Annotated in this window: 53 protein-coding genes (1 of these 53 cut by a window edge); 33 read left to right on the forward strand and 20 right to left on the reverse strand. The window is 69.9% G+C overall.

Features of this window, described 5'->3' with window-relative positions; translation table 11 throughout:
* From infB to ABD056_RS11405, 10 genes are all read left to right on the forward strand, one after another.
* A partial coding sequence (gene infB, locus ABD056_RS11360) for a translation initiation factor IF-2 (RefSeq protein WP_343866721.1) occupies nucleotides 1-2,106 on the forward strand: 2,106 nt, incomplete at its 5' end.
* Nucleotides 2,107-2,201: 95 nt separating this feature from the next.
* Complete coding sequence (rbfA, locus tag ABD056_RS11365) at nucleotides 2,202-2,762, forward strand: 30S ribosome-binding factor RbfA (RefSeq protein ID WP_343866723.1); 561 nt, start codon at nucleotides 2,202-2,204, stop codon at nucleotides 2,760-2,762.
* Entirely contained in the window at nucleotides 2,752-3,690 is a 939-nt protein-coding gene (gene truB, locus ABD056_RS11370; protein WP_343866724.1) for a tRNA pseudouridine(55) synthase TruB, read from the forward strand. The genes rbfA and truB overlap by 11 nt, the downstream gene beginning before the upstream one ends.
* Before the next feature lie 4 nt (nucleotides 3,691-3,694).
* On the forward strand, nucleotides 3,695-3,964 hold the full coding sequence (gene rpsO, locus ABD056_RS11375) for a 30S ribosomal protein S15 (RefSeq protein ID WP_343866725.1): 270 nt from the start codon (nucleotides 3,695-3,697) through the stop codon (nucleotides 3,962-3,964).
* A gap of 301 nt (nucleotides 3,965-4,265) precedes the next feature.
* On the forward strand, nucleotides 4,266-6,395 hold the full coding sequence (gene pnp / locus ABD056_RS11380; RefSeq protein ID WP_343866727.1) for a polyribonucleotide nucleotidyltransferase: 2,130 nt from the start codon (nucleotides 4,266-4,268) through the stop codon (nucleotides 6,393-6,395).
* Nucleotides 6,396-6,468: 73 nt separating this feature from the next.
* Complete coding sequence (ugpQ, locus tag ABD056_RS11385; protein WP_343866729.1) at nucleotides 6,469-7,209, forward strand: glycerophosphodiester phosphodiesterase; 741 nt, start codon at nucleotides 6,469-6,471, stop codon at nucleotides 7,207-7,209.
* Between the two features lie 108 nt (nucleotides 7,210-7,317).
* Nucleotides 7,318-8,715: an NAD(P)H-dependent flavin oxidoreductase gene (locus ABD056_RS11390; RefSeq protein ID WP_343866731.1), complete on the forward strand. Its 1,398-nt coding sequence runs from the start codon at nucleotides 7,318-7,320 to the stop codon at nucleotides 8,713-8,715.
* Nucleotides 8,716-8,860: 145 nt separating this feature from the next.
* Nucleotides 8,861-9,274 carry an iron response transcriptional regulator IrrA gene (gene irrA / locus ABD056_RS11395; protein ID WP_343866733.1) on the forward strand — a complete coding sequence of 138 codons (414 nt, stop codon included), beginning with the start codon at nucleotides 8,861-8,863 and terminating at the stop codon, nucleotides 9,272-9,274.
* Nucleotides 9,275-9,460: 186 nt separating this feature from the next.
* Nucleotides 9,461-10,603 carry a DUF2336 domain-containing protein gene (locus ABD056_RS11400; protein WP_343866734.1) on the forward strand — a complete coding sequence of 381 codons (1,143 nt, stop codon included), beginning with the start codon at nucleotides 9,461-9,463 and terminating at the stop codon, nucleotides 10,601-10,603.
* Nucleotides 10,603-12,150, forward strand: a complete 1,548-nt coding sequence (locus tag ABD056_RS11405) for a sensor histidine kinase (protein ID WP_343866735.1) — start codon at nucleotides 10,603-10,605, stop codon at nucleotides 12,148-12,150. Before ABD056_RS11400 ends, ABD056_RS11405 begins: the two co-directional genes overlap by 1 nt.
* Before the next feature lie 11 nt (nucleotides 12,151-12,161).
* On the opposite strand, the gene ABD056_RS11410 is transcribed toward ABD056_RS11405, so the two are convergent.
* From ABD056_RS11410 to ABD056_RS11435, 6 genes are all read right to left on the reverse strand, one after another.
* Entirely contained in the window at nucleotides 12,162-13,046 is an 885-nt protein-coding gene (locus ABD056_RS11410; RefSeq protein ID WP_343866737.1) for an ABC transporter permease, read from the reverse strand.
* Nucleotides 13,043-13,858, reverse strand: a complete 816-nt coding sequence (locus ABD056_RS11415) for an ABC transporter ATP-binding protein (RefSeq protein ID WP_343866739.1) — start codon at nucleotides 13,856-13,858, stop codon at nucleotides 13,043-13,045. The genes ABD056_RS11410 and ABD056_RS11415 overlap by 4 nt, the downstream gene beginning before the upstream one ends.
* Nucleotides 13,859-13,922: 64 nt before the next feature.
* Entirely contained in the window at nucleotides 13,923-15,383 is a 1,461-nt protein-coding gene (locus tag ABD056_RS11420) for a methyl-accepting chemotaxis protein (protein WP_343866740.1), read from the reverse strand.
* A 61-nt stretch (nucleotides 15,384-15,444) separates the two neighbouring features.
* On the reverse strand, nucleotides 15,445-15,756 hold the full coding sequence (locus tag ABD056_RS11425; RefSeq protein ID WP_343866741.1) for a hypothetical protein: 312 nt from the start codon (nucleotides 15,754-15,756) through the stop codon (nucleotides 15,445-15,447).
* Between the two features lie 104 nt (nucleotides 15,757-15,860).
* Nucleotides 15,861-17,087, reverse strand: coding sequence for a hypothetical protein (locus ABD056_RS11430; protein WP_343866743.1), 1,227 nt, complete (start codon nucleotides 17,085-17,087; stop codon nucleotides 15,861-15,863).
* A complete protein-coding gene (locus ABD056_RS11435; RefSeq protein ID WP_343866744.1) occupies nucleotides 17,084-18,481 on the reverse strand; it encodes an EAL domain-containing protein in 1,398 nt (465 codons plus the stop codon). Before ABD056_RS11435 ends, ABD056_RS11430 begins: the two co-directional genes overlap by 4 nt.
* A 107-nt stretch (nucleotides 18,482-18,588) precedes the next feature.
* On the opposite strand from ABD056_RS11435, the gene ABD056_RS11440 reads away from it, so the two are divergent.
* The 6 genes from ABD056_RS11440 to ABD056_RS11465 all read left to right on the forward strand — a co-directional run bounded on the left by ABD056_RS11440 (nucleotide 18,589) and on the right by ABD056_RS11465 (nucleotide 23,896).
* On the forward strand, nucleotides 18,589-19,533 hold the full coding sequence (locus tag ABD056_RS11440) for a UDP-glucuronic acid decarboxylase family protein (RefSeq protein ID WP_343866745.1): 945 nt from the start codon (nucleotides 18,589-18,591) through the stop codon (nucleotides 19,531-19,533).
* Nucleotides 19,534-19,588: 55 nt separating this feature from the next.
* Entirely contained in the window at nucleotides 19,589-21,052 is a 1,464-nt protein-coding gene (rfaE1, locus tag ABD056_RS11445; protein ID WP_343866747.1) for a D-glycero-beta-D-manno-heptose-7-phosphate kinase, read from the forward strand.
* Nucleotides 21,053-21,121: 69 nt separating this feature from the next.
* The gene (locus ABD056_RS11450; protein WP_343866749.1) at nucleotides 21,122-21,457 is read left to right on the forward strand and encodes an I78 family peptidase inhibitor; all 336 of its coding nucleotides are present in this window, start codon (nucleotides 21,122-21,124) and stop codon (nucleotides 21,455-21,457) included.
* 17 nt (nucleotides 21,458-21,474) lie between these two features.
* On the forward strand, nucleotides 21,475-21,837 hold the full coding sequence (locus tag ABD056_RS11455) for an I78 family peptidase inhibitor (protein ID WP_343866750.1): 363 nt from the start codon (nucleotides 21,475-21,477) through the stop codon (nucleotides 21,835-21,837).
* Nucleotides 21,838-21,908: 71 nt separating this feature from the next.
* Entirely contained in the window at nucleotides 21,909-22,985 is a 1,077-nt protein-coding gene (locus tag ABD056_RS11460; RefSeq protein WP_343866751.1) for a peptidoglycan-binding protein, read from the forward strand.
* 86 nt (nucleotides 22,986-23,071) lie between these two features.
* A complete protein-coding gene (locus ABD056_RS11465; RefSeq protein WP_343866753.1) occupies nucleotides 23,072-23,896 on the forward strand; it encodes a HesA/MoeB/ThiF family protein in 825 nt (274 codons plus the stop codon).
* A gap of 57 nt (nucleotides 23,897-23,953) precedes the next feature.
* Here ABD056_RS11465 and ABD056_RS11470 read toward each other — a convergent pair whose 3' ends face one another.
* Nucleotides 23,954-25,309 (reverse strand): glutamine synthetase family protein, encoded by a 1,356-nt coding sequence (locus ABD056_RS11470; protein ID WP_343866755.1) that lies wholly within the window; start codon nucleotides 25,307-25,309, stop codon nucleotides 23,954-23,956.
* A gap of 348 nt (nucleotides 25,310-25,657) precedes the next feature.
* Between ABD056_RS11470 and ABD056_RS11475 the strand changes: the two genes are divergently transcribed.
* The 7 genes from ABD056_RS11475 (at nucleotide 25,658) to ABD056_RS11505 (ending at nucleotide 31,722) form a co-directional block, all read left to right on the forward strand.
* Entirely contained in the window at nucleotides 25,658-26,632 is a 975-nt protein-coding gene (locus ABD056_RS11475) for a calcium/sodium antiporter (RefSeq protein ID WP_343866757.1), read from the forward strand.
* Entirely contained in the window at nucleotides 26,629-27,417 is a 789-nt protein-coding gene (locus ABD056_RS11480; RefSeq protein WP_343866759.1) for an SDR family oxidoreductase, read from the forward strand. The genes ABD056_RS11475 and ABD056_RS11480 overlap by 4 nt, the downstream gene beginning before the upstream one ends.
* Before the next feature lie 81 nt (nucleotides 27,418-27,498).
* Complete coding sequence (gene folB / locus ABD056_RS11485) at nucleotides 27,499-27,912, forward strand: dihydroneopterin aldolase (RefSeq protein ID WP_343866760.1); 414 nt, start codon at nucleotides 27,499-27,501, stop codon at nucleotides 27,910-27,912.
* Nucleotides 27,913-28,359: 447 nt separating this feature from the next.
* Nucleotides 28,360-30,279: an excinuclease ABC subunit UvrC gene (gene uvrC / locus ABD056_RS11490; RefSeq protein ID WP_343866762.1), complete on the forward strand. Its 1,920-nt coding sequence runs from the start codon at nucleotides 28,360-28,362 to the stop codon at nucleotides 30,277-30,279.
* Between the two features lie 60 nt (nucleotides 30,280-30,339).
* On the forward strand, nucleotides 30,340-30,987 hold the full coding sequence (gene pgsA / locus ABD056_RS11495) for a CDP-diacylglycerol--glycerol-3-phosphate 3-phosphatidyltransferase (RefSeq protein ID WP_343866764.1): 648 nt from the start codon (nucleotides 30,340-30,342) through the stop codon (nucleotides 30,985-30,987).
* Entirely contained in the window at nucleotides 30,984-31,238 is a 255-nt protein-coding gene (gene moaD / locus ABD056_RS11500; RefSeq protein WP_425545033.1) for a molybdopterin converting factor subunit 1, read from the forward strand. Before pgsA ends, moaD begins: the two co-directional genes overlap by 4 nt.
* A 22-nt stretch (nucleotides 31,239-31,260) precedes the next feature.
* Nucleotides 31,261-31,722, forward strand: a complete 462-nt coding sequence (locus ABD056_RS11505; protein WP_343866766.1) for a molybdenum cofactor biosynthesis protein MoaE — start codon at nucleotides 31,261-31,263, stop codon at nucleotides 31,720-31,722.
* Nucleotides 31,723-31,726: 4 nt separating this feature from the next.
* Here ABD056_RS11505 and ABD056_RS11510 read toward each other — a convergent pair whose 3' ends face one another.
* The gene (locus ABD056_RS11510) at nucleotides 31,727-32,530 is read right to left on the reverse strand and encodes an AraC family transcriptional regulator (RefSeq protein ID WP_343866768.1); all 804 of its coding nucleotides are present in this window, start codon (nucleotides 32,528-32,530) and stop codon (nucleotides 31,727-31,729) included.
* 191 nt (nucleotides 32,531-32,721) lie between these two features.
* Here ABD056_RS11510 and ABD056_RS11515 point away from each other — a divergent pair, with 191 nt between their 5' ends.
* Nucleotides 32,722-33,597 carry an AraC family transcriptional regulator gene (locus ABD056_RS11515; protein WP_343866770.1) on the forward strand — a complete coding sequence of 292 codons (876 nt, stop codon included), beginning with the start codon at nucleotides 32,722-32,724 and terminating at the stop codon, nucleotides 33,595-33,597.
* On the opposite strand, the gene ABD056_RS11520 is transcribed toward ABD056_RS11515, so the two are convergent.
* A complete protein-coding gene (locus tag ABD056_RS11520) occupies nucleotides 33,567-34,046 on the reverse strand; it encodes an NADAR family protein (RefSeq protein ID WP_343866771.1) in 480 nt (159 codons plus the stop codon). The genes ABD056_RS11515 and ABD056_RS11520 overlap by 31 nt on opposite strands.
* Complete coding sequence (locus ABD056_RS11525) at nucleotides 34,043-34,840, reverse strand: alpha/beta hydrolase (RefSeq protein WP_343866773.1); 798 nt, start codon at nucleotides 34,838-34,840, stop codon at nucleotides 34,043-34,045. Before ABD056_RS11525 ends, ABD056_RS11520 begins: the two co-directional genes overlap by 4 nt.
* Nucleotides 34,841-34,890: 50 nt before the next feature.
* Here ABD056_RS11525 and ABD056_RS11530 point away from each other — a divergent pair, with 50 nt between their 5' ends.
* The 4 genes from ABD056_RS11530 (at nucleotide 34,891) to ABD056_RS11545 (ending at nucleotide 39,553) form a co-directional block, all read left to right on the forward strand.
* Nucleotides 34,891-36,096 carry a glycosyltransferase family 4 protein gene (locus tag ABD056_RS11530; protein ID WP_343866774.1) on the forward strand — a complete coding sequence of 402 codons (1,206 nt, stop codon included), beginning with the start codon at nucleotides 34,891-34,893 and terminating at the stop codon, nucleotides 36,094-36,096.
* A 320-nt stretch (nucleotides 36,097-36,416) separates the two neighbouring features.
* The gene (gene thrS, locus ABD056_RS11535; protein WP_343866775.1) at nucleotides 36,417-38,345 is read left to right on the forward strand and encodes a threonine--tRNA ligase; all 1,929 of its coding nucleotides are present in this window, start codon (nucleotides 36,417-36,419) and stop codon (nucleotides 38,343-38,345) included.
* A 172-nt stretch (nucleotides 38,346-38,517) separates the two neighbouring features.
* Nucleotides 38,518-39,039 carry a translation initiation factor IF-3 gene (gene infC, locus ABD056_RS11540; RefSeq protein WP_343866776.1) on the forward strand — a complete coding sequence of 174 codons (522 nt, stop codon included), beginning with the start codon at nucleotides 38,518-38,520 and terminating at the stop codon, nucleotides 39,037-39,039.
* A 124-nt stretch (nucleotides 39,040-39,163) separates the two neighbouring features.
* Entirely contained in the window at nucleotides 39,164-39,553 is a 390-nt protein-coding gene (locus ABD056_RS11545; protein ID WP_343866777.1) for a hypothetical protein, read from the forward strand.
* 9 nt (nucleotides 39,554-39,562) lie between these two features.
* Here the strand turns inward: ABD056_RS11545 and ABD056_RS11550 are convergent, their stop codons facing one another.
* The 3 genes from ABD056_RS11550 to ABD056_RS11560 all read right to left on the reverse strand — a co-directional run bounded on the left by ABD056_RS11550 (nucleotide 39,563) and on the right by ABD056_RS11560 (nucleotide 43,558).
* Nucleotides 39,563-40,528 carry a diacylglycerol/lipid kinase family protein gene (locus ABD056_RS11550; RefSeq protein WP_343866779.1) on the reverse strand — a complete coding sequence of 322 codons (966 nt, stop codon included), beginning with the start codon at nucleotides 40,526-40,528 and terminating at the stop codon, nucleotides 39,563-39,565.
* Nucleotides 40,529-40,530: 2 nt separating this feature from the next.
* Entirely contained in the window at nucleotides 40,531-42,417 is a 1,887-nt protein-coding gene (locus ABD056_RS11555) for an LTA synthase family protein (RefSeq protein ID WP_343866781.1), read from the reverse strand.
* 208 nt (nucleotides 42,418-42,625) lie between these two features.
* Nucleotides 42,626-43,558, reverse strand: a complete 933-nt coding sequence (locus tag ABD056_RS11560; RefSeq protein WP_343866783.1) for an L-lactate dehydrogenase — start codon at nucleotides 43,556-43,558, stop codon at nucleotides 42,626-42,628.
* A gap of 90 nt (nucleotides 43,559-43,648) precedes the next feature.
* Here ABD056_RS11560 and ABD056_RS11565 point away from each other — a divergent pair, with 90 nt between their 5' ends.
* Complete coding sequence (locus tag ABD056_RS11565; RefSeq protein WP_343866784.1) at nucleotides 43,649-44,104, forward strand: MmcB family DNA repair protein; 456 nt, start codon at nucleotides 43,649-43,651, stop codon at nucleotides 44,102-44,104.
* An 80-nt stretch (nucleotides 44,105-44,184) separates the two neighbouring features.
* Here ABD056_RS11565 and ABD056_RS11570 read toward each other — a convergent pair whose 3' ends face one another.
* From ABD056_RS11570 to ABD056_RS11590, 5 genes are all read right to left on the reverse strand, one after another.
* Nucleotides 44,185-44,619, reverse strand: a complete 435-nt coding sequence (locus tag ABD056_RS11570) for a hypothetical protein (RefSeq protein ID WP_343866786.1) — start codon at nucleotides 44,617-44,619, stop codon at nucleotides 44,185-44,187.
* A 224-nt stretch (nucleotides 44,620-44,843) separates the two neighbouring features.
* Complete coding sequence (gene acs, locus ABD056_RS11575) at nucleotides 44,844-46,784, reverse strand: acetate--CoA ligase (RefSeq protein ID WP_343866788.1); 1,941 nt, start codon at nucleotides 46,782-46,784, stop codon at nucleotides 44,844-44,846.
* 203 nt (nucleotides 46,785-46,987) lie between these two features.
* Nucleotides 46,988-47,416 (reverse strand): Rieske (2Fe-2S) protein, encoded by a 429-nt coding sequence (locus ABD056_RS11580; protein WP_343866789.1) that lies wholly within the window; start codon nucleotides 47,414-47,416, stop codon nucleotides 46,988-46,990.
* On the reverse strand, nucleotides 47,413-47,826 hold the full coding sequence (locus ABD056_RS11585; RefSeq protein WP_343866791.1) for an EVE domain-containing protein: 414 nt from the start codon (nucleotides 47,824-47,826) through the stop codon (nucleotides 47,413-47,415). The genes ABD056_RS11580 and ABD056_RS11585 overlap by 4 nt, the downstream gene beginning before the upstream one ends.
* Nucleotides 47,827-47,844: 18 nt before the next feature.
* Nucleotides 47,845-48,132, reverse strand: coding sequence for a YciI family protein (locus tag ABD056_RS11590; protein WP_343866793.1), 288 nt, complete (start codon nucleotides 48,130-48,132; stop codon nucleotides 47,845-47,847).
* A gap of 201 nt (nucleotides 48,133-48,333) precedes the next feature.
* On the opposite strand from ABD056_RS11590, the gene lhpI reads away from it, so the two are divergent.
* The gene (lhpI, locus tag ABD056_RS11595) at nucleotides 48,334-49,257 is read left to right on the forward strand and encodes a bifunctional Delta(1)-pyrroline-2-carboxylate/Delta(1)-piperideine-2-carboxylate reductase (RefSeq protein ID WP_343866794.1); all 924 of its coding nucleotides are present in this window, start codon (nucleotides 48,334-48,336) and stop codon (nucleotides 49,255-49,257) included.
* 161 nt (nucleotides 49,258-49,418) lie between these two features.
* A complete protein-coding gene (locus ABD056_RS11600) occupies nucleotides 49,419-50,153 on the forward strand; it encodes a bactofilin family protein (protein ID WP_343866795.1) in 735 nt (244 codons plus the stop codon).
* Nucleotides 50,154-50,251: 98 nt separating this feature from the next.
* On the opposite strand, the gene ABD056_RS11605 is transcribed toward ABD056_RS11600, so the two are convergent.
* Together ABD056_RS11605 and ABD056_RS11610 are read right to left on the reverse strand one after the other, a co-directional pair.
* Nucleotides 50,252-52,306: a PLP-dependent aminotransferase family protein gene (locus ABD056_RS11605; protein ID WP_343866796.1), complete on the reverse strand. Its 2,055-nt coding sequence runs from the start codon at nucleotides 52,304-52,306 to the stop codon at nucleotides 50,252-50,254.
* Between the two features lie 16 nt (nucleotides 52,307-52,322).
* Complete coding sequence (locus ABD056_RS11610; protein WP_343866798.1) at nucleotides 52,323-53,624, reverse strand: hypothetical protein; 1,302 nt, start codon at nucleotides 53,622-53,624, stop codon at nucleotides 52,323-52,325.
* A 113-nt stretch (nucleotides 53,625-53,737) separates the two neighbouring features.
* Here ABD056_RS11610 and cbiB point away from each other — a divergent pair, with 113 nt between their 5' ends.
* Entirely contained in the window at nucleotides 53,738-54,739 is a 1,002-nt protein-coding gene (gene cbiB / locus ABD056_RS11615; protein ID WP_343866800.1) for an adenosylcobinamide-phosphate synthase CbiB, read from the forward strand.
* A gap of 61 nt (nucleotides 54,740-54,800) precedes the next feature.
* On the forward strand, nucleotides 54,801-55,966 hold the 5' portion of the coding sequence (locus ABD056_RS11620; RefSeq protein WP_343866802.1) for a sulfotransferase. It continues 922 nt past the right edge of the window; only the first 1,166 of its 2,088 coding nucleotides appear in the window; its start codon is at nucleotides 54,801-54,803; its stop codon lies beyond the right edge, outside the window.

Consider the following 55,966-nt stretch of genomic DNA (forward strand, 5'->3'; position numbering starts at 1 on the left):
CCGGCCGCGGCTGCCCCCGGCGCCCGTCCGGCGGCCGCTCCGGCCCGCCCGGAAGACCGCCCCGCGGTGCGTCCGCCGGCCGCCCGTACCGACGACGAGGACGAGGACCGTCCGCGCCGTCCCGGTGCCGGCGGTGGTGCCGGCGCTGCCCCGAAGGGCGGCGTGCCCGCTCGCAAGGTGACGGCGCCCAAGGCGACCGATGCCGGCAAGCGGCGCGGCAAGCTGACCATTTCGGCGGCGCTCGACGACGAGGAACGCGGTCCCCGCGGCCGCTCCGTCGCCGCCATGCGGCGCGCGGCGCAGAAGGAGCGCCGCAAGCAGCAGGGCTTCAGCCAGCCGACCGAGAAGCAGGTCCGCGAGGTGATCATCCCCGAGACGATCACCGTGCAGGAACTCGCCAACCGCATGGCCGAGCGCGCGCCCAACGTCATCAAGACGCTGATGAAGATGGGCGTCATGGCGACCATCAACCAGCCGATCGACGCCGATACCGCCGAACTGGTGGTGGCGGAATTCGGCCACAGCGCCCGCCGCGTGTCGGAAGCCGACGTGCTGGAAGGCCTGGGCGGCGGCGACGACAACGTCGACGAACTGGTCTCGCGCCCGCCGGTGGTCACCGTCATGGGTCACGTCGACCACGGCAAGACCTCGCTGCTCGACGCCCTGCGCGAAACCGACGTGGTGTCGTCGGAAGCCGGCGGCATCACCCAGCACATCGGTGCCTATCAGGTCACCCTACAGTCGGGCGACAAGATCACCTTCATCGACACCCCGGGCCACGAGGCGTTCACCGCCATGCGCTCCCGCGGTGCCAAGGTGACCGACATCGTCGTGCTGGTGGTGGCGGCCGATGACGGCATCATGCCGCAGACCATCGAAGCCATCCGCCACGCCCGCGCCGCCGAGGTGCCGGTGGTGGTGGCCATCAACAAGATGGACAAGCCGGGCGCCAACCCGGACCGCATCCGCCAGGAACTGCTCAACCACGAGCTGGTGGTGGAAGAGATGGGCGGCGACGTGCTGTCCATCGAGGTCTCGGCCAAGAAGCGCCTGAACCTGGAGAAGCTGGAGGAGGCCATCCTCCTGCAGTCGGAAATCCTGGACCTCAAGGCCAACCCGAACCGCATGGCCGAAGGCACCGTGGTCGAGGCCAAGATGGAAAAGGGCCGCGGCTCCGTCGCCACTGTCCTCATCCGTCGCGGCACCCTGAAGGTGGGCGACATCTTCGTCGCCGGCACCGAGTGGGGCCGCGTGCGCGCCATGATCGACGACCGCGGCAACCGCGTCGAGGAAGCCGGTCCGGCCTTCCCGGTGGAGGTGCTGGGCTTCCAGGGCACGCCGCAGGCCGGTGACGACTTCAGCGTCGTCGAGGACGAAGCCAAGGCCCGCGACGTCGCCAGCTACCGCCAGCGCAAGGAACGCGAGGCGCTGGCCGTCAAGTCGGCGCGCGGCTCGATGGAACAGATGTTCGCCAAGATCAAGGCGGGCGAGGCCAAGGAACTGCCGGTGGTCATCAAGGCCGACGTGCAGGGTTCGGTCGAAGCCATCGTCGGCACGCTGGAGAAGCTGTCGACCGAAGAGGTCAAGGTGCGCGTGCTGCACTCGGCCGTCGGCGGCATCAACGAGTCCGACATCACCCTTGCCAAGGCGTCGGAAGCGCTGGTCATCGGCTTCAACGTCCGCGCCAACCCGCAGGCCCGCGAGCTGTCGCGGCGTGACGGGGTGGAGATCCGCTACTACTCGATCATCTACGACGTGGCGGAAGACATCCGCCGGGCCCTCACCGGCCTGCTGGAGCCGACCTTCCGCGAGAAGTTCATCGGCTACGCCCAGATCCGCCAGGTGTACAACATCACCAAGGTGGGCAAGGTCGCCGGCTGTATGGTCACCGAAGGCATCATCAAGCGCGGCTGCAAGGTCCGCCTGCTGCGCGACGATGTGGTGATCCACGAAGGCGAGCTGGGCCAGCTCAAGCGCTTCAAGGACGACGTCCGCGAGGTGCGCGAGGGCTTCGAGTGCGGCATGTCGTTCGCCAACTACGACGACATCAAGGAAGGCGACCTCATCGAGTGCTTCGAGATGGAGGAAGTGGCGGCGGAGCTGTAAGGCCCGCTTCCACGACCCGGTTGAGTGTGAAGCCCGGCCCCGCCGGGCTTCACCGCATTCGGCCCTTCTTCCCGTACTGAAAGGACGTTCAAGCCATGACCAGAGCGCGCGGCAAACCGCCCAGCCAGCGCCAGCTGCGGGTCGGCGAGGAAATCCGCCACGCCCTTGCCTGGGCGCTGGAGCGCGGCGATTTCGGCAACGCTGGCCTCGACCGCCCGGTGACCGTGACCGAGGTGCGCGTCAGCCCCGACCTGCGCAACTGCACTGCCTTCATCACCCCGCTCGGCGGCGGCGACCCCAAGCCGGCGCTGCAGGCCCTCAAGCGCCTCGCCCCCCACCTGCGCCACGAACTGGCGCGGCAGGTGCGGATGAAGTACGTGCCCAACCTGTTCTTCCAGCCCGACGAAAGCTTCGACGAGGCGCAGCACATCAACCTGCTGCTGCACAGCCCGCAGGTGGTGCGCGACCTCGACCGCCCCGACCCCTATGAAGAGGGCTTCGCGGACGAGGACGACGAGGACGAAGACGAAGACCTCGACGCCGGCGCCCAGGCGGCGGACGACGACGACCTCGACGAAGACGAAGACCTCGACGACGAAGACGACGAAGACGACGGCGCTGCCCGCCGCGACTCCGGGGACCGGCATGGGGCGTAAGCGTCGCGGCCAGCCCATCGACGGCTGGCTGGCCGTCGACAAGCCGGTCGGCATGACGTCGACGGCGGTGGTGTCGCGCGTCCGCCGGGTGCTGGACGCCGCCAAGGTCGGTCATGGCGGCACGCTCGATCCGCTGGCGTCGGGCGTGCTGCCCATCGCGCTGGGCGAGGCGACCAAGACCGTCGCCTACGTCATGGACGGCAGCAAGACCTACGCGCTGACCGTGCGCTGGGGCGAGGAACGCTCCACCGACGACCGCGAGGGCGAGGTCACCGCCACCTCCGACGTGCGGCCAACGCGGGAGCAGATCGAGGCCGCCCTGCCGGCCTTCATCGGCGAGATCGAGCAGGTGCCGCCCAAGTTCTCCGCCGTCAAGGTGGAGGGCCGCCGCGCCTACGACCTCGCCCGCCGCGACGAGGAGGTGGAGCTGAAGGCCCGCCGCATCCTCATCCGCGACTTCTCGCTGCTGGCCATGCCCGATGCCGACCATGCGGAATTCCGCGTCGTCAGCGGCAAGGGCGCCTACATGCGGAGCCTCGCGCGCGATCTTTCCCGCGCCCTTGGCACCGTCGGTCACGTGGCGGCGCTGCGCCGTACCGCCTGTGGCCCGTTCACGGAAGATAACGCGATTTCGCTGGATAACTTGGACCCCCTCGGTCATAGTGCCGCGTCATCCGACTTCCTGCTTCCCGTCGCGACCGCGCTGGACGACATCCCGGCTCTGGCCCTGACGGAAGTGGAGGCCGAGCGCCTGACGCACGGACAGCCCATTCCGGTGCTGCCCGTCGTTCGGCGTTCCTCGGTTCAAGGCGTCGTTGCCGGTATCACGGTGCGCGCCATGTGCGGGGAACGTGTGGTGGCTCTGGCCAGGATCGAAGGCGGCGAGGTCCGCCCGGTCCGCGTCATCAACTCGCAAAGTGAAAGGTAAGCCGATGTCGATTACTGCCGAGCGCAAGCAGGAACTGATCGCCGAATACGCCCCGAAGCCGGGCGACACCGGTTCGCCGGAAGTGCAGATCGCGATCCTGACCGAGCGGATCAAGAACCTGACCGAGCACCTGAAGGCGCACAAGAAGGACACGCACTCCCGTCGTGGCCTTCTCATCCTGGTCGGTCAGCGTCGCCGCATGCTCGACTACGTGAAGCGGAAGGAAGTGGCCCGCTACGAATCGCTCATCGAGCGCCTCGGCATCCGCCGCTGATCATCGCATACCAGGCACGGCCCGCTTCCGGTTCTCCGGGGCGGGCCGTCACCGTCCGGCGGGCATGCCGGCGGTGACTTTGCGGCACCCGATCCTTACTCCCCGCACCGCGGGTTTCGGGCCCTCCGCGCGCCATCGTTCGGTCACGCGCCGCCGCGCGGCACACCATTGCGGCGGTTGCGGCGTTACCCGGTGACGGCATCAGGTGCCGACCATGTCCGTGGACTGACAGCTCGGCCGGCCGAAAGGCGGCTGGCGGGGTGCGCAATCCGGCGCCGGTCCAGATCCAGAGGAAGTTTCAATGTCCATGTTCAACGTGTTCCGCAAGGAAATCGAGTGGGGCGGTCGTACGCTGGTGCTGGAAACCGGCAAGATCGCCCGTCAGGCCGACGGCGCCGTGCTGGTGACCTACGGCGACACCACGGTGCTCGCCACGGCGGTCGGTTCGAAACAGAAGTCCAACTTCGATTTCTTCCCGCTGACCGTGAACTACCAGGAGAAGACCTTCGCCGCGGGCAAGATCCCCGGCGGCTTCTTCAAGCGTGAAGGCCGTCCGTCGGAGAAGGAGACGCTGGTCTCCCGCCTGATCGACCGTCCGATCCGTCCGCTGTTCGCCGAAGGCTACCGCAACGAGACCCAGGTGGTCGCCACCGTGCTGTCGCACGACCTGGAGAACGACCCCGACATCGTGGCGATGATCGCCGCCTCGGCCGCGCTGACCATTTCCGGCCTGCCGTTCCTCGGCCCCATCGGCGCCGCCCGCGTGGGCTACATCGACGGCCAGTACGTGCTGAACCCGACCTCCGACCAGATGAAGGAAACGGCGCTCGATCTCGTGGTCGCCGGCACCATCCAGGGCGTGCTGATGGTCGAGAGCCAGGCGAGCGAGCTGTCGGAAGACATCATGCTCGGCGCCGTCACCTTCGGCCACGACAGCTTCCAGCCGGTGATCAAGGCGATCATCGAGATGGCGCGGGCCTGCGCCAAGGAACCGCGCAGCATCGACCCGGTGGCGCCCGAGTTCGCCGTGGTGAAGGACAAGCTCGGCGCCCTGCGCGACGAGATCAAGGCCGCCTACAAGATCATCGCCAAGACCGAGCGCCACAACGCCCTGTCGGCGATCAAGGAAAAGTTCGTCGCCTCGCTGGCCGACAACGATGCCGAGCTGGCCGTCGCCGGCAAGGTGTTCAAGGAAGTCGAGTCGGAAGTCATGCGCCGCGCCGTGCTTGAAACCGGCACCCGCATCGACGGCCGCGACACCAAGACCGTGCGCAAGATCGAGTCGGAAGTCGGCTTCCTGCCGCGCGCCCACGGCTCGGCCCTGTTCACCCGCGGCGAAACCCAGGCGATGGTCACCGTCACCCTGGGCACCGGCCAGGACGAGCAGATCATCGACGCGCTGGAAGGCGAATACCGCGAACACTTCCTGCTGCACTACAACTTCCCGCCGTACTCGGTGGGCGAGACCGGCCGCATGGGCAGCCCGGGCCGCCGCGAAATCGGCCACGGCAAGCTGGCCTGGCGCGCCGTGCGGCCGCTGCTGCCGAAGAAGGAAGACTTCCCCTACACCCTGCGCGTGGTGTCGGAGATCACCGAATCCAACGGCTCGTCGTCCATGGCGACGGTCTGCGGCGCTTCGCTCGCCCTCATGGACGCCGGCGTGCCGCTGGCCCGTCCGGTGGCCGGCATCGCCATGGGCCTGATCAAGGAAGACGACGGCTTCGCCGTGCTGTCCGACATCCTGGGTGACGAAGATCACCTGGGCGACATGGACTTCAAGGTGGCCGGCACCGAACAGGGCGTCACCTCGCTGCAGATGGACATCAAGATCACGTCCATCACCAAGGAGATCATGGAGGTCGCCCTGCGCCAGGCGCGCGACGGCCGCCTGCACATCCTGGGCGAGATGGCCGCGGCCCTGACCGGCGCCCGCGACTCGGTGGCGGCCAATGCGCCGCGCATCACCACCATCACCATCAACCCGTCCAAGATCCGCGACGTCATCGGCTCCGGCGGCAAGGTGATCCGCGAGATCACCGAGCAGACCGGCACCAAGATCGACATCGAGGACGACGGCACCATCAAGATCGCCTCCGCCAACCCGGAGAACACCGATCGCGCCGTCGCCTGGATCAAGGGCATCGTGGCCGAGCCGGAACTGAACGCGATCTACACCGGCAAGGTGGTCAAGATCATGGACTTCGGCGCCTTCGTGAACTTCCTCGGTTCGCGCGACGGCCTCGTCCACATCTCCGAGCTGGCGCCGCACCGGGTGAAGAACACCGGCGACGTCGTCAAGGTCGGCGACATGGTCAAGGTGAAGTGCCTCGGCTTCGATGATCGCGGCAAGGTCAAGCTGTCCATGAAGCAGGTTGACCAGGAAACCGGCCGCGACATCAGCGGGGACGATGAGAAGCAGTCGGCCGAATAAGGCCGCGTCGGCGACGGCCGGGCCTCGGGCAACCGGGGCCTGGCCGCCGCCGCTTCTCGCCAGGGAGCGTTCCATGCCCGAACTGTCCTTCGTCCTGCCGCGGGTGATCGCCCATCGGGGTGCCTCGGCGGCGGCGCCGGAAAACACGCTGGCCGCCTTCCGGCGGGCGCGTGAGGAAGGCGCGACGTGGATCGAATGCGACGTCAAGCTGACCGCCGACGGGCGGCCGGTGATCTTCCACGACGACACGCTGGACCGCACCACCGACGGCAGCGGCCCCATGGTCGATGCGCCGCTGGATGTGGTCGGCGCCCTGGATGCCGGCGGCTGGTTCTCGCCGGATTTCCGCGGCGAGCCGGTGCCGACGCTGGAAGAGACGCTCGATCTGCTGGCCGACCTCGGCATGGGGGCCAACCTGGAAATCAAGCCCTGCCCGGGCCGCGAGCGGGAAACCGCGGCGGTGACGGCGGCGGCGGTGCAGCCCTACCTCGACCGGGTGCCGGTGCTGCTGTCGAGCTTCGCCGACGAGTCGCTGGCAGCCGCCCGCGAGGCGGCGCCGGATGTGCCGCGCGGCCTGCTGGTGGAGGCGGTGCCGGCGGACTGGCAGGCGCGGGCGGCGGCGCTGGAGTGCGTCGCCCTGCACGTGGATGCCGTTCCCCTGACCGCCGAGCAGGTAGCGGCGATGCGCGCGGCGGGGTACAAGGTTGTGGTCTGGACGGTAAACGGGGAAAGTGAAGCCCGCCGTCTGGTCGAATGGGGTGTCGATGCCGTGATTACCGATGCGCCGCAGCGCATTGGGGCGGCCATCGGCTGATACGGACGGAACGGGTGGTTTCGGCGGGTGCCCCGCCGACCCATATGGAACGGGCCGGCGTGCTCCCGCGGGGGCCGGCGGCGGGTCAGCAGTCAAGAGGATAGTCGGGTGAAGGCGATCGAGCCGATTCTCATCTCGGGGAAGGAAGTCCTGCCGCTGGTCGAAGGCGGCAAGGGTGTCGCGGTGTCCACCGGCCGGAGTTCCGGCGCCTGGGCGGCGGCCGGCGGCGTGGGAACGTTTTCAGGCGTCAATGCCGATTCCTACGACGAACACGGCAACATCGTGCCCATGGTCTACCACGGCAAGACCCGCCGGGAACGCCATGACGAGCTGATCGCCTTCGGCATCAAGGGCGGCATCAACCAGGCCCGCGTCGCGCATGAGATGAGCAACGGCGAAGGCCGCATCCACATGAACGTGCTGTGGGAAATGGGCGGCGCCGAGCCGGTGCTGGAAGGCGTGCTGGAAGGGGCCAAGGGCCTCATCCACGGCGTCACCTGCGGCGCCGGCATGCCCTACCGGGTGGCCGAGATCGCCGTCAAGCACGGCGTCTACTACTACCCGATCGTGTCCTCCGCCCGCGCCTTCCGCGCCCTGTGGAAGCGCAGCTACCACAAGCACCCGGAATTCCTCGGCGGCGTGGTCTATGAAGACCCGTGGCTGGCCGGCGGCCACAACGGCCTGTCCAACAGCGAAGACCCGCGCGAGCCGCAGGCGCCCTATCCGCGCGTTGCCGAGCTGCGCAAGGCCATGCGCGACATGAACGTGCCCGACGTGCCCATCTTCATGGCCGGCGGCGTGTGGTGGCTGAGCGAGTTCGAGGACTGGATCGGCAACCCCGAGCTTGGGCCCATCGCCTTCCAGTTCGGCACCCGGCCGCTGCTGACCAAGGAAAGCCCCATTTCCGACGAGTGGAAGCACCGCCTGCTGACGCTGCAGCCGGGCGACGTGCTGCTGCACCGCTTCAGCCCGACCGGGTTCTACTCCTCGGCGGTGAAGAACGACTTCCTGCAGGATCTGGTCGACCGTTCCGAACGGCAGATCCCCTATGTCCGCAAGCCCGAGGGCGTGCTGACGGCGGCGCTCGCCATCGGCGCCCGCGGCCGCGAGGTGTTCGTCGAGCCGCAGGACAAGGAACGGGCGGAACAGTGGATGGCCGCCGGCTATACCGAGGCCATGCGCACCCCCGACAGCACCCTGGTGTTCGTCACCCCGGACAGCCAGGCGAAGATCCTGAAGGATCAGATCGACTGCATGGGCTGCCTGTCGGCCTGCAACTTCTCCAACTGGTCGCAGCACGGCGACTACACCACCGGCAAGGCGGCCGATCCGCGCAGCTTCTGCATCCAGAAGACGCTGCAGAACATCGGCCACGGCGGCGACGTGGAGAACGAGCTGATGTTCGCCGGCCACAACGCCTATCGCTTCGGCAAGGACCCGTTCTACAACGGCGGCTTCATCCCGACCGTGAAGGAACTGGTCGAGCGCATCATGACCGGTTACTGACATCGCCATCCGCGCCGCGGGGTCCGGCCCGCCGCCCGATCCACGGGCGGGGGCGGGAACCCTGTGGTGCGCTTGGCTGTTCCTTTCCGTGTCGCGACAGGTTACGTTTTAACTGGTGTTATTTCGGCTTGCGGACATGCTGCCCATGACCATGACCTGCGTTCCCGGGAACCTGATGGACCGCCTGCGCGGCGCCGGCTTGCGGCCGACGCGGCAGCGCATCGCCCTGGCGCGCCTGCTGTTCGAGGACGGCGACCGCCACCTGACCGCCGAGCAGCTGCACACCATGGCGCTGACCGCCGACATCCGGGTGTCGCTGGCCACGGTCTACAACACCCTGCACCAGTTCACCGACGCCGGCCTGCTGCGGGAAATCGTGGTCGACAGCGGCCGGTCGTACTTCGACACCAACACCAGCGACCACCACCACTTCTTTTACGAGCGCTCCGGCCGGCTGGAGGACATCCCCTTCGGGCAGGTTCAGCTGACCGCCGTGCCGCAGGCGCCGGAAGGCACCAGCATCCGGCGGGTGGATGTGGTGGTGCGCGTCGACGGCTGACCGTCGACCGGTGCTTCTGACGAAAGTCAGGCGCGGGACTAAAGTCTCGGAAACACCATCATAAAGTGGTGCCCTGTCGCCACTTTGCCCTTCATCATTCGGATTATCCTGGTGTAGCATCTGCGCTGCAGGGTCCGGCGGTCGCGCAGGCGGCCGCATGGCGGGTGGACGGGGGAAACAGGGTTCTTGCCGGCGCAACCAGGGGTCATCGACGAGGCGGCATTGCTGCGTCTGGCGCGGGAGAAATCCGCCGACGCCCGCGCCCGCCTTGCGGCCACCATCAGCGATCTGTTCGCCGAGCAGGGGCGGGTGCTCACCGACCGCGAACGCGCCCTGATGGCCGACATCCTGCGCCGCATCCTGCGCGAGATCGAGATCAGCGTCCGCCGTCAGGTGGCGCAGGCCATCGCCAGCCAGGACGACCTGCCGCGCGACCTGCTGGTGTTCCTCGCCAACGACGAGATCGAGGTCGCCTTCCCCATCCTGCGCGGCAGCCGCGTGCTGCAGGACGAAGACCTGATCGAGGTTATCCGCAACCGCACCCTGGAACACCAGCTGGCCATCGCCAACCGCTACCACGTCAGCGCCGCGGTGTCGGAGGCGCTGGTGCAGACCGGCCGCCAGGAAGTCATCCGCGAGCTGCTGCAGAACAAGGACGCCACCATCGGCGAGGCCACCATGGAATACCTGGTGGAACAGTCGCGCCGGGTGGATACCTTCCAGGAACCCATCCTGCGCCGCGCCGACCTGCCGGAAGACCTCGCCCGGCGCATGTTCCTGTGGGTATCGGCGGCGCTGCGCACCTACATCGTCGACCGCTTCGCCCTGCCGCCGGCGGTGGTCGACGACCTGATGGAGCGGGCGGCGCGCGAAGGCATCGCCCGCACGGTGGAGGAAGGCCGCGAGCGGCCGTCGGAAAAGCTGGCCGAGCGCCTGGCCCGCCACCGCGCCATCACGCCGGAACTGCTCATCTCCGCCCTGCACGACGGCGAGGTGTCGCTGTTCGTCAGCCTGCTCGCCCGGCTGGCCGAAATGCGCGAGCCGCTGGCCAAGCGCATGCTGTTCGAACCGGGCGGCGAGGGGCTGGCCATCACCTGCAAGGCGCTGGGATTCCCGCGCAAGGATTTCTCCGTCATCTTCCTGCTGTCGCGCAAGGCGCGGCCGGAAAATGCCCGCACCTTCAAGCAGGACCACGAGGCCGCCATGGCCTTCTTCGACCGCATTGATACCCTGGCGGCGCAAAGCGTGCTGCGCCAGTGGCAGCGCGACCAGGACTACCTGAAGGCCCTGCGCGAGATCGAAAGCGGCCCCCTGGGCGGGAGGCGGTGATGGGCCTGCCGGGCCGTCACGGCGAGCCGGATGCCCGGCAGCGCCTGTACGACCTGACCCGCCTGGTCTCCGACTGGATCTGGGAAACCGACCCTGACGGAAGGTTCAGTTATATCTCCGGCCGGGTGCTCGACGTGCTCGGGCTGCTGCCGGAGGAAGTGCTGAACCGCCCCTTCGCCAGCCTGTGCGACGACCCCGCCGTGGCCACCCGGCTGGCCGGGCGCGGCGCCTTCCGCGACGTGCCGGCGGTGTTCCGCACCCGCCGCGATCAGGCCCGCCACATGCTGGTCAGCGCCCTGCCGTTCTATGACCTCGACAGCGGCGATTTCGCCGGCATGCGCGGCACCTGCCGCGACGTCACCGAACAGGTGCAGGCGGAGGCGGCGCTGAAGGCCCAGCTGGAGTTCCAGCAGGCGCTGCTGGACGCCATTCCTGCGCCAGTGTTCTACCGCCGCGGCGATGGCCGCTACGGCCTCGTCAACAGCGCCTTCGCCGCCATGCTCGGCCGCACGCGCGAGGCCATCGTCGGCCGCACCCTGTTCGACCTGTTCCCGCTGGAAACCGCCCGCCGGTTGCTGGCGGCGGAGGCGGAACTGACCGCCGGCGGCGGCGGCGCCCGCAGCGTCATGGACCGCCTGCCGTGGCCGGAGGCGGAACCGCGCGACGTCATCCTCACCCTTGCCACCACCCGCGACGCCGGGGCGGCGGCCGGGCCGGAGCCCGATCCCGCCGAGGGCCAGGGGCTGATCGGCGTCGTTACCGACATCACCGACCGCATGCGGGCGGAACGCGACCTGCAGGCGTCGGTGCGGGCGCTGGAGCGCAGCAACCGCGAGCTGGAGCTGTTCCTGCACATCGCCAGCCACGACCTGCAGGAACCGACCCGCAGCGTCGTCAGCTTCTGCCAGCTGCTGGCGAAAAGCCTGGAAGGCAGCCTGAGCGACGAGCAGCAGGACTACATGAACCACGCCATGGACGGCGCCCGCCGCATGCGGCTGGTGGTGCAGGATCTCGGCACCTACGCCCGCGCCGGCTCGCGCGAGGCGGTGCCGGCGCGGGTGGACATGGCGGCGCTGGTGGCCGAGGTGCTGCGCAGCCTGAAGCCGCAGATGGCCGACTGCGCCGCCGCCGTCACCGTCGGCGCCCTGCCGGTGGTGCAGGCCGACCGCGGTCAGGTGGCGGAACTGGTGCGCAACCTGATCGACAACGCCCTGAAGTTCTGCGCCGAGGACCGGCCGCCGGCCATCGGCATCGACGCCTGGCGCGACGACGCCGCCTCGCCGTTCTGGACCTTCCGCGTCAGCGACAACGGCATCGGCATCGAAGCCCGTCACCACGACCGCATCTTCGGCCTGTTCCAGCGCCTGCACCGCCGCGACCGCTATGGCGGCACCGGCATCGGGCTGGCCGTCTGCCGCAAGATCGTGGAACGTCACGGCGGCCGCATCTGGGTCGACAGCCAGCCCGGCAAGGGCACCAGCGTGCTGTTCACCCTGCCGGCCCTGCCGTCGGCCGCCCCATCGGGCGGCGACAGCGACGGCGGCTGAGGCGGCGGCTTCTACTCGCCGACGTTCAGCAGCAGGCCCAGGCGGCGCGCCGTGCGGAAGGTGCGCAGGAACAGCAGCACCGCCAGCCCCAGGTAGAGCACGTTCAGGGCCACCGCGCCGGTGAACAGGTCCCAGCGGAACACGCCGTCGAACATCACCGCCCGCATGCCCTCGAACACATAGGCCGGCGGCAGCGCCCAGGCCACCGGCTGCAGCCAGCCGGGCAGGGCGTCGATGGGGTAATAGATGCCGCTGACCGGCCCGAAGGCGAAGATCGCCACCCATGCCAGGCTCTCCGCCCCCAGGCCGTAGCGCAGGATCAGGGCGCTGACTGCCAGCCCGATGGCCCAGCCGCTGACCAGCAGGTTGGCGAAGAAGGTCAGCAGCGGCAGGCCCATGGCGAAGATGTTGTACTCGTAGAACCAGATGGCCAGCAGCGCCGCCGGCAGCAGGCCGATGGTGGTGCGGATGAAGCTCATGGTCATGATCGCCGCCACCAGTTCATAGGGCCGCAGCGGGCTGACGAACAGGTGGCCGAGGTTGCGCGACCACATCTCCTCCATGAAGGAGATGGACAGGCCGAGGTTGCCGCGGAACATCACGTCCCACAGCAGCACCGCCGCCAGCAGCACGCCGAAGGCCTGCGCCACCCAGCTGGAATGCTGCATGAAGAACATGGTGATGAAGCCCCACAGCACCATCTGCATGGTCGGCCAGTAGGCCAGTTCCAGCAGCCGCGGCACCGACGACCGGAGGACATAGAGGTGCCGCAGCACCACCGCGAACACCCGCCGGCCGGCGAAGGTGGCGGAGGTGGGGCGCTGGATCGGGCTGAAGCCCTGGTCCTCCGGCGGCGGGGCAGGCGGGGCGGACGGGTGTGGCAGGGGACGGGTCATTCCGACAGGCTCTCCGGTGCGGTGCCGCCGCCGGGGCGGTTGGGATCACGCTCGGGCGGTTCGGCCGGCTGTGCCTCGACCCGCCCGCGGGCGATGTCGAGGAACACGTCCTCCAGCGTGGCGCGGCCATAACGGCCGAGCAGGGCCGCCGGGGCGCCACGGTCGAACACCCGGCCGCCCTTCATGATCAGCACGTCGTCACACAGCCGCTCCACCTCCTGCATGTTGTGGCTGGCGAGGAACAGGGTGGCGCCGGTGCGCTTCTGATAGCCGCCGAGGTAGGTGCGGACCCAGTCGCCGGTGTCGGGGTCGAGGGAGGCGGTGGGCTCGTCCAGCAGCAGCAGGGCGGGGTCGTTGAGCAGCGCCTTGGCCAGCGCCACGCGGGTCTTCTGCCCGGCCGACAGCTTGCCCGACGGCCGCTTCATCAGGTGTTCGATGTCGAGGTCGCGGGCCAGCTCGGCGATGCGGCCGCGCGGGTCGCGCAGGCCGTAGAGGTGGGCATAGACCATCAGGTTCTCCCGCACCGTCAGGCGGTGGGGCAGGTCCACATAGGGGCTGGAGAAGTTCATGCGCGGCAGCACCCGGTGGCGGTCGGCCAGCATGTCGTGGCCGAGCACCCGGATGCTGCCGGCGGTCGGCAGCAGCAAGCCGAGCAGCATGGAGATGGTGGTGGTCTTGCCGGCCCCGTTGCCGCCCAAGAGGGCGACGGTGCTGCCGGCGGGGACCGAGAAGGTGAGGCCGTCGACGGCGGTGACGGCGCCGTAGCGCTTGGTCAGGCCGTCGACGGCAATGGCGGGAGACGAATGGCTCATGGCGGCGACTATGCGACTGATTCGCAACGAGGGAAAGGGCCACTTGCTCGCCGCTGCGGCCCGGTCACGCCGCCCGCAGCCGCACCCGGTCGAGGAACTGGTCCACCAGGCGGCGCAGCGACTCCGCCTGGGTGCTGAGGGATTCGGCGGCCGCCGCCACCTTGGCCGCCTCGCCGCGGGAGGTTTCCGAGGCCCGGCTGACGTCGTCGATGCCGCCGGCGGCGGTGCGGGTGTTGACGGCGGCCTCCTCGGCATGGCGGGCGATGTCCCGCGTTGCCGCCCCCTGCTGCTCGACGGCGGTGGCGATGGTGGCGGCCACCTCGTCAAGCACCCCGATGGTGTCGGCGATGCCGCCGATGGCCGCGACCGCCTCGCGCGTCACCTGCTGCACGCCGCCGATCTGGGCGGCGATGTCCTCGGTGGCGCGGGTGGTCTGCTGGGCCAGGGCCTTCACCTCGTTGGCGACGACGGCGAAGCCCTTGCCCGCCTCGCCGGCCCGTGCCGCCTCGATGGTGGCGTTGAGCGCCAGCAGGTTGGTCTGGTCGGCCACTGCCTGGATCAGCTTCACCACGTCGCCGATGCGGCTGGCGGCGGCGTCCAGGTCGGCCACCGTCTGCGACAGGCGGGCGGCCTCGGCGGCGGCGGCGGCGGCGATCTCGGTGGAGCGTGAGACCTGCCGGGTGATCTCGCTGACCGAGGCGGCCAGCTCGTCGGCCGCCGCCGCCATGGTCTGCACGTTGGCGGACGCCTGCCGCGAATCGCCGGCGGCGCCGCGCGAGCGGTCGGCGGTGTGTTCGGCCGCCCGCGCCATGGTGTCGGAACTGCCTTCCAGCGCCTGCGCCGCCGTGGTCAGGCCCTGCACGGCGCGGGTGACTTCGGCGTCGAAGGCGGCGGTGGCGTCGGCCAGGGTGGCGGCCACCATCTCCTGCTCGCGGCGCAGGCGCTGCTGCTCGGCGGCCAGACGCTCAGCGTCGGCGGTGGCGGCTTCGGCGCGGGCGACGGCGGCACCGGCCTCCAGCACGGCGCGGCGGATCTGCTCGCACAGCCACATCAGGGCGGCGGCCTGCACCACCACCACGGCGGCATGCATCACCACGCGGCCGATGTCGCCGCCGCCGGGGAACACCACCGCCGGCAGCACCAGGTTGAGCAGCAGGTGATGCACCGCCACCGTGCCGGCCGTCACCACCACCGCCCGCCAGTCGCACCATACGGCCGACAGGGCGAGGGCGGCGAAGAAGGTCATGTGCATGTCGATCTGCCAGCCGTGACCGCGGGCGCTCCACACCAGCAGGGCCGGCATGATCGCCAGCGCGACGGCGGAGGTATGGCGCATGGCCGGGCCGGTGGCATCGGCACGCCAGCACAGGGTGACGGCGGCGGCGGTCAGCAGCGCCACCACCGCCGGCGGCAGCCAGGCATTGCCGTCGACCAGCGCGGTCACGGCCACCACCGGCACCATCAGCCACAGCAGAAGGACGAGAAGGCCGGCATAGCGGCGGCGGAGCAGGTCAAGGGCGGTCATGGTCGGCTCGCGGGCAGGGGATCGGGGATCGGATCGGGGGACTGGCGGCGGAGGGGGAGCGTCACGGCACCGGCGGCGCGCAGCCGGCCAGGCCGGCGGGGTCGAGCAGCAGCACGCCGCCCGCCGCCCGCAGGCCGGCGCGGAAGGTCGCGTCGTCGTCGCCGTTCGCCGGCTGCGCCACCACCAGGCCGGGCAGGGCGGCGGCGGCCGTCACCTGGCCGCCGGCCGGCTCCACCGCCGTGACGGCGGCGGCGAAGGCGGCCGGCAGCACGGCCACCGGCCCGTGGGCGGGCGGCCACAGGCCGGCGATCACGCCACCGGCGAGCCCCGCCACCCCGAGGGCGGCGGCTGGAAGGAAGGCAGACAGGGGCACGGAGACCCTCCGGCAGGCGTCAGAGCGCGATGCGGTGCGTTTTCAGACGCTATACGCCGGAAGTATCCGAGTAGATCAATGTGGTATTTTGCGCGGCTTTCGCCTCAGAAGAGAACGGTGCCGCGCATCCAGGTGTCGATCAACCTGCCCTGGTAGAGGGTGATGTCCTGGCTGCGGCCGAAGTCCACCGCCTCCTCGCTGTCGCAGCGGGCGAGGATCAGCCGGCCGGGCGGGATGGCGCGCAGCGCCTCGCGGGCGATGGCGCCCTGGGGGCTCGCCAGCACCTTGGGCAGTTCGGGCGTCCACGACAGTTTCACCAGTTCCGCCCCCAGCCGCTTGGGGTCGACGTAGGCGAGCGACCGCCACGTCACCCCGTCCAGGCAGACGCGATAGCCGCGCTGGCGCAGGAAGTCGCGGGCGAAGGTATAGGCGGCGAGGTCGGCGAAGATGTCTTCCGCCCGCAGCTCGATCACCACCGTGCCGTGGCTGCCGGCCGCCAGCTCGTCGTCGAAGGCCAGGAACTCGTCCGACAGGATGGAGGCGACGTTGAGGTTGATGCTGAACCCCTTGCCGAGGGTGCGGTCGTCGCGCCGCGCCAGCAGCGCCAGCACCCGGCGGTCGAGCGTCTGGGTCAGGCGCTGGAACAGCCACGGGTTGGAGGCGAGGTCGACGGTCGGCATCAGCGTCTCGCGCAGGTCGGCGATGGAGACGAAGACCTCGGTGAACATCACGCTCGGCCGCCCGTCGCCCACCATCACCGCCACCGCCTGACGGCGGATGTGGCTGGCCAGGCTGGCATTGGCGAGCATGCTTTCGATGCGGCCGAGCACGCCCGGCGTCAGCGGCTCGCCCTGCGGCGCCCGGCGCAGCCCGCCGAGGGTGCTGCGGGCGACGATCTCGACGTCGTCGGCGGCCTGACGGATGACCCGGTCTTCCGCCTCGCGCAGCAGGTCGCCGTAGTGATCGGCGAAGCTGCGGCGGGCGACCAGATCGGCGGCATCGGCCAGCGGATCGCTGCCGAGCAGGAACCGCACCCGCACCACCGCCGCCTCGAACTCCGCCGAGGTGCGGTCGGCATAGACCGCCATCAGGTCGCCGTCGCGGGTCCAGTAGGTCTTCACTCCGGCGGCGACGGCGGGGGCCATGGCCTCCTCGATGTCGCGGTTGAAGCTGTCGGGCCGCGATTCGGCCCGCAGGCCCGACAGCCGCAGGGTGGCGAGGGTGCGGCCGCGGGTGTCGCCATCAAGCCGGCGCAGGTCGTCGAGCAGCATGCGCTCGTGCGGGGCGCCCAGCGGATGGACGTAGGGGGCAGGGGCGGGCGGGGCGCTCACGGGGCGGCCTCCGTCTTCGGGGAAGACTTGCGACGGCCGGGGGCGGCGAAGCGCTGGACGGCATCCAGCCCCGGCGGGTTGGGGCAGGCGGTGCGGCTGCTGCCGGCGACGGCGGCGCGGCGGCCGGCGCACTGGCTCAGGCTGCAGTCGGCGGAGGCCTTGCAGGCATCCATGGTGACGGTGCCGAGCACGGCGTCGATGAAGCGGCCCTGGAAGACGCGGATGCCGTTTTCCAGCCCCCACAGCACCGCCGCCTCGGTGTCGCAGCGGGCGAGCACCACCCGTTCCGGCCCCACCGCCTTGACCTCGGCGGCGAAGGCGGCGGTCTTGTCGGCGGTTTCCTCCGACGCCAGATCGGCGTTCCACAGCACCTTGGCGAAGTCCGGCGCCAGCCGGCGCACGTCCAGCAGGCGCAGGGTGACGGGGCTTAAGCCGTCGATCAGCACCTTGTGGCCGGCGCGGCGCAGGGTGTCGCGGGCGGCTTCATAGGCGGCGATGTCGGCGAAGACGTCGATCACCTGCACCTCCACCACCAGCCGCTTGGGGCCGAGCGCCGCCACCAGCCGCTCGAAGGCGCGGTCGCGGGTGCTTTCCAGGTTGAGGTTGAGGCTGACCGTGCCCGGCCGCCGCACCAGCGGGTTGGCGGCCAGCAGGCTCAGCACCCGCTGGTCGAGGGCGCGGGAGAATTCCTGGAACAGCCAGCGGTCGGCGGTCAGCACCACATCGGGCGCCAGGCCGCGCTGGAGGTGGCCGATGGAGACGAAGAATTCCTCGAAGGCGATCTCCGCCACCCGTTCCTCGGTGATGCGCACGGCCGGCTGGCGGCGCAGGTGGGGCAGCAGGTCGAAACTGTCGAAGGCCGCCAGCACCCGTTCCAGCGACCGCGGGGTGATGGGTTCCGGCCCGGCTTCCTTGGGCGACGACCACGAGAACGGGCTGACCGGCCCGCCCGAGTTCTGCCGGCCGAGGCGCACCAGCCGCGCTTCCTCCAGCTGCGCCACCTGATCGGACAGGCTACGCCAGTCGGTCATCAGGTCGTACCAGCTGACGAAGGGGTCGTTCGGATCGTTCCACCCGCTTCCCGCGTATGTGACGGGATCGTGTTCAAACAGGGAGCGAACGCGGTGGATGATGGTGTCGATCTCGTTGGCCGGCAGGTCGCGCCCGAGAATCACCAGATCGTCGTTGGACAGCCGGTAGACGTTGGCGCCGTGGCCGGTTTCCAGCGTCTTGAACATGCGCGCCACCACCCGCATGCGCACCGGCAGGCGGTTGACCGGCAGCAGCCGCGACAGATGCAGGTGGACGGCCCGGCCGGCCCCGGCCTTGCGGCGCAGACGGTCGATGGCGTCCAGCAACAGGCGCTCGGCCTGGATTCCCTCGCGCGGCCGCATGATGCGCCCCGTTCCCCCGATCCAACCCCAGGAAGTGCCGCTATTATAGGGATGTTTCGCGCCCGCGGAAGCATCGTCGGCGGCCCGCACCCCACAAGGAGACCTGCATGCGTCCAAGCCTTCGCGTCCTGGTGACCGGCGGAGCCGGCTTCATCGGCTCCCACCTGTGCGAGCGGCTGCTCGCCGCCGGTCACGAGGTGCTGTGCGTCGACAACTTCTACACCGGCCGGCGCATGAACGTGGCGCACCTGCTGGACGACCCGCGCTTCGAGCTGATGCGCCACGACGTGACCTTCCCGCTGTATGTGGAGGTCGACCAGGTCTACAACCTCGCCTGCCCGGCCAGTCCAATCCACTATCAGACCGACCCGGTGCAGACCATGAAGACCAGCGTCCACGGCGCCATCAACATGCTGGGGCTGGCCAAGCGCAAGGGGGCGAAGATCCTGCAGGCCTCCACCAGCGAGGTCTACGGCGACCCGGAGGTGCATCCGCAGCCGGAAGGGTACTGGGGCAACGTCAACCCCATCGGCACGCGGGCGTGTTATGACGAGGGCAAGCGGGCGGCGGAGACGCTGTTCTTCGACTACAACCGGCAGTACGGCGTGCGGGTGAAGGTGGCGCGCATCTTCAACACCTACGGCCCCCGCATGCACCCCGACGACGGCCGCGTGGTGTCCAATTTCGTCTGCCAGGCGCTGCGCGGGCACGACCTGACGGTCTACGGCGACGGCCTGCAGACGCGGTCGTTCTGCTACGTCGACGACCTGGTGAACGGGCTGATGGGGCTGATGGAGACCGACGACAGCGTCATCGGACCCTTGAACCTGGGCAATCCGGGCGAGTACACCATGCTGGAGCTGGCCGAAGCGGTGATCCGCCTCACCGGCTCGCGGTCGCGGGTGGTTCACAAGCCGCTGCCGGCCGACGATCCCAAGCAGCGCCGCCCGGACATCGCCCGCGCGCGTGACCTGCTGGGCTGGGAACCGGCGGTGCCGCTGGATGACGGCCTGGCGAAGACCATACACTATTTCCGTTCCGTTGTCGGATGAGCGGCCGGCGGCGGCGGACCCCGTCGCCGCTCGTTGCCCGGAAGCCATCGCCCCGATGACCGACCAGTCCGCCCTTGCCGCCCGCGCCGCCGCCCTGTCCGCCGCCACCGTGCTGTGCGCCGGCGACGTCATGCTCGACCGTTTCGTCTATGGCGACGTCGACCGCATCTCGCCGGAAGGGCCGATCCCGGTCCTGCGCATCCGGCGCGAGGTGGCGATGCTGGGCGGCGCCGGCAACGTGGTGCGCAACCTGGTGGGCCTGGGCGCCGCCGCCACCTTCCTCACCTGCGTCGGCGACGATGCGCCGGGGCGCGAGGTGGCGACGCTGATCGACGCCCTGCCGCGGGTCGACCCGGTGCTGCAGGTGGCGCGCGGCCGCCAGACCACCATCAAGACCCGCTTCGTCGCCGGCAACCAGCAGCTGCTGCGGGCCGACGAGGAAACCCTCGCCCCGGTCGCCGACCTGTCCCTCGACCGCCTGCTGGCGGCGGCCGGCGAGCAGATGGCCCAGGCCGGCGCCCTGGTGCTGTCGGACTACGGCAAGGGCGTGCTGCCGGCGCGGGTGACCGCCGCCCTCATCACCCTGGCGCGCGAGGCCGGGGTGCCGGTGGTGGTCGACCCCAAGGGGGCGGACTGGGACCGCTACCGCGGCGCCACCGTCGTCACCCCCAACCGCAAGGAACTGGCCGAGGCCGCCGGCCTGCCCACCGGCACCGATGCCGAGATCGAGGCCGCCGCCCGCCGCCTGATCGAGCGCTGCGGCCTCGACATCATCCTGGTCACCCGCAGCCAGGAAGGCATGACCCTGGTGCCGCGCGACGGCGCCCCCACCCACCTGCCGGCCCAGGCGCGGGAGGTCTATGACGTTTCCGGCGCCGGCGACACGGTGGTGGCGACGGTGGCGGCGGCGCTGGCCTGCGGCGCCCCGCTGGTGGAGGCGGCGCGGCTCGCCAACGTGGCGGCCGGCATCGTGGTCGGCAAGGTCGGCACGGCGGCGGTGCATGTGGACGAGCTGCTCCACACCCTGCGCCGCCAGGACCTGGAGGAAGACGAGGCCAAGGTGCTGCCGCTGCCGGCGGCGGCGGAGAAGGTGGCGCAGTGGCGGGCGCGCGGCCTGAGCGTCGGCTTCACCAACGGCTGCTTCGACCTGCTGCACCCCGGCCACGTCTCGCTACTGGCCCAGGCCAAGGCGGCCTGCGACCGGCTGGTGGTGGGGCTGAATTCCGACGCCTCGGTCAAGCGCCTGAAGGGCGAGACCCGGCCTGTGCAGAGCGAGGCGGCGCGCGCCACCGTGCTCGGCTCGCTGGCCAGCGTCGACATGGTGGTGATCTTCGGCGAGGACACCCCGCTGGAGCTGATCCGCACCCTGCGCCCGGACGTTCTGGTGAAGGGCGCCGACTACACCATCGCCACCGTGGTCGGCGCCGACATCGTCCAGGCCTACGGCGGCCGGGTCATGCTGGCGGCGCTGGAGGACGGCTTTTCCACCACCGCCACCATCGCCCGCATGAACCGCTGACCGCTGACCGCCGCCGCGGCGCCCGCCGTGCCCGCTCACCCACACCCCCGACGGGAGGAGACACCGCCCATGCGTTGCGTTTCGTTCACCGCCGCCGCTGCCGCCCTGCTCGCCCTCACGGCCTGCGCGTCGGCGCCGCCGGAACCGGAACCGCCGCTGGAGCGGCCGCAGACCACCGCCTCGGCCGATGCCCTGGCCGGCTGCGGCGCCTCCGACCTCGCCTCCTCCACCGGCAGCCGGCTGGTGCCGGGGCCGGCCGGGGAGGGCGAGGTGTCGGTGCAGGATCTGCCGCAGCCCTATCGGGTGGTCGCCCCCGGCACCCCCACCGACCTGTCCTTCCAGCCCGACCGGCTGACGGTGACGCTGTCCCACGATGGCATCATCCGCCAGATCACCTGCGGCTGACCCCCGGAGACCCGCCCATGCGCCTGACCCCTCTGCCGGCCGCCGTGGCCGCCGTCGCCCTGCTGCCGCTGCTGGCCGCCTGCGCCCCGCCGCCGGGCTCGGCCGGCCAGGATGCCCGCACCCCGGTGGCGGCGCCCCCGGCCGAACCGCCGCCGGCGCCGGGAGACCTCGCTGCCTGCAACGGCGAGGCGCTGGCCGGGGCGGTCGGCCGTTTCCTGGTCCACGGCACCGCCGGCCCCGACGAGATCAACCAGGACACGCTGCCGCAGCCGCACCGGGTGCTGAAGCCGGGCATGGCCTACACCATGGACTTCCGCCCCGACCGCCTGAACGTCGAGGTCGACGGCACCGGCCGTATCCTGTCCGTGCGCTGCGGCTGAGCCGCCACAGTTCCGCCGCAAGTGGGGCAGATGCTCGCCCCCTGTTTCCGGGTCGAGGAAGGGGCCTCACCATGACCGTCGCCGGGCGCCGCGCGCCTGCCGTGCCGCTCCCGCTGCTGCCGGCGCTGACGGCGGCGGCGGTGCTGCTGCTGTCCGCCTGCGCCGCGCCGCCGGCGCCGACCGCGGCCTCCGACCCTGCCGCCGCCACGCCCGCGGCGGCGCTGGAGAGGGCGGAACGGCTGCTGGCCGGCGATGCCGCCGCCGCCCTGCTGGCGCTGTGGCCGGTGGCGGTGCAGGGCGAGGCGCGGGCCCAGTATCTGCTCGGCCAGGCCTACATGACCGGCGCCGGCGTGGCGCTGGACGAGGCGGAAGGGCTGCGCCTGCTGGAAAATGCCGCCGACCAGGGCCTCGCCGATGCCCAGGTGGCGGCCGGTGTGGCGCGGCTGGCCGGCCGGGGCACCGCCGCCGAAGACCCGCGCGCCGCCGCCCTGTGGTTCGAGCAGGCGGCGGCCCAGGGGCATCCCGTGGGGCTCTATCGCCTCGCCCAGCTGACCGCCGACGGCCGCGGCGTGCGGCGCGATCCCGGCCGGGCGCTGGGGCTGCTGGACCGCGCCGCCGCCCTCGGCCTGCCGGCGGCGCAGACGGCGCTCGGCCGCCTCTATGCCGACGGCCAGGGGGTGCCGAAGGACGTCGCCTGGGCCGCCCGCTGGTTCGGCGAGGCCGCCCGGCGCGGCGATGCGGAGGGCCAGTACCGCCTCGGCCTTGCCCACCAGACCGGGGCCGGCGTGCCGGCCGACCCGACGGCGGCGCTGGCCTGGCTGACGCTGGCCCGCGACCGTGGTCATCCCGAGGCCGGGGCCGCCCTGGCGCCCTTGCGCGAACGCATCGGCCCCACCGCCCGCGCCGCCGCCGATGCGGTGGTGCAGCGCTGGCAGCCGGTGACCGGCGTGCCGGCCGGCGAGGACGGGCCGACGGTGCTTTACGTGCAGCAACGGCTGGCGACGCTGGGGTATTCACCGGGCGGCACCGACGGCCTGATGGGCCGCCGCACCCGCGCCGCCGTCGCCGCCTTCCAGGCCGCCCACGGGCTGCCGGCCGACGGCAGCCTCACCGCCGCCACCCTCACCGCCCTGCGCGCCGCCCGCTGAGGACGGCGCCGGCGGGCCTCCGCCCTTGCCCACGGCGGCGGCAGACGTTACATGCGGAGGGCGTCAGCCCCTGCAGGACCAGCCCCGTGACCTTCACCGACGACCAGATCCACCGCTACGCCCGCCACATCATCCTGAAGGAGGTGGGCGGCATCGGGCAGGAGGCGCTGCTGAAGGCCCGCGTGCTGCTGATCGGCGCCGGCGGCCTGGGGTCGCCGCTGGCGCTCTATCTGGCGGCGGCGGGGGTGGGGACCATCGGCATCATCGACGACGACAGCGTCGACCTGTCCAACCTGCAGCGGCAGGTGGCGCACGATGTGGACGCCATCGGCCGCCCCAAGGTGGAAAGCGCTGGCCGGCGCATGCGGGCGCTCAACCCCGACGTCACGGTGGTGGAGCACCGCTGCCGGCTGACCGCCGACAACGCCCTCGACCTCATCGGCCGCTACGACATCGTGGCCGACGGCTCCGACAACTTCGAAACCCGCTTCCTGGTCAACGATGCCTGCCATTTCGCCGGCCGGACGCTGGTGTCGGGCGCCATCCTGCGCTTCGACGGCCAGCTGACCACCTTCGCCACCCATCGCGGCGGCCCCTGCTACCGCTGCATCTATGGCGACGTGCCGCCACCGGGCTCGGCCCCCACCTGCGCCCAGGCGGGCGTGCTGGGGGCGGTGCCGGGGGTGATCGGCTCGCTGCAGGCGACGGAAGTGCTGAAGGAGATCCTCGGCGTCGGCACGTCCATGGCCGGCCGGCTGCTGATCTGGGATGCCCTGGCGGCGGAGTTCCGCACCGTGCGGGTGCCGCGCGACCCCGGTTGCCCGCTGTGCGGCGACCACCCGACGATCACCGATCTCAGCGCCCATGCCAACGCACCGGCGCCCGCCTGCGGCAGCGGCGCGGCGGGCTGACGACGCCCTCCCCGCAACGGCAACGGGCCGATCCCGAAGGACCGGCCCGTCGCACCGTTACAGGTACCAGGCGTATTCGTGCGGGGCGATGACGCTCTGGAACTTCTCCAGCTCCGCCCACTTGGTGTCGTGGTAGAGCGACAGGTACTCGGCGCCGAAGTAGCCGGGCAGCAGTTCGGCCTCCTTCAGGGCGTGCAGGGCGCTGCGCCAGGTGAACGGCACGCCCGCGTCCATCTCCTTGCCGGCGTTGCCGGTGTCGGCCGGGCCGGGGTCGATGCGGTGGGTGATGCCGTGGTGGGCGCCCGCCATCACCGCCGCCAGCGCCAGATAGGGGTTGGCGTCGGCACCGCAGATGCGGTGCTCCACCCGCCGCGCCGCGCCTTCGCCCGCCGGCACGCGGAAGGCAACGGAGCGGTTGTTGATGCCCCAGGTGCGCCCCACCGGCACATAGAGGTTGGGCTGGAAGCGGCGGTAGGCGTTGGCGTTGGGGGCGAAGATGGCCATCGCCTCCGGCATGGTCGCCTGCATGCCGCCGATGGCCCAGCGCAGCATCTCCGAGCCGCCGTCGCTGCCGTCGTCGAAGATGTTGCGGCCCTCGCTGTCGCACAGCGACAGGTGGATGTGCAGCCCGTTGCCCGCCATCTTGCTGAAGGGCTTGGACATGAACGTCGCCTCGAAGCCGTGGCGCTCGGCGACGCCCATGACCACGCGCTTGAGCAGGCTGGCATGATCGGCGGCGGCGACGCCGCTGGTGACATGCCGCAGGTTGACCTCGAACTGCCCCGGCGCGTACTCGCTGGAGGCCGTGTAGCACGGCACGCCCTGGATGTTGCAGGCGGTTTCGATGTCGCGCAGCACGGCGGCGTAGGATTCGATCTCCCACATGCCGTAGACCTGGGTGTTCTTGTCGCGCTGGCCGGTGTCCGGCGCGATGGGGAACTGCGGGCTGCCGTCGCCCATGCGCTGGCGGTCGATGAGGTAGAATTCCAGCTCCAGCGCCGTCACCGGCTGCAGGCCGTCGGCCAGCAGGCGGTGTTCCACCTTCTGCAGCACGTTGCGCGGATCGAGGAAGGACGCGGCGCCGTCCTGGTCGGTCATGGTCAGCAGCACCTGCGCCGAGGGCACCCGCGCCCAGGGCACGCGCTTCAGGGTGCCGGCGATGGGCACCGCGATGCCGTCGGGGTCGCCGTCGGAGAAGCCGCGGCCGCCGGCATCGGGGCAGTCGCCGGTGACGTCGAGCAGGAACACGCTGTAGGGGATCTGCATGCCGTTGGTGAACAGGCCCTTGGCGTCCTGGCGGGGGTAGCGCTTGCCGCGCACGATGCCGCACAGGTCGAACAGGATGGCGTCCACGTATTCCACGTCGGGGTGGTCGGCCAGGAAGCTGGTCAGCTCCTCCACGCCGGGTTTCATGATCGTGATACTCCCCAAGTGAGCCTGACCGCCGCACCGCCCCGTCGCATATCTCGAACACTGACGCGGGGCCCCGGCGCACAATCACCGGGTTTCGGAGGGCCACAGGCTTTCTGTTGTGCCTCTACAGGGTGACCGAGGCACCTGCGAACTGTCAATCACCCGATGAATTTATTTGACACTGCACCGCCGCAACGGGCATCTCGGCCCGCTGCCGGCCATGCGGCTTGACACCACCGGCCCTGGCCGCCCATCGTTCGCCCGCCACCGCCGGTGGTGACGCAACACCTGCCGCCGCCGGCGCATTGGTGTGGCGCATTCCTTTCGCTGCAACGGAGCCGCCGTCCCATGCTGATGTCGTGGATCGCCTTCGCCGCCGGGCTGGTGCTGCTGGTCGGTGCCGCCGAGGCGCTGGTGCGCGGCGCCGTCGCCATGGCGGAGCGGCTGGGCGTGTCGCCGCTGGTGATCGGCCTGACGGTGGTGGCCTTCGGCACCTCGGCGCCGGAACTGGTGGTCTGCGTGCAGGCGGCGCTGGAAGGGTCGGGCGGGCTGGTCTACGGCAACGTCATCGGCTCCAACATCGCCAACATCATGCTGATCCTGGCGCTGGCGGCGCTGATCCGGCCGGTGCACGCGGAGATGCGGACCTTCGGCCGCGAGGCGACGGTGCTGATCCTCGCCACCGTCGCCATGGTGGTGTTCACCTGGAGCGACGGCGTCATCCGCCAGGAAGGTGCGGTGCTGCTGGCGGCGCTGGCGGCCTACCTGCTGTGGTCCTACGTGCGGGAAAGCCGCAACGCCGCCGATGCCCGCGCCGCCGCCGCCGAACTGGAGGAACTGTCCAGCCTGCAGCACAAGCCATGGTGGATGATCATCGCCGCCACCCTCGTCGGCCTGGGCGGCGTCATCCTGGGGGCGCGGCTGCTGGTCACCGGCGCCGTTGCCATCGCCCGCGACTGGGGCGTGCCGGAGGAAGTGATCGGCCTGACCATGGTGGCCATCGGCACCTCGCTGCCCGAACTGGCGACCGCCGTCGCCGCCGCCCTGAAGAAGCAGAACGACATGGCGCTCGGCAACGTGGTCGGCTCCAACCTGTTCAACATCCTCGGCATCATGGGCGTCTCGGCGCTGGTGAAGCCGGCCGCCGCGCCGGCCCAGGTGATGGCCTTCGATGCCTGGGTGATGCTGGCGGTGACGGTGCTGCTGGTGCCGTTCTTCCTCACCGGCCGCCGCCTGGCGCGGGCGGAGGGAGGGCTTCTCCTCGGCGGCTACGCTGCTTATATAGCCGTCCTCTTCATCGGCGTGGAACACGTGCTCGCATGACCCATCCCCTGCCCTCGCCCAAGACCGTCCTCGTCACCGGCGCCGCCAAGCGCATCGGCCGCGCCATCGCCCTTGATCTGGCGGCGCACGGCTGGAACGTCGCCGTCCATTACCGCTCCGACCCGGCCGAGGCCGAGGCGGTGGCGGCGGAGATCGAGGCGCGGGGGGTGCGCGCCGCCACGGTGCGCGCCGACCTGTCCGACGAGGCGGAGACGGCAGCGCTGGTGGAGCAGGCGACGGCGGCACTCGGGCCGCTGGGGGCGCTCATCAACAACGCCTCGGTGTTCGAGTACGACAGCTGGGATTCGGCCACCCGCGAATCGTGGGACCTGCACCTGAACGCCAACCTGCGGGCGCCCTTCGTGCTCACCCAGGCCTTCGCCCGCCAGGTGGCGGAGGACGCGCGCGGCTGCGTCGTCAACATCATCGATGAACGGGTGTGGAACCTCACCCCCCACTTCGTCACCTACACGCTGTCCAAGGCCGGCCTGTGGACGCTGACCCAGACCCTGGCGCTGGCGCTGGCGCCGCGCATCCGCGTCAACGGCATCGGCCCCGGCCCCACCCTGCCGAGCCCGCGCCAGAGCGACGAGCAGTTCGCCGAGCAGTGCGCCTCCATGCCGTTGCAGCATGGCACCAGCCCGCAGGAAGTGGCCGATGCGGTACGATTCATCCTTGCGGCGCCGGCCATGACCGGGCAAATGATTGCGCTCGACGGCGGGCAGCATCTGGCCTGGACCCAGGCGCCGCGTCACGGTCAGGGACCGCAGTTCCTGGCGGAGTGACGGCACCCGCCCCATATCGCGCTCCCGCGCCGCCCGCTGCCGTGGCGGCGGCGGGAGAGCGCCCAGCGGATCCGGATGCCCATGACCCCCAATCCCGTCGTCAAGCCGTTCCCCATCGCCAATGCCCACCTGGGCCTGCGGCATGTGTTCATCCGTGATCTGGTGATCAGCGCCAAGGTCGGCGTCTACAAGCACGAGCACGAGAACGCCCAGCGGGTGCGCATCAACCTGGACCTGGCGGTGCGCGAGGGCGACGGCCCGGTGGGCGACAGCCTGGAGCAGGTGGTGTGCTACGAGGCGATTCGCGACCGCGTCCGCGACGTGGTGCTCGACCGGCACGTCAACCTGGTGGAAACCATGGCCGAACGCATCGCCCAGACCTGCCTGACCGACGGGCGAATCCGCTCCGTGCGGGTGCGGGTGGAGAAGCTGGACGTGTTCGACGACGTCGGTTCGGTGGGCGTGGAGATCGAGCGCTTCAGCCCGCTCGCCTGACCGCCGGCGGCGGCAGGGCAGTCACCACCACGAGTCGCGGCCCTATGACCTTTTACCCGCGACGTTCGGATGGGGTGGATCCGAAGGGATCATCCGGCCTGTCAAGCCCTTCCTTTACCCGCCGCGCGGGTTTTGCACAGGCGGCGGCCGGGCTGCCAGACCATCACACGGCTGTCAAGATGCAACTGTGCAGCCCCGCCCGGCGCCCTTCACCGGCGTCAAAACCAAGGCAAACCAAGGGGTTGAGGTGGTCGCCCAAAAACTGGGCAATGCGATGCGACTCCTTGGCCGGCGCCGCTTCGCACCGCTTGCCCCACCACTTTGCACAGAGTTATCCACAGCGGCCGTGGATATGTGGAGGAATCTCAGGGCTGCTGCCGGACTCCGCCGGCCGTCCCTGCCGCATCCCCGGTTGACCCTTTAGTGCCGTTACCCGAAATAGCCCCCATGACCGCCGTCAGCGACCCCACCGTTCCCGCCGTCCCCGCCGATCCGGTTCCGCCGGAGGAGGCGCCGCTCGCCGTCGTCAATCAGGGCGTGGAGGTCATTGCCGCCACCCTGCGGACGCTGCCGGACAAGCCGGGCGTCTACCGCATGATGAACGCCCGCGGCGACGTGCTCTATGTCGGCAAGGCGAAAAGCCTGAAGAAGCGCGTGGTGGCCTATACCCGCATCGGCCAGCTGCCCATGCGGCTGCAGCGCATGGTGACCGAGACGGCGAGCATGGAGATCGTCGTCACCTCCACCGAGGTCGAGGCGCTGCTGCTGGAAAGCAACTACATCAAGCGCCTGAAGCCGCGGTACAACATCCTGCTGCGCGACGACAAGAGCTTCCCCTACGTCGTCGTCACCGAGGGGCACGACTATCCGCAGATCGTCAAGCACCGCGGCGCGCGGTCGCTGAAGGGGCAGTACTTCGGGCCGTTCGCCAGCGCCGGGGCGGTCAACCAGACGCTCGCCCACCTGCAGAAGGCGTTCCTGCTGCGCTCGTGCTCCGACGCCGTGTTTTCCAGCCGCACCCGGCCGTGCCTGCTGTTCCAGATCAAGCGCTGCTCCGCCCCGTGCGTCGAGCGCATCGGCCGCGCCCAGTACCGGGAGCTGGTGGAGGAGGCGCGCGCCTTCCTGTCCGGCGAAAGCGCCCGCGTCCAGCAGGCCCTGGCGCAGCGCATGGAGCAGGCGTCGGAGAACCTGGAGTTCGAGGACGCGGCCATGTACCGCGACCGCATCCGGGCGCTGACCCGCATCCAGGCGCACCAGGAAGTGAACCTGCCCGATGCCGCCGATGCCGACGTCATGGCCATCCATCAGGCCGGCGGGCAGGCCTGCGTGCAGGTGTTCTTCTTCCGCACCGGCCAGAACTACGGCAACCGCGCCTATTTCCCCGCCCACAGCCAGGACGCCACCGCCGGCGAGGTGCTGGAGGCGTTCATCGGCCAGTTCTACGACAACAAGGACCCGCCGAAGGAACTGCTGCTCAGCCACCCGCTGCCGCAGGAGATCCTGATGGGCGAGGCGCTGACCGCCAAGGCCGGCCGCCGCGTGCGCATCCATGTGCCGAAGCGGGGCGACCGCGCCGCCATGGTGGCGACCGCCGAACGCAACGCCCGCGAGGCCCTCGGCCGCCGGCTGGCGGAAAGCTCGGCCCAGCGCAAGCTGCTGGAGGGGGTGGCGGAAGTGTTCGGCCTCGACCGCACGCCGGAGCGGGTGGAGGTCTACGACAACAGCCACATCCAGGGCACCAATGCGCTTGGCGGCATGATCGTGGCCGGGCCGGAAGGCTTCATGAAAAGCGCCTACCGCACCTTCAACATCAAGGGGCCGGTGGCGCCCGGCGACGACTACGCCATGATGCGCGAGGTGCTGACGCGCCGCTTCAAGGCCGCCCAGCGCGACGATCCCGACCGCGACCGCGGCCAGTGGCCCGACCTGGTGCTGGTGGACGGCGGCCAGGGCCAGCTGACCGTCGCCTGCGAGGTCTTCGCCGAACTGGGGGTGGAGGACGTCGGGCTGGTGTCCATCGCCAAGGGGCCGGACCGCAACGCCGGCCGCGAGCGCTTCTTCATGGCCGACCGCGAGCCGTTCCAGCTGCCGCCCAACCACCCGGTGCTGTACTTCCTGCAGCGCCTGCGCGACGAGGCGCACCGATTCGCCATCGGCGGCCACCGGGCGCGGCGGTCGAAGGACATCCAGAAGACCGGGCTGGACGACATCGCCGGCATCGGCGCGACGCGCAAGAAGGCCCTGCTGCACCACTTCGGGTCGGCGCGGGCGGTGTCGGAAGCGGCATTGCAGGATCTCGAAAGCGTCGACGGTATTTCTGCCGCACTTGCCCGCAAGATCTATGATCACTTCCATCCCGAGGGCTGAGGCGGCTAAGATCGCGCCGCCTCCATCCCTTGCCGCTCGCTGTTTAGAAGGACCGGGTCGTTGTATACCCTGCCGAACATCCTGACCTTGTCGCGCATCCTGGCGATTCCGGCGGTGGTGGCGCTGTTCTACATCCCCGGCCCGGTGTCGCAGTGGATCGCCTGTGCCCTGTTCGTGGCCGCCGCCGTCACCGACTGGTTCGACGGCTGGCTGGCGCGGCGGTGGAACCAGGTCAGTTCCCTCGGCCGCTTCCTCGACCCCATCGCCGACAAGCTGCTGGTGGCCGCCGTGCTGCTGATGCTGGTCGGCTTCGACGGCCTGTCGACCTGGAGCTACCTGCCGGCGGTGGTCATCCTGTGCCGCGAGATCCTGGTGTCCGGCCTGCGCGAGTTCCTGGCCGAGATCCAGGTCAGCGTGCCCGTCACCAAGCTCGCCAAGTGGAAGACCACCTTCCAGCTGGTCGCCCTGACGCTGCTGATCCTCGGCGATTCGGCGCCGTGGGGCGTGCCGGCGGGGCTGGCTGGCGAGGTGGCGCTGTGGATCGCGGCGCTGATGACCGTGGTCACCGGCTGGGACTACATGACCCACGGCCTGTTCCACATGAAGGAAACCGACCGCCGCCGCGCCGAGGCCGAAGCGGAGGCCGACCGTGCCGCTGCTGACCGCGCCGCCGCCGCCAACGACCTGCACCGGGAGGCCGGCGAATGATCACCGTGCTCTATTTCGCCTGGCTGCGCGACGGCATCGGCACCGGCCGCGAGGAGGTGGCGCCGCCGCCCGAGGTCGCCACCGTCGGCACCCTGCTGGGCTGGCTCGCCGGCCGCTCCGCCGGTCACGGCAAGGCGCTGGCCGATCCGGCCCGCCTGCGTTGCGCCGTCAACCAGGACTATGCCGGCCTGGACGCGCCGGTGAAGGCCGGCGACGAAGTGGCCTTCTTCCCGCCCGTCACCGGCGGCTGAGCGACAGGGGAGGGCGGCGGCCATGATCCGGGTGCAGCGCGAGGATTTCGACCCCGGCGCCGAGATGGCGTCGTTCTGCGCCGGCGATGCCTCGGTGGGGGCGGTGGCGAGCTTCCTCGGCCTGGTGCGCGCCGACAAGAGCGCCGGCGGCGACTCGGCGGTGGCGGCCATGACCCTGGAACACTACCCCGGCATGACCGAGCGCCAACTGGAGGCCATCGAGCAGGAAGCCCGCCGCCGCTGGCCGCTGATCGACGTGCGCGTCATCCACCGCTACGGCCGGCTGGAGCCGGGCGACCGCATCGTGCTGGTGCTGACCGCCAGCGCCCACCGGCAGGCGGCGTTCGACGCCTGCGCCTTCCTGATGGACTGGCTGAAGACCAAGGCGCCGTTCTGGAAGCTGGAAGAAACCGCCGACGGCCGCCGCTGGGTGGAGGCCAAGGCCAGCGACGATGCCGCCGCCGACCGCTGGACCGACGGCTGACGACTTACTCCGCCGCCGCCCGCACCGAGGCGCGGCCGAAGCGCTTCGGCGTTTCGCCGAAGGCGCGCTTGAAGGCGGCGATGAAGGCCGAGACGCTGTCGTAGCCGAGGTCGAAGGCGACGATGGACACCGGCACCCCTTCCTCCAGCCGCGGCACCGCCGTCAGCAGGCGCAGCCGGCGCTGCCAAGCGTCGAAGCCCATGCCGGTCTCGGCGCCGAAGCGGCGGGTGAAGGTGCGGCGGCTCATGGTCGCCAGGGCGGCGGCGCCGTCCACGTCCAGCGGCTCGGCCGGGGCCGACCACACCCGCCGGGCCACCCGGCGCAGGCGCGGGTCGGCGGGGTCGGGCAGGGCGAAGCCGCTGACGCGGGCGCGGCCGATCTCGTCCAGCAGCAGGGTGGTGGTGGCCTCGCGCCGCGCCGAGTCGGCGGGCTCGCCGCCGAGGGCGGTGACCAGGGCGCGCAGCAGCGGTGTCGCTTCCATCACCCGGCAGCGGTCGCCGAAGGGGGCGGCGCGCTGGGCGTCGATCTCCACCGTCTGCATCACTGCCCGGCCGCTGCCGGTCAGCGATGCCTGCACGGTGCCGGCGGGAATGAAGACGCCGCAGCCCTGCGGCACCACCCAGGTGGCGGCATCGCTGACCAGGGTGCACGATCCGCCGGTGGCGACCTGATAACAGGCGCGCAGCACCGCCTGGCCCAGCGGCTGCCAGCCGTGGCGTTCCAGGGTCTGCACCTTGACGACCACCGGATCGACCTCCGCCGGGCGCTCCGGCAGGTCGGTCGCGGCGGGCTCAGTCATCAGTTCCATGGCGAGGATCTTTGGCGTCATACCTTGATCGTAGGGAGCCCGGAGGCTAGCGAAAAGGGCCACTTGGGACAGGTTTCTTGTCATTCCAAGGTCCGATACTACCATAATACCTTAGCCGAAGGCGGCCAAGTCCGCCACGGGCTGCAACGGGGTACAAGACCCGCCGCCGCATCCGCGCTAGGCTGTCCGTCATGAGCCTTCAGCCTGCTGCCGCCCCTGTCGAGCACAGCCGCTTCTGGCGCCACCCGGCGGCGCCGGGGTGCGAGTTCTTTGCCGCCAGCTTCACCCACCATGCCTTCGCCCGCCACGCCCACGACGAATGTCTGGTGGGGGTGGTGGAGTCGGGTGTCGAGTCGTTCAATTGCCGCGGCAGCCACTGGCTGGCGACCCGCGACCACCTGCTGACCACCAACCCCGGCGACATCCACGACGGCAGTGCCGGCGCCCCCGGCGGCTATCGCTACCGGGTGCTCTATCTCGATCCGCCGCTGCTGGAGGAGGTGCTGCGCGATGCCGCCGGCCGCCCCGGCAGCGATCGCACCGCCATGCCCTTCTACCGCCAGCCGGTCACCCCCGATCCGCAGCTGGCCGAGGCGCTGCGGCGGGTGCTGCCGGCCTTCGACGGCGATCATGCCGCGCCGGGCACCACGCTCGGCCGGCAGACGGCGCTGCTCGGCGTGCTGGCGGCGGTGTTCGGGCGCCATGCCGGCGTGGTGACCGACGCGCCGGCGCCCGATGCGCCCCGCCAGGTGCGGCGGGCGATGGAGTTCATGGCCGCCAACCTGGAGGCCGACCTGTCGCTGGAGGATGTGGCGGCGGTGGCGGGCCTGTCGCGGTTCCAGCTGGTGCGGGCCTTCCGCCGCGCCACCGGCTGCACGCCGCACGCCTACCTGATGGAACGGCGGCTGGCGGCGGCCAAGGCGCGGCTGCGGGCCGGCGAGCCGCCGGCCCAGGTGGCGGCGGCGGTGGGGCTGTATGACCAGCCCCACTTCACCCGCCGCTTCAAGCGGCTGTACGGCATCACGCCGGGCGCCTATCAGGCCGGCGTGCGCTCCGGCCGGGGGTGAGCGGCGGCAGCGGCGGCGATCTCCGCCCGCACCTGCATGAGCAGCCGCCCCAGTTCGTTGCGGCCACCGGCACGGGTGACGCCCCAGAAGGTGTCGCCGAAGACGTTGCGGTTGACGATCTCCGCCGTGCCGGTGGCGATCAGGCGGCGGCCGAGGGCGGGAATGGCGAACTTCTCCCGCAGCAGGGCGAGCATGATGTCGCTCTTCACCGCCTCCCAGTCGTGCCGCAGGGCCACCTGCATGCCGCGCATCTTCGATTCGTCGGCACCGCAGGTCTCGAAGGCGCGGCGGGCGTCGCGGTCGAGGGTCTTGGCGGCCTGGAAGGCGTTCTCGACGGTGACGTAAAGGGCGCCGTCCATCTCCACCGGCGAGGGGAAGAAGTTGGACAGCCAGAAATGGTCGCCGGCGAAGTCGGTGATGGCGGCGGGGGCGGTATCGGTCAGGCTCATGGGTCCACCGCCTCCAGCAGGGCGTCGAGGGTGCGGGTGAGGCGGGCGAGGTCGGCGTCGGACGACAGCCGATGGTCGCCGCCCTTCACCAGGATCACCTCCACATCGTCGCTTTCCGCCTTGTCCTGGATGTGCAGGGCGGTCTGCCACGGGACGGAGGTGTCGCGCTGGCCGTGGATCAGGCGGATGGGGCAGCGAATCGGCAGCGTCGGGTCGCGCAGCACCAGCCGGTGGCGGCCGTCCTCGATGAGGGCGCGGCCGATGACGTAGGGCTCTTCCGAGTATTCCGACGGTTCCTCGATGTAGCCGCGGCGTTCCAGTTCCGCCTTCTGGGCGTCGGTGAAGGACGGCCACATGAGGTCTTCGGTGAAGTCGGGCGCCGCCGCGATGCCCACCAGCCCGGCCACCCGTTCGGGCCGCGCCAGGGCCGCCAGCAGCATCAGCCAGCCGCCCATGGACGAGCCGACCAGCACCTGCGGCCCGTCCGTCAGGGCGTCGAGCACGGCGGCGGTGTCTTCCGCCCAGCGGCCGATGCTGCCGTCGACGAAGCGGCCCGACGACAGGCCGTGGCCGTACTGGTCGAAGCGCAGGAAGGCGCGGCCGGACTTGCGGCAATGCGCTTCCAGGTGTAGAGCCTTGCCGCCGTCCATGTCGGACATCAGCCCGTGCAGGAAGACGACGCCGGTCCGCCCCTGCATGGACGGTGCGGCCTCGGTCTTGTGGTAGGCGATGGACGCGCCGTCGCGGCGTGCTAGAGTGCGCGGCGCAGCACGGGCGGACATGTCTTCGGACATGGGACCAGCTCGCTCCTTCCTTCTTTCTTCGACAGTATTCGGACCCCGCGGTGAACGCCGACAGTATCACCTCCGCCGCCCTCGACCAAACCGGCGACGCGCCCCCCACCATCCTGCAGGTCCTGCCCCGCCTCGATACCGGCGGGGTGGAGCGCGGCACGGTGGAAATCGCCGAAGGCATCGTGCAGGCCGGCGGCCGCGCCCTGGTCGCCAGCGAAGGCGGCCGCATGGTGCGCGAGCTGACCCGCGTCGGCGCCGAACACGTCACCCTGCCGCTGGCGTCGAAGAAGCCGTGGGTGATGCGGCGCAACGTCGATCGCCTGAAGGCGCTGATCACCGAACGCGACGTCAAGCTGGTGCATGCCCGCTCCCGCGCCCCGGCGTGGAGCGCCCGTGCCGCCGCCCGGGCGCTGGGTGTGCCCTTCGTCACCACCTTCCACGGCACCTACAACCTGGGTCCGTTTGGCCTCAAGCGGGCCTACAACGCCGTCATGGCCGACGGCGACCGGGTGATCGCCATTTCCGAGTTCATCCGCAACCACATCGCCCGCGTCTACGGCGTCAGCGGCGAGCGGGTGACGGTGATCCACCGCGGCGTCGACTTCAGCCGCTTCGACCCCGACCGCGTCAGCCAGGAACGCATGATCCAGCTGGTGCAGCGCTGGCGCCTGCCCGACGGCGTGCCGGTGATCGTGCTGCCCGGCCGCCTGACCCGCTGGAAGGGCCAGGAAGTGCTGATCCGGGCGCTGGCCAAGGTGCAGCACCGGCCGGTGCGGGCGCTGCTGGTGGGCTCCGACCAGGGCCGCACCGGCTACCGCGACGAGTTGCAGGCGCTGATCGAGCGGCTGGGCCTGACCGATACCGTGCATCTGGTCGGCGACTGCGACGACATGCCGGCGGCCTACAAGCTGGCCGACGTGGTGGTATCGGCCTCCACCGACCCGGAAGCCTTCGGCCGCGTGGTCGCCGAGGGCTCCGCCATGGGCCGGCCGGTGATCGCGCCCAACCACGGCGCGGCGCCGGAAATCGTCGCCCCCGGCGGCCAGACCGGCTGGCTGTTCTGGCCGGAAAGCGCCGACGACCTCGCCCGCGCCCTCGACGAAGCCCTGGCCCTGACGGCGGAACAGCGCGAGGCCCTGAAGGACCGCGCCATCGCCCGCGTGAAGGCGGAGTTCAGCAAGGAACGCATGGTCGACCGCACGCTGGCCGTCTACCAGGACCTGCTGGGTCTGGACTCGGCGGGCGGAAAGCCCTAGGTTTGGGGCGTTTCCTTCCTTCCGAACGGACAGAGCCTGCTCCCGTGCACCCCGTGGCCCCCCTGACGAGCGACCTTCGTCGCAGCCTTCGCGCCGGCATCCCCGGTGGCGGGGTGGCCACGCGAACTATGGGCACGGGTGTGGTTCGCGCCGCGTGAGCCTCTCCGCGGCCGGGGTTCGCCTCCCGCCCATCCGCCATACCTCCGGCGCCGCCTGCTGCGCCCGCCGCTGCCGTGCCCGTCGTGGACCGCAGGCGGCTTGATCAGTGGGCGATTCCCTGTAGATTTCGACCCTCCACCGAGGAAGAAGAGTTCATCGCCATGGTCGCCATCTCCCTGCCCGACGGCAGCGTCCGCAATTACGACGGCCCCGTCACGGCCCAGAAAGTCGCCGAGGACATCGGCCCCGGTCTCGCCAAGGCCGCGCTGGCCTGCAAGGTGGACGGCACCCTGTGGGATCTCGGCCGGCCCATCGACCGCGACGCCAGCCTCGCCATCATCACCGCCAAGGACCCCGAGGGGCTGGACCTCATCCGCCACGACGCCGCCCACGTCATGGCCGAGGCGGTGCAGGAACTCTACCCCGGCACCCAGGTGACCATCGGCCCGTCCATCGAGAACGGCTACTACTACGACTTCGCGCGCGACGAACCGTTCACGCCCGACGATCTGGCGAAGATCGAACAGCGCATGCTGGAGATCGTCGACCGCAACGAGGCGATCGTGCGCGAGGAGTGGGACCGCGACGAGGCCATCGCCTACTTCGAGAAGATCGGCGAGCAGTACAAGGCCGAGATCATCCGCGACCTGCCGGCCAGTGAGACCATCACCGTCTACCGCCAGGGCCAGTGGCTCGACCTCTGCCGCGGCCCGCACCTGCCGTCGACGGGCAAGCTGCCCAAGGCCTTCAAGGTCATGAAGCTGGCCGGCGCCTACTGGCGCGGCGACGCCCGCAACGAGATGCTCCAGCGCATCTACGGCACCGCCTGGGCGACCGAAAAGCAGCTCAAAGAGTATCTGACGATGCTCGAAGAGGCGGAAAAGCGCGACCACCGCCGCCTGGGCCGCGAGCTGAACCTGTTCCACATGCAGGAAGAGGCGCAAGGGTCGGTGTTCTGGCACCCCTACGGCTGGACGCTTTACCGCAAGCTGCAGCAGTACATGCGCGACCGCCTGGAAGTCGCCGGCTATGTGGAGGTCAACACTCCGCAACTGGTCGACCGCGTGCTGTGGGAGCGCTCCGGCCACTGGGAAAAGTTCCGCGAGAACATGTTCACGGCCCAGACGGAAGACGAGCGCACGCTCGCCATCAAGCCGATGAACTGCCCCTGCCACGTGCAGATCTTCAACCAGGGCATCAAGTCCTACCGCGACCTGCCGTTGCGCATGGCCGAGTTCGGCGCCTGCAGCCGCTACGAGCCGTCGGGCGCCCTGCACGGGCTGATGCGGGTGCGCGCCTTCACCCAGGACGACGCCCACATCTTCTGCACCGAAGACCAGATCACCAGCGAGACGCAGGACTTCTGCGCCCTGCTGCTGTCGGTCTACCAGGATCTCGGCTTCACCGAGGTGCGGGTGAAGTTCTCCGACCGCCCGGCGGTGCGCGCCGGCAGCGACGAGACCTGGGACAAGGCCGAATCGGCGCTGAAGGAAGCGACCGAGGCGGCCGGCCTGGAATGGACGCTCAACCCCGGCGAGGGCGCCTTCTACGGCCCGAAGCTGGAGTTCGTGCTGCGTGACGCCATCGGCCGCGACTGGCAGTGCGGCACCCTGCAGGTCGACTTCGTGCTGCCCGAGCGGCTGGGCGCGGAATACGTCGGCGAGGACGGTGCCCGTCACCGCCCGGTGATGCTCCACCGCGCCATCCTCGGCAGCTTCGAGCGCTTCATCGGCATCCTGATCGAGAACTACGCCGGCAAGTTCCCGCTGTGGCTGGCGCCGGTGCAGGCGGTGGTGACCACCATCACCCAGGATGGCGACGACTACGCCCGCACGGTGCTGGCGGCGCTGAAGGCGGCGGGTCTGCGGGCCGAGCTGGACCTGCGCAACGAGAAGATCAACTACAAGGTCCGCGAGCACAGCCTGCGCAAGGTGCCCTTCATCGTCGCCATCGGCAAGCGGGAGGCGGAGGAAGGCACCGTCGCCGTCCGCCGCCTGGGCGACAACAAGCAAGAAGTCCTTGCGCTGAAGGACTTCGTTGCTACACTGAAAACCGAATCGGCCATGCCCAGCCTGCGCGCTGCGGGGTGATCCGATACACCAGTCGCCGGGCACGCTCCCCGCGCTTCCTGCGGTCACCATCCGGGCCGGTAACGGCACCGCCGACGGAAGCGTCGGGAGGATGACGCAGGATGCGTTGCCGGGAGCGTGCCTTTTTCCTGTTTTCCTCAGATGAGGGAGGGTGTTCATAGCTAGACCACCGATGACGGCGCCGCCGTCCAAAGATGGACCGCGCGTCAACGATGCCATCAATGTGCAGCAGGTGCGCCTGATCGACCAGGACGGCGAGCAGGTTGGCGTCGTGCACATTCGCGAGGCGCTGGAGATGGCTGAAGAGGCCGGGCTCGACCTGGTCGAGATTTCTCCCAACGCCGAACCGCCGGTCTGCAAGATTCTCGACTACGGCAAGTTCAAGTTCGAGAGTCAGAAGAAGAAGGCGGAAGCGAAGAAGAAGCAGAAGATCGTCGAGATCAAGGAGGTCAAACTCCGCCCGAACATCGACGAGAACGATTACCAGGTGAAGATGCGCAACGTGAAGCGCTTCCTGGAATCCGGCGACAAGGTGAAGCTCACCCTGCGCTTCCGGGGCCGCGAAATGGCGCACCAGGACCTGGGCATGAAGGTTCTCGAACGTGTTCGCGACGACTTCACCGAGATGGCGAAGGTCGAGCAGCACCCCAAGCTGGAAGGCCGCCAGATGGTCATGGTGATGGCGCCGCGCTGAACCGCGTCGCCGCACCCGCCGGGAAGGACTGCACGATCATGCGCGTCTGTACCTGCGGCCCTGTCGCCCCCGCAACGGCCGCCCCCACCGGGGCGGCCGTTGGCGCATGCGCCGGGGACGTGCCATGAAGCCGCCCGCCTCATCCTCCGCCGGGGCGCCGGGCGACAAGGTCGATGCCGCCCTCACCGCCGCCATCCGCAACCTGGAAGCGGCGGTGCAGGAACAGGAACGGGCGGTCAACCGCATCCTCGGGCTGGTCGAACTGCTGATGGAGCGGCGGCCGGACCAGAGCACCCTGCTGCGGCTGGAAGGCATCATGGAAGCCTGCGCCTTCCAGGATCTCACCGGCCAGCGCATCCGCAAGGTCAACCGCTTCCTGCGCCACCTGGCCGCCAACAAGGGGCTGGTGCCGCAGGGCATGGACGGCGCCACGGCAGCGGAGGACGAGCAGGCCCTCAGCCGCGCCAAGGGCCTGTCGCAGGACGAGGTCGACCGGCTGCTGGGCAAGCGCTGAGGCGACGGCTCAGGCCGCTGCCACCGTCGGCGCCGGGCAGGGCGCCGTCACCGGCGCCGCCTGGGGGGAAATCACCGCCAGCGGCCGGGCCGCCATGGTGATGTGCAGGGGCAGGGCGGCCTCGGCATCGCCATCCACCTGAACCGGCACCGGTGCCGTCGCGGCGGGGGCGGTGATGGTCACCTCGCGCGCCTCAATCACCGTCACGTCGGACAGCGTCGCCACCCGTCCGCGCAGCAGGGCGAGGCCGTAGCGCGCCTGCGCCACCACGCCGCCGCCATGGAACAGGCACAGCTGCACCGACCCGGCCCCCAGCCGCGCCTCCGGCGCCGCCACATAGGGGCCGCCGTAGTGGCGGCCCTTGCAGGCGACCACCATGCGGGCGGTTAACTCGCGCCCGTCGGCCCGCACCGTCAGCGGCGGGAAGCGGTAGCGCAGCGTCTCGATCAGCGTCTGCAGCACATAGGCGCCCTTGCCCAGCAGCCGCTTCACCGGCCGTCGCACCCCATGCACCACCGCCGCATCGAAGCCCGCCCCGGCCATGAGCAGGAAGGCGCGGTCGTCGGCCACCGCCGGATGCACCGCCGCCTCGCCGCCGTCGGCGATGAGGGCGGCCAGGGCGTCGGGTGCGGCCGGCAGGCCCAGTTCGATGGCCAGCACGTTGGCGGTGCCGAGGGGGATCACCGCCAGCGGCGGCGGGTCGTCGGCGCGCAGCAGGCCGTTGGCGACCTCGTTGATGGTGCCGTCGCCGCCGGCGGCGCAGACCACGTCATGCCGCGCCCGCGAGGCGGCGGCGGCCAGGGTGGTGGCGTCGCCGGGGCCGGCGGTCGGCTGGATGTCCACCGTCACGCCGCGCCGGCGCAGGGCCTCCACCACCTCCGCCAGCACCGCCCGGCGGCGGCCCCCGGCGGTGGGGTTGTGGATGACCAGGGCGCGGCGGCGGCGCGGCGGGGGGAAGGCGGCGGGAGCGGCCATGGTCAGGTTCCCGGCGTCACGGCATCGGGCGCCAGCACCACTTCCTCGCCGTCGTCGCCGTCGACGTCCGGCGTGGCGCCGTCGCGCAGCACGAACTGGCGGCCGGCGAACAGGTCGGTGGAGATGGTGGCGACCGCCTCCAGCCACGACCGCGACGGGCCGCAGGCGGGGGCGTCGTCCTCGCCGTCGCGGCAGAGGATGGCGTCGCCGTCGTCGCTGACCACCAGATGCAGGCCCGGCAGCGGCCGCACGCCGACGCCGTCCGGCACCGCCGTCAGGTCCATGGGGGCGGGCGCCTGCAGCCCGGCCAGCCGGCGGATCTCGCTCGGCAGCTGGTAGAGGGGCAGGGTGCCGAGGTCGACCGGGCCGTTGCGGCCGTCGATGACGATCAGCGGCGTCGCCACCATGTCGCGGAACATGCGGGCGTCGAAGGTGCTGCGGTCGGCCGCCAGCACGCCGGAGCGGGCATAGGATTCGAAGTTGCCGCCCAGGAAGGGCAGGTGGTCGCCGAAGGCGACGACGATGCCGTCGGGGTCGCGCTCGCGCAGGCGGGCCAGGAAGTCCATGAACTCGGCGGTCTTGTAGTGGACGGTGTTGACGTAGCGCTCCAGGCGCTCGTCGTTGTCCACGCTGATGACGCGCGGCCGGCTGCCGTTCAGCGGGTAATCCAGGTGGCCGAAGAAGGTCAGCACGTAGTTGAAGGTGGGCGTGCCGGTTTCCAGCAGCGGGTCGAGCTTGTCCAGCACCTGGCGGTAGAGCGAGGCATCGCCCAGGAAGTCGCCGTTCATGTCGTCCAGGTCGAAGTCGCGCTCCGACCAGTAGACGTCGAAGCCGACGCGGTCGTAGGCGTTCACCCGGTTCCAGAACACCGCCACGTTGGGGTGGGAGGCGACGGTGGAATAGCCGGCGTCGGAGAACAGCCGCGGCAGGCAGGGGGCGGCGTTGCGCAGCCGGGCCTCGAAGAACACCGCGTCCTCCGACACCGGGAAGCCGCACAGGGCCTCGAACTCGGAATTGGCGGTGTAGCCGCCGAACACCGGCGCCAGGATGCGGCTATTGCCGCCGGCTTCCCACAGGGCGCGGAATTCCGGCACGAAGGGGTCCTGCGACAGGCCCGACGCGGTCAGCACCGACGGGTCCCAGAACGACTCCAGCACCACCACGTGAACGTTGCGGCCGGGCTTGGCGGCGGCGCCGTCGTCACGGCCGGCGTGGTGGGCGGACAGCGCCACTTCCTGCACCGACGGATGCAGCAGGTCGACGGCGGCCAGCACGTCGCCGCGGCCGGGGGCGCGTTCGCTGCGGCCGGCGTAGCGGGCGGTTTCCTGCACCAGATGCACCAGCGGGCCGCGGTTGAGGTAGTTGGCGCGCTGGTCCCACACGATGTTGCCGAAGGTGCTGTCCATGCGCGCGGCGACCGTGGTCGGCTCCACCGCCACCACGGCGGCGACGCCGGCCAGGGCGGTGGCGGCGACGCGGGCGCGGCGCGGCCGCAGGGTGAGGGCGCGGAAGGCGGCCACCGCCAGCAGCAGCAGGAAGCCCACCGCCAGCGCCAGCTGCCAGCGCTCCATGATCAGGAACAGCGACCGCAGGGCCAGGGCGTCGTCGGGCATGGCCGGGCCGCCGAGAATGAGGATCTTCAGCGCGTTGCCGACGTGCAGCAGGGTCATCAGCAGCAGCATGAGCGTCACGAAGGCGGTGCGCGTGCGCGACAGTTCCAGCACCGCCAGGCCGAGCAGCAGATGCAGCGCCAGGTCGGTGGGGATGGCATGGGTGCGCAGCGGCACCTTCAGCCAGTAGGCGCAGATCACCTGCAGCAGGCCGTAGACCACCGCCACGAACACCAGCGGCGGACCGTAGTGGGCAAGCAGGCCGCGAACTCGGTGCATCTTCTGTCGCTCCGATGAAGACCCACGCTTCCGTCGATGAAAGCGCGGCCTACTATGTGCGACAGAAAAGTGACAAGCTCAAGAAGAAGGTATGACGCTTTTGTGGCAGCTACGCCGGTCTGTCGGAGATGTGAAGACGGCAGCGGCGGCCAGGGGTCAGGATGGCAGGCGATGATGGCCGAACCGGGGCAAGGGCGCGGGTCGGCGGTCAGTACCCCACCTCGTCCGCCGCCGTCTTCAGCACCTGGGCGGACCGCCGCAGGGCGGCGCGTTCGTTGATGTCGAGGTCGGGCATGATGGTGCCCATCACGCCGCCGCGGCCGATGATGCGCGGCAGGCTGGCCGCCACCTGCGGCACCCCCTCGATGTCGTCGGTGAGGACCGAGACGGTCAGCACCGCGTGCTCGTCGCCGCCGATGGCCTGGCAGATGCGCATGAGGCCGCCGCCGATGCCGTACCAGGTGGCGCCCTTGCCCTCGATGATGTGATAGGCGGCGCGGCGCACCTTGTCGTCGATGTCGGCCCGGGCCGGACCGTCCAGCGGCCGCCCCAGCTGTTCCGCCAGTTCCACCACCCGCACCGTGCCGGCGATGGCCGACGACCAGCACAGCACCTCGGAATCGCCGTGCTCCCCCAGCACGTAGCCGTGGGTGGACTTGGACGAGATGCCCAGGTGCCCGGCCAGCAGGCCGCGGAAGCGGGCGGAATCGAGGATGGTGCCGGAGCCGATCACCCGGGCCGGCGGCAGCCCCGACAGGCGGGTGGCGATCTGGGTCATGACGTCCACCGGGTTGGTGGCGACCAGCAGGATGGCCTCCGGCGCCGCCTCCAGCACCTGCGGGATGATGGCGCCGAACACCTCGGCATTGCGGCCGAGCAGTTCAAGCCGCGTCTCGCCCGGCTTCTGGTTGGCGCCGGCGGCCAGGATGACCACCGCCGCCCCCTTCAGATCGGCATAGGCGCCGGCCCGCACCGTCACCGCATAGGCAAAGGGCGTGGCATGGCGGATGTCCTGCGCCTGCGCCTCCGCCAGCTTGGTGTTGAGGTCCACCAGCACCACCTCCGACGCCGCGCCGCGCATGACCAGCGCATAGGCGGCGGCCGAGCCGACCATGCCGCATCCCACCACACCCACCTTCATCGCCGCTACTCCTTCATTCGCCCGTGGCCGCAAGGCTGTTGCGTGGCCCAGGGTGAGCCGCTAGGCTGCTCCTGACCAGAGGAACAAGCCATGAACGACGGAAACCTCTCCCCCGCCGCCCGCGCCACCACCCGCGGCCTTTGCCGCCACCTCATCGACCGCGGCTATGCCCCGGTCACCGAGGTAACGCTCGCCACCGGCCGGCGGGTGGACGTGATGGCGCTCGCCCCCGACGGCAGCCTGCTGGTGGTGGAGGTGAAAAGCTGCGCCGCCGACTTCCGCGCCGACGGCAAGTGGGAGGAGTATCTGGAGTTCTGCGATGCCTTCAGCTTCGCGGTGCCGCCTGACTTCCCGCTCGACCTGCTGCCGGCGGCGGAAGGGCTGATCATCGCCGACGGCCACGAGGCGACGGTGCTGCGCCCGCCGGCCGGGCGCCCGCGCCTGCACGCCAGCCGGCGCAAGGCGGTGACCCAGTTGTTCGCCACCACTGCCGCCCTGCGCCTGCGCCTGCTCATCGACCCGCCGGTGACCTGCCGCTTCGGCTGAGCGGCGGACGGCGGGGCCAGACGAAAAACGGGAGCCACAGGGGCTCCCGTTCTCCGTGCCGAGGCAGGCTTACAGGAAAACTATCTAAAATAAGTTTCCCATGCGTTCTCGTACTGCGACAAGTTTTCGAGGGAATCTCGCGAGTTGTACACGGCGAAATTGCCGACGGTGATATGAGGTCTTTTGATCTTTTCAACTTCCGCAGCAGGAACAATCCAAGCCCGCGGGTTGGTATCAAGATCCTGGAAATTCTTGTACAAAAGGAAAACGAATATCAGATCGAATTGGTCGCAGAAGTCATCTGTTCCCACCACCCATTTACCAGCCGAGCCGCGCACGGCTTTTACGCTGACGGCCATGTTACGGCCGTTCTTCGTTCGGACAAGAATGTCTACGGCCTTTGCGTTTCCGACGGTAAGCGCGGGCAGGGTTCCCAGCCGGAACAACCGCTCCATGACAAAGAATTCGCCTGCCATCCCCGTTGCATGACCATCAGCCCGGTCCTTGCTTGCCATCACAGCTCCTTGTCCGCTTACACATCCTCTAGTAGCGCGAACTATGTAACAAGGCGGTGGTATTTTCCATTCAAAAATTGATGGATATAGCTGCGCCTGCTCATCGACCCGCCGGTGACCTGCCGCCTGGGCTGAGCGGCGGGGCGGGCGGGGGCGGGGCGGGGGCAACGAAAAACGGGAGCCGCAGGGGCTCCCGTTCTCCGTGCCGAGGCAGGCCGTGGGGCTTACTTGCCGCCGCGGTTCTCGATCAGGTCGTCGACCACGCTGGGGTCGGCGAGGGTCGAGGTATCGCCCAGGGCGCCGAAGTCGTTCTCGGCGATCTTGCGCAGGATGCGGCGCATGATCTTGCCCGAACGGGTCTTCGGCAGGCCCGGCGCCCACTGGATGACGTCGGGGCTGGCGATGGGGCCGATTTCGTCGCGCACCCACTTCACCAGTTCCTTGCGCAGCTCCTCGGTCGGCTCCTCGTCGGCCACCAGGGTCACGTAGGCATAGATGCCCTGGCCCTTGATGTCGTGCGGGTAGCCGACCACGGCCGCTTCCGCCACCTTGGGATGGGCAACCAGGGCCGATTCGATCTCGGCGGTGCCCATGCGGTGGCCGGAGACGTTGATGACGTCGTCGACGCGGCCGGTGATCCAGTAGTAGCCGTCCTCGTCGCGGCGGGCGCCGTCGCCGGTGAAGTAGTAGCCCTTGTAGGTGGTGAAGTAGGTCTGCACGAAGCGGTCGTGGTCACCGTAGACGGTGCGCATCTGGCCCGGCCAGCTCATGGCGATGCACAGGTTGCCTTCGGTGGCACCCGACAGCTCGTTGCCCTCGTTGTCCACCAGCACCGGGTAGACGCCGAAGAATGGGCGGGTGGCCGAACCCGGCTTCAGGGGCGTGGCGCCCGGCAGCGGGGTGATGAGGATGCCGCCGGTTTCCGTCTGCCACCAGGTGTCGACGATGGGGCAGCGCTTGTCGCCCACCACGTCGTGATACCACATCCAGGCTTCCGGGTTGATGGGCTCGCCCACCGAACCGAGGATGCGCAGCGACTTGCGGCTGGTCTTCTTCACCGGCTCGGTGCCTTCGCGCATCAGGGCGCGGATGGCGGTCGGGGCGGTGTAGAAGATGTTGACCTGGTGCTTGTCGATGACTTCCCAGAAGCGCGAGACGCTGGGGTAGTTGGGGATGCCCTCGAACATCAGCGACACGGCGCCGTTGGCCAGCGGGCCATAGACGATGTAGCTGTGGCCGGTGACCCAGCCCACGTCGGCGGTGCACCAGTAGATGTCGCCGTCCTTGTAGTCGAAGACGTACTGGTGCGTCATCGACGTATAGACCATGTAGCCGCCGGTGGTGTGCAGCACGCCCTTGGGCTTGCCGGTCGAGCCCGAGGTATAGAGGATGAACAGCGGATCTTCGGCGTTCATTTCCTCCGGCTGGCACTCGGCCGGCTCGTTGGCGACCACGTCGTGGTACCACACGTCGCGGCCGTCCTTCATGGCGATGGCGCCGCCGGTGCGCTTCACCACCACGCAGGTGGTGATGGACGGGCAGGTTTCCAGCGCCTTGTCGGCGTTGGCCTTCAGCGCCACCTTGCGGCCGCCGCGCAGGCCTTCGTCGGCGGTGATGACGACCTTGCACTCGCTGTCCTGGATGCGGTTGGACAGGCTGTCCGGCGAGAAGCCGCCGAAGACGATGGAGTGCACGGCGCCGATGCGGGCGCAGGCCAGCATGGCCACCGCAGCCTCGGGGATCATCGGCAGGTAGATGCAGACGCGATCGCCCTTCTGCACGCCCATCTTGCGCAGGGCGTTGCCGAACTTGCACACCCGTTCATACAGGTCGCGGTAGGTGATCTTGGCGTCTTCGGAGGGATCGTCGCCTTCCCAGATGATGGCGACCTGATCGCCGCGGGTCTCCAGGTGGCGGTCCAGGCAGTTGACGGCGGCGTTCAGGGTGCCGTCATGGTACCATTTGATATGCACATCGTGCGGATCGTAGGAGACGTCGCGCACCTTGGTGAACGGCTTGATCCAGTCGATACGCTTGCCCTGCTCGGCCCAGAAGGCGTCCGGGTTCTTGATCGACTGCTCGTACATCTCGCGGTACTTGGCGTCGTTCACCCAGGCCGACTTGGCGATTTCCTCCACGACCGGGAACACGTTGGCATCAGACATTCGTGGTCTCCTTGATGATCCGCGCGAGCCCTCTGGCCCTATCCTGGCGACCGGGCGCATCCCCACCCGGTCGGACGGTCTGGTGTTGGTTTCAGGAGACCCGAGCCGCGGCCTTGCCTCCCCGCAAAACCCGGCAATGGCTCCCTCCCGCCGCTTCTTCCGAGCGGTTCAGGCCGGCATCTTAGGCAAATCGGAGCCCCGTGTCACGGCTCCAACGCAACAATCTTGCGGTTTTTTACGGCTAAGCGAAAGGAGGTGAGGAATCGCCCGTCGCACGGCCCATGGATGCACAGGCCGTCCTCGATGCGGAAGCGGGCGCCGTGGGTGGCGCATTGCAAAACCTGCCCATCCGGGGAGAGAAACTTGTCCGGCCACAGGTTCAGCGGGATGGACAGATGCGGGCACCGGTTCACGTAACCGTACAGGTCGTCGCCGCGCCGGACCACCACGATTCCCAGCCGCACCCCGGCATCGTCGAGCACGAAACCGCGGGCGGCACCGTCGGGAACCGCGTCGACCGGACAAAGTTCCCAGCCGCCGTCGGCCAGCGGTGCGATGGGGGCGGGGTCGGCGGGCAGGAACGACCACGGATCGCCGCCGCCGCCGCTCCCGCCTGCGTCCCCGCCGCTCACGGCTCGACGCCGCCCAGGGAGCAGATCAGCGCCCAGGCCTCGGCATCCACCGGCATCACCGACAGGCGCGACTGCCGCACCAGGGCGAGGTGGTTGAGGCGTTCGTCGGCCTTCACCTGCTCCAGCGTCACCGGCGTCTGCAGCGGGTACAGCGCCTTGACGTCGACCATGCCGAAGCGGCCCGACTCGTCGGTGTGGTCCGGGTAGTATTCCTTCACCACCTCGCAGATGCCGACGATGCGCTTCTCGTTCACCGAGTGATAGAAGAAGCAGCGGTCGCCGATGCGCATGGCCTTCATGTTGTTGGCGGCCTGGTAGTTGCGCACGCCGTTCCAGTGCTCGGTGCCCTTCTTCACCTGGTCGTCCCACGACCACGTGCCGGGTTCGCTCTTGATGAGCCAGTAGTTCATGATGCGCGGCGCCCGTCCTCAGCCCACCGCCTGCGGCAGCAGCCACTTGAACGGCCGGATGGTCACCGACTCGAACAGCCCGGCCTTGGCGTAGGGGTCGTTGGCGCACCAGGCTTCGGCCTCGGCGCGGTCGGCGGCCTCCAGCACCAGCATGGAGCCGATCATGCGCTCGCCGTCGTCGGACAGCAGCGGGCCGCCCATCTTCAGGCCGGCGGTGGCCTTGGCGTACTCCAGGTGGGCGGGGCGATTGGCCTGGCGCACGGCGGCCGAATCGGGCTTGTCGAGACAGGTGATGGCGAACAGCACGGGGCGTTTCCTTTCAAGGGATTGGGCCTGCCGACAAAGGTAACCCCCGGCGCGCCGTCGCGCCAAGGGGGCACGCCGTGGGGCCATTTCCACCGCGCCGCCACGGCCGCTGCCGCCATGGCCTCGACAGGGCAGGGTGGCAGCGGCCATGCTGATGGTCCCCCTGTCCCTTTTCCCTTCCCCCAGGAGGAACCTGCCCCCATGCGTCTGTTCTCCGCCGCCGACGTGGCTGCCGCCCTTGATCCGCGTGCCCTGGTGGAGGCCCTGCGCGAGGGCTTCCGGGCCGGCGCCACCGTGCCCCTGCGCCATCACCACCCGCTGCCCGCGGCCGAAGCGGCGCGCGGCATGCTGCTGCTGATGCCGGCGTGGCGGGAAGGCGCCTACATGGGGGTGAAGATCGTCAGCGTGTTCGCCGACAATCCGGCCAGGGGGCTGGCCTCGGTGATGGGTGTCTACTACCTGTGCGAGGCCGATACCGGCCGGCCGCTGGCGGTGCTGGACGGCGGCGAGCTGACCCGCCGGCGCACCGCCGCCGCCTCTGCGCTGGCCGCCGACTATCTGGCGCGGCCCGATGCGAAGACGCTGCTGGTGGTGGGGGCGGGGGCGCTGGCGCCCTATTTCATCGCCGCCCATCGCGCCGTGCGCCCCTATGCCCGCACCCTGCTCTACGCCCGCGACCCCGCCAAGGCCGAGGCGGTGGCGGCCGGGCTCGACGGCGTCGAGGTGGCGACCGACCTGCGGGCGGCGGTGGAGCAGGCGGACGTGATTTCCTGCGTCACCACCTCCAGCACGCCGGTGGTGCCGGGGGCGTGGCTGCGCCCCGGCCAGCACCTGGACATGGCCGGCGGCTTCACGCCGCAGATGCGCGAGACCGACGACGACGGCGTCACCCGCGCCAGCATCTTCATCGACACCGACGGCGCCCTGAAGGAAGCCGGCGACCTCACCCAGCCGCTGGCGGCCGGGGTGATCACCGCCGATGCGGTGCGCGGCGACCTGTTCCGGCTCACCCGTGGCGAGGTGCCCGGCCGCACCGCCGCCGACGAGATCACCCTGTTCAAGAGCGTCGGCACGGCGCTGGAAGACCTGGTGGCGGCCGCCGTCGCCTTCGAGGCCGGCCGCTGACGCAGCGTGCGGCAGGCGCCGTCTCATCGCGCAAAAAGTGAAGGAAACCGCCGAGTCGCATCGATCTTTCGGGGGGCGCTTTGCCCCGTCCTTGTCACAGAATCCAGGGGCTTTCGCGGCTACTCTAGGGGCGCTCTGAACCACGGAAGGAGGCCTCCCGCATGCGGTCCTTGATAGCGCGCAGGGAACATACCGAACCCGCCGCCGGCACCGACGAGTCGCGTCAGGCGACATCGCCGGGCGCCGCCGCCCCCGGCTACGGCCGCCCCGGTGCGCCCGCCAACCCGGCCGCCGCACCCTCGCCCGCCGGTGCCGCCGCGCCCGCCCAGCCGGCGGCGCCCGGGCCGACCGTCGGCGGACGGCCGGTGGAAGGCACGGCGCGGCCGTCGTGGCTGCAGCCGGAAGGCGGCGGCCAGGAGGAACGCCGCACCACCGAAAGCACCCTCATCGTCGGCCCCAACATCAAGCTCAAGGGCGAGATTGCCGCCTGCGACACGCTGGTGGTCGAAGGCACCATCGAAGCGGCGATGGACAGCCACCACATCGCCATCGCCAAGGGCGGCGTCTTCAGCGGCAAGGTCACGGTCGACACTGCCGAAGTGGCCGGCGCCTTCGACGGCGACCTGACGGTGCGCGACCGCCTGCTGGTGCGCTCGTCCGGCTCCATCTCCGGCACGGTGCGCTACGGCGCGCTGGAGGTCGAGCACGGCGGCCGCCTGTCGGGCAGCCTGGAACTGCTGTCGGAAGCGGAAAAGCGCAACGCCTCCGCCCTGTCCTCCGCCGCGGCGGGGGGATCGTCGGCGCAGGGATCGGGCTACCGCCCCGGCGGCGACACCAAGACGGCCCGCCCCGACGACGGCACCACCACCCCACCCCACGCCGCCCAGCCGGCCTGACGTTGCACTGACCTGACTCGCCGCCCCAGGGAAGGCGTCGGGAGAGAGAAAGAGAAGAGAGAGACCCGGAGGGCGGACCGTGAAAACACGGCCGCCCTTCATTGTCCCTTGACCTTCTTCTTTTTCTTTATCGCCCGCTTGAAGTCTTCGTCGTCGCTCTCATCGATATATGCGTCCTCGTCTTCTTCCTCTTCTTCATTGTCGCTGTCCTGTTCTTCGTCCTCCTCATCCTCCCAGTCGGCGTAGCTGTCGCGGAGTGTTTTTCTTTTTCTCTTTCCATCGACGGTCATTGAGTTTTTACTTAATTGTTGTGCCTCGCGCTTCATGGAGCGCTTTTCGAAGGCCTTTTCTTCCTTGATCTCCGGCTCCCCCATCTTCTCGTCATCGACGTAGACATGGTTTTTTCCGGCATCCTCGCTGTAGGCCTTCACGATCTCCCATACCTTTTCCCGGACCGCGGGGATGTTTTTCATCTCAGCCATCACCTGCTTGCACAGGTCGGGATAGGCGTTGTCGAGGAAGTGCAGGATTTCGTCGATGGCCTGCGTGCGGAAGGCAACGTCCAGTCCTTTCTGTCGATAGCGGTCGTCGTTGCCGATGATGGCGGCGGAGTCGACCAGTTTCAGCAGCGTCTTGAGGATGGAGTCGGCGTCGTGATTTCCCAGATCGCCGCGAATGCCTTCCAGTTCTTTTTTGACGTTCTGTTCGTTGTGGTTGTTGGCCACGCCGGCGTAGTTCACCGCCGTCGGGCGATTGTCCACCATGGCGAGGTACAACTCGCCCGCCTCGGCAATCTCGGCCGGTGAGGCTTTGTCGCCTTTGTTCTTCTCCAGCCGGTCGACCAGTGTCTTCACCGCCGTGTGCGCGGTCTCAAGGGCGGTCAGGCGCTCGATATAGGGGGCGAAGGTGCTCGACCCGCTCTTCGGGATGGACTCGTGCTTGAGGAAGGCATACTTGTCGGGGTGGAACAGGGCCATGGCTTTGGTCAGGTTGGCCGCGACCTCGCCTTTGGTCACTCCCTTCGTGCGCCCGGTCACCGCGCCGGTGGCGGCGGTCTGCATCAGCAGCATGGAGGCGGTGTGATCGCCCATGGAGGAGCCGTCCTTGACGGAGTCGGGCCGCCCGTCGAACTCGATCTCTTCGTTGGCGTTGAGGGTGGCGGCAAAGGCGGGCGGCTGCGGCCGCGGCTTGTCCTTGGCACCGTTGCCGTCGCAGAGGGCCTCGGCGGTTTCTGTCACGTCGTCCACCGCCTCGCCGATGGCGGTCTTGTAGGCTTTCACCACATCGCCCTTACTGAGGCGGTCGCGGCTGAGTGCCAGGGTGAGGTTCACGCGGACCCGAGTGGTGGAGAACAGCCCCGGAAAGGCCTGAGCCACCGACATCAGGAAGGTGGCCCGCTGCGACGCGATTTCCTCGGCTTCCAGGCCGGCCGCCACTTCAGAGTCGGCGTCGTACAGCTTCAGCAGCTGCGTCACCGCCTCGGTTATGTCATCCTTGTTGAACTTGTCCTTCGTGAGGGCCCGCTGCTCCAGGCCCCGCAGCTTGCCCAGGGACTTGGCTTCCGCCTTGCCATGGGTGTTCTTGGCCGAGGCATTGTCGGTGCCGCTGTCGACGCCGGTGTTGAGCGATGCGCCGGGCAGGGAGTCGCGCACCTCCAGGTACAGCGTGGACAGCTCGCCGAGTGACAGCGCCTTGGACTCCGGGCTGGTGGGACCGGACAGGGCCATGACCGTCCTCTTCACCTTCTCCATCTTCTCCGGCACGCCGGCCTTGAAAGCGGGGTATTTCAGCAGCGTCTTGAACAGGAGTGCGACGCCCACGCGGGCCTTATCCTCCGTCCGGCCGATGGAGGCGGAGATGATGGCTTCGCGGGTGACGCAGTAGGCCGTGGTGTGCTGGCCTTGGCTGCCGCCGTGCTTCGGCCGCGGCCGGCCGGCCACGCGCACGTTGGTGATCAGACCGTGCTCGTCCGTCTCCGGCCTGACGCCGACGGTGGCGGTGGCCGGGTCGGAGAAGTCGTGCCATTCATAGCCGACTTTCTTCAGTCTTTCCTGCCTCGGCTGACTCACCTGCAAATCCAGTTTCGCCTGAATCTTCTGTGTCTTTTCTTTCTGCTTTTCCGTCTGTTTTTTCTTCTTGCTATCGCTCTTCATTCCATGCCTCCTGCCGTCAGCCGATGCGATCGCGCAGGGCGCGCAGGCCCTTCGACAGGGTGTCGCGCAGCTTCACCGACGCCCCGTAGGGGTTGTTGTCGTAGTCTTCCAGGATGCTGCCGCTCTGCAGCAGTTCCTCGTATGCCGCAATGGCCTTCAGCAGCGCCGCCCGGGCCGGGGCGCCGCCGCCGGCGCGATAGTCGAGCAGGGCCGCCACCATGGCGATGCTGCGGCGGCCAGTGAGGTCGACGAAGCCGACCTCGGCCACTTCGTCCAGTTCCGGGTCGTCGAAGCTGCGCATGGCGTGGCGCAGGATGGCGATCTGGTCGTCGAGCGCCGCCCGCGTCTCCCGCCACAGCGGCAGCAGGTCGGTCGGCTGCCCGGCGTACTGCAGGTCGTCCTGCAGCGGGATGAGGATGTCGGCGGCGTCCTCGTGGCGGCCCTCCTTCGCCAGCAGGTCGGCCCGTTGCAGGGCGGCCGACAGCCGCTTACGCTCCGGCGCGGCGATGACGGCCAGCTTCTCGCGGCCGAGCGCCGTCACCGCGGCGCGGGCCGTACTGACGTCCTCCTTTGCGGCCGTCTCGACTTCCTCGTCCTCGCTCTCTTCCGTTTCCTGCAAGGCGTCGTCGAGGTGCTGTTGCAGGGTCTGCAGCAGGCTGATCGCCTCCGCCAGGCGCCCCTGGTCGCGAGCGGTGTCGGCGGTCTTCAGCACCGCCGACAGTTCGGAGGCCGTGCTCTTGCTCAGGCGGGCGCGGTTCTCCTTGCCGAAGGCGACGATTTCCGCCCGCAGGCCGGCGAAAAGCCCCTCCAGCCGCCGGTCTTCGCCCGTATCCTTGTCCTCCTCCGCCTCCTCCGGCGGTGGGGTGTCGTCGCTGTCGTCCTCGCCGGCCTCGTCTTCCTCCTCCGGCAGGTCTTCCTCGGCCAGCTGGCCGTCGGGGTCGATGACGCGGATGGCGAAGCGCAGCTTGGCCTGCTTCAGGAGCAGCCGCACCCGCCGGGCAAGGCCGGCCAGCGGCGTCAGCTCGCAGTGCAGGGTGAGGATCTTGCCTTCCGTCGTCAGGGTGCCGAACAGGATCTTCGGGCTAGTGCCGCGTTCCTTCGCGACCCGGGCGAGCGACTTGGGCGACTTGATCTTGTGCAGGACCAGCACGTCCTCGGGCACCTTCTTGCCCAGGCAGAACCCGAAGTTCACCGGCTGGCGGCGCGAGATCGGGATCAGCAGGCGGCAGGACTTGATGTCGTCTTCGGTGAGAATGGCTCGTCTCCCCCAATGCGGCCGGCCGGCGGGCAGGTGCGGCAGGTTCGAAATATTCGCCATGATTGCGAGCCGAATCAAGCTCAGGTTGCGAGGGGCCGCACCTTTCACCTCCGCCCCGGCGCCGCATCTGCGGGCTTGCGCCGGCCGGGGCGCCGCCGCATGCTGCGCCGGCCATGCCGACCCTGCCGCTCGCCTTCCACCCCGGGGGGATGTTCGACCCCTTCCTGCTGCTGCTGACCGCCCTGGTGCTCGACGCCTGCCTGGGGGAGATGCCGCTGCTGTTCCGCCATGTGCCCCACCCGGTGGTAGTCATCGGCCGCGCCATCGCCTGGCTGGAGCGCCGCCTCAACCGGCCGCAGCGCAGCGATGCCGCCCGCCGGGCGCGCGGCGTGCTGGTGCTGGTGGCGCTGGTCGCCGCCGCCGTGGCGGTGGGGGCGGCGGTGCAGGCGGTGGCGGCGTGGCTGCCCTATGGCTGGGTGGTGGAACTGTTCCTGCTGGTCACCCTGGTGGCCCAGCGCAGCCTGTATGACCACGTGGCGGCGGTGGCGCGCGGGCTGGAGCAGGGCGGCCTCGCCGGCGGGCGGGAGGCGGTGGCGATGATCGTCGGCCGCGACCCCCACAGCCTGGACAGCCACGGCGTTTCCCGCGCTGCCGTCGAATCCTGTGCCGAGAACTTCTCCGACGGCATCGTCGCGCCGGTGTTCTGGTACGTGCTGTTCGGCCTGCCGGGCATGCTGGCCTACAAGACCGTCAACACCCTCGACAGCATGATCGGCCATCGGTCGGAGCGGTACCGCGCCTTCGGCTGGGCCTCAGCGCGGTTCGACGACCTGCTCAACCTGGTGCCGGCGCGGCTGTCGGGCCTGCTGATCGCCGTCGTGGCGCCGCTGGCCGGCGGCCGGCCGGGGCGGGCGCTGGTGTGCATGCTGCGCGATGCCCGCCGCCACCGCAGCCCCAACGCCGGCTGGCCCGAGGCGGCCATGGCCGGTGCGCTGGGCCTGAAGCTGGCGGGGCCGCGGGTCTATCCCGGCCACACCGTCGACGACCCGTGGATCGGCGCCGGCCGCGCCGAGGCCGGGGCGGCCGACATCCGCCGCGCGCTGCGGGTGATGGCGGCGGCCTGCGGTCTGCAGGCGGTGCTGGTGGCGCTGCTGTGGCTCACACTCGGGCGCTGAGGGGCTTGTCGGGCTTCCGCCACACCGGCTAGAGTGCGCGCGTTCAGGAGGATCGCGTCGCATGGTTCAGAAGATCGCCCCGTCGGCAGCCGACATCTTCGCCCAGGCCCTGGTCCATCACCGGGCCGGACGGCTGGGGCCGGCCGAGCATCTGTACCGCCAGGCGCTGACCCTGCAGCCACGCAACACCCAGGCGTTGTCGGGCCTTGGCCTCATTGCCGCCCAGACCGGCCACCTGCAGCCGGCCCGCGACCTCCTGAGTCAGGCGCTGGCGACGGCGCCGCGCGACCCTGACTGCCTCGTCAACCTGGCCAAGGTGGACATCAACCTGGGTGACATTGCCGGTGCCGCCGAACTGCTGGGCAGGGCGGTGGCAGCCCGCAAACGCGACGCGGTGGCGTGGAACCTGCTTGGCTGGTGCCGCCAGCGGCTGGGGCGGCTGGATGAGGCGCTTGTGGCCTTCCGCACAGCAGTGCGCCATAACCCGGACTTCGGCGAGGCCCTTAACAATCTCGGCACCGCCCTTATGCTGCGGGGGGAGACTGCGGAAGCAGTGAAAATCCTGCGCAAGTGCATAGTCATCGCCCCTACGGCGGCTCAGCCCTACATGAACCTTGGCATCCTGCTCGGCAGTGAAGGTCGCAGCGAAGAGGCCTTGGCGTTCGCCCGCAAAGCGGTGGAGTTGGCTCCGAAGGCGGCCGACGCTCATTTCAACCTCGCAAAGCTGCTGCACCAACTGGACCAGCTGGAGGAAGCGGAGACTGAATATCGCGCTGCCATAGCCCTGCAGCCGGGGAATCCGCATTTCCTGAACAACCTGGCGCTCATGCTCGACGGCCTGCTGAAGACCGATGAGGCGTTGGCCATGGCTGAGCGCGCCGCTGCCGCCGCCACGGGGGTGGGGGAGATCCACGAAAACCTGATCCGTGCCTACATCGGTTGCGGTCGCTTTGCCGATGCACGGGAGCGGCTGGAAGAGTACCTGAGCCGCGTGCCTGACCACTCCGGGATGCGGCTGCTGTCGGCCGACATTCTGGTGCGCGAGGGACGCTTCGAAGATGCCAAGGCCGTATACCTCCAGCTGCTTGATGAAGATCCCGACAATGCACGCGCTCTGCGCGGTTATGCGCGGTCCCGCAAGATTCGTGTCGATGATCCGCTGTTTCACCGCATGCGCACGGTGGCCGAAACGGCCGCGGAGTCCAGCACGGGATTCGACGATGATCG

It is taken from the genome of Caenispirillum bisanense (assembly GCF_039523075.1).
GTDB classification, from domain to species: Bacteria; Pseudomonadota; Alphaproteobacteria; order Rhodospirillales; family Rhodospirillaceae; genus Caenispirillum; species Caenispirillum bisanense.

Coding starts and splice junctions, on each gene's coding strand:
- rbfA (WP_343866723.1), top strand. CDS start 2,202: ATGACCAGAGCGCGCGGCAAACCGCCCAGCCAGCGCCAGCTGCGGGTC.
- truB (WP_343866724.1), top strand. CDS start 2,752: ATGGGGCGTAAGCGTCGCGGCCAGCCCATCGACGGCTGGCTGGCCGTC.
- rpsO (WP_343866725.1), top strand. CDS start 3,695: ATGTCGATTACTGCCGAGCGCAAGCAGGAACTGATCGCCGAATACGCC.
- pnp (WP_343866727.1), top strand. CDS start 4,266: ATGTCCATGTTCAACGTGTTCCGCAAGGAAATCGAGTGGGGCGGTCGT.
- ugpQ (WP_343866729.1), top strand. CDS start 6,469: ATGCCCGAACTGTCCTTCGTCCTGCCGCGGGTGATCGCCCATCGGGGT.
- irrA (WP_343866733.1), top strand. CDS start 8,861: ATGACCATGACCTGCGTTCCCGGGAACCTGATGGACCGCCTGCGCGGC.
- ABD056_RS11405 (WP_343866735.1), top strand. CDS start 10,603: ATGGGCCTGCCGGGCCGTCACGGCGAGCCGGATGCCCGGCAGCGCCTG.
- ABD056_RS11410 (WP_343866737.1), bottom strand. CDS start 13,046: ATGACCCGTCCCCTGCCACACCCGTCCGCCCCGCCTGCCCCGCCGCCG.
- ABD056_RS11415 (WP_343866739.1), bottom strand. CDS start 13,858: ATGAGCCATTCGTCTCCCGCCATTGCCGTCGACGGCCTGACCAAGCGC.
- ABD056_RS11420 (WP_343866740.1), bottom strand. CDS start 15,383: ATGACCGCCCTTGACCTGCTCCGCCGCCGCTATGCCGGCCTTCTCGTC.
- ABD056_RS11435 (WP_343866744.1), bottom strand. CDS start 18,481: ATGCGGCCGCGCGAGGGAATCCAGGCCGAGCGCCTGTTGCTGGACGCC.
- ABD056_RS11440 (WP_343866745.1), top strand. CDS start 18,589: ATGCGTCCAAGCCTTCGCGTCCTGGTGACCGGCGGAGCCGGCTTCATC.
- rfaE1 (WP_343866747.1), top strand. CDS start 19,589: ATGACCGACCAGTCCGCCCTTGCCGCCCGCGCCGCCGCCCTGTCCGCC.
- ABD056_RS11450 (WP_343866749.1), top strand. CDS start 21,122: ATGCGTTGCGTTTCGTTCACCGCCGCCGCTGCCGCCCTGCTCGCCCTC.
- ABD056_RS11455 (WP_343866750.1), top strand. CDS start 21,475: ATGCGCCTGACCCCTCTGCCGGCCGCCGTGGCCGCCGTCGCCCTGCTG.
- ABD056_RS11460 (WP_343866751.1), top strand. CDS start 21,909: ATGACCGTCGCCGGGCGCCGCGCGCCTGCCGTGCCGCTCCCGCTGCTG.
- ABD056_RS11470 (WP_343866755.1), bottom strand. CDS start 25,309: ATGAAACCCGGCGTGGAGGAGCTGACCAGCTTCCTGGCCGACCACCCC.
- ABD056_RS11475 (WP_343866757.1), top strand. CDS start 25,658: ATGCTGATGTCGTGGATCGCCTTCGCCGCCGGGCTGGTGCTGCTGGTC.
- ABD056_RS11480 (WP_343866759.1), top strand. CDS start 26,629: ATGACCCATCCCCTGCCCTCGCCCAAGACCGTCCTCGTCACCGGCGCC.
- folB (WP_343866760.1), top strand. CDS start 27,499: ATGACCCCCAATCCCGTCGTCAAGCCGTTCCCCATCGCCAATGCCCAC.
- uvrC (WP_343866762.1), top strand. CDS start 28,360: ATGACCGCCGTCAGCGACCCCACCGTTCCCGCCGTCCCCGCCGATCCG.
- moaD (WP_425545033.1), top strand. CDS start 30,984: ATGATCACCGTGCTCTATTTCGCCTGGCTGCGCGACGGCATCGGCACC.
- ABD056_RS11505 (WP_343866766.1), top strand. CDS start 31,261: ATGATCCGGGTGCAGCGCGAGGATTTCGACCCCGGCGCCGAGATGGCG.
- ABD056_RS11510 (WP_343866768.1), bottom strand. CDS start 32,530: ATGGAACTGATGACTGAGCCCGCCGCGACCGACCTGCCGGAGCGCCCG.
- ABD056_RS11515 (WP_343866770.1), top strand. CDS start 32,722: ATGAGCCTTCAGCCTGCTGCCGCCCCTGTCGAGCACAGCCGCTTCTGG.
- ABD056_RS11520 (WP_343866771.1), bottom strand. CDS start 34,046: ATGAGCCTGACCGATACCGCCCCCGCCGCCATCACCGACTTCGCCGGC.
- ABD056_RS11525 (WP_343866773.1), bottom strand. CDS start 34,840: ATGTCCGAAGACATGTCCGCCCGTGCTGCGCCGCGCACTCTAGCACGC.
- thrS (WP_343866775.1), top strand. CDS start 36,417: ATGGTCGCCATCTCCCTGCCCGACGGCAGCGTCCGCAATTACGACGGC.
- infC (WP_343866776.1), top strand. CDS start 38,518: ATGACGGCGCCGCCGTCCAAAGATGGACCGCGCGTCAACGATGCCATC.
- ABD056_RS11545 (WP_343866777.1), top strand. CDS start 39,164: ATGAAGCCGCCCGCCTCATCCTCCGCCGGGGCGCCGGGCGACAAGGTC.
- ABD056_RS11550 (WP_343866779.1), bottom strand. CDS start 40,528: ATGGCCGCTCCCGCCGCCTTCCCCCCGCCGCGCCGCCGCCGCGCCCTG.
- ABD056_RS11555 (WP_343866781.1), bottom strand. CDS start 42,417: ATGCACCGAGTTCGCGGCCTGCTTGCCCACTACGGTCCGCCGCTGGTG.
- ABD056_RS11560 (WP_343866783.1), bottom strand. CDS start 43,558: ATGAAGGTGGGTGTGGTGGGATGCGGCATGGTCGGCTCGGCCGCCGCC.
- ABD056_RS11565 (WP_343866784.1), top strand. CDS start 43,649: ATGAACGACGGAAACCTCTCCCCCGCCGCCCGCGCCACCACCCGCGGC.
- ABD056_RS11570 (WP_343866786.1), bottom strand. CDS start 44,619: ATGGCAAGCAAGGACCGGGCTGATGGTCATGCAACGGGGATGGCAGGC.
- acs (WP_343866788.1), bottom strand. CDS start 46,784: ATGTCTGATGCCAACGTGTTCCCGGTCGTGGAGGAAATCGCCAAGTCG.
- ABD056_RS11585 (WP_343866791.1), bottom strand. CDS start 47,826: ATGAACTACTGGCTCATCAAGAGCGAACCCGGCACGTGGTCGTGGGAC.
- lhpI (WP_343866794.1), top strand. CDS start 48,334: ATGCGTCTGTTCTCCGCCGCCGACGTGGCTGCCGCCCTTGATCCGCGT.
- ABD056_RS11600 (WP_343866795.1), top strand. CDS start 49,419: ATGCGGTCCTTGATAGCGCGCAGGGAACATACCGAACCCGCCGCCGGC.
- ABD056_RS11605 (WP_343866796.1), bottom strand. CDS start 52,306: ATGAAGAGCGATAGCAAGAAGAAAAAACAGACGGAAAAGCAGAAAGAA.
- ABD056_RS11610 (WP_343866798.1), bottom strand. CDS start 53,624: ATGGCGAATATTTCGAACCTGCCGCACCTGCCCGCCGGCCGGCCGCAT.
- cbiB (WP_343866800.1), top strand. CDS start 53,738: ATGCCGACCCTGCCGCTCGCCTTCCACCCCGGGGGGATGTTCGACCCC.